The organism is Micromonospora sp. AMSO12t (assembly GCF_008806585.1).
Classification (GTDB): Bacteria; Actinomycetota; Actinomycetes; order Mycobacteriales; family Micromonosporaceae; genus Micromonospora; species Micromonospora reichwaldensis.
This window is the reverse complement of sequence record NZ_WAAS01000031.1, coordinates 1-42,645: the sequence shown is the minus strand read 5'-3', so window position 1 is coordinate 42,645 and position 42,645 is coordinate 1. Positions and strand designations below refer to the sequence as shown.

At 71.4% G+C, this 42,645-nt stretch carries 41 protein-coding genes and 1 tRNA gene; 18 read left to right on the top strand and 24 right to left on the bottom strand.

The genetic code is table 11. The features are described from left to right. The 3 genes from F6X68_RS07665 to F6X68_RS07655 form a co-directional block, all read left to right on the top strand. The coding region (locus tag F6X68_RS07665) for a hypothetical protein (RefSeq protein ID WP_225852049.1) at positions 1–541 on the top strand (541 nt) is incomplete at its 5' end. 26 nt (positions 542–567) lie between these two features. Beyond that, on the top strand, positions 568–1,545 hold the full coding sequence (locus tag F6X68_RS07660) for an ArsA-related P-loop ATPase (RefSeq protein WP_151453589.1): 978 nt from the start codon (positions 568–570) through the stop codon (positions 1,543–1,545). Positions 1,546–1,599: 54 nt separating this feature from the next. After that, positions 1,600–2,751, top strand: a complete 1,152-nt coding sequence (locus F6X68_RS07655) for an ArsA-related P-loop ATPase (protein WP_192581315.1) — start codon at positions 1,600–1,602, stop codon at positions 2,749–2,751. Positions 2,752–2,757: 6 nt separating this feature from the next. Here F6X68_RS07655 and F6X68_RS07650 read toward each other — a convergent pair whose 3' ends face one another. Then, positions 2,758–3,078 (bottom strand): WhiB family transcriptional regulator, encoded by a 321-nt coding sequence (locus F6X68_RS07650; protein WP_132238543.1) that lies wholly within the window; start codon positions 3,076–3,078, stop codon positions 2,758–2,760. Between the two features lie 404 nt (positions 3,079–3,482). Between F6X68_RS07650 and F6X68_RS07645 the strand changes: the two genes are divergently transcribed. Then, a complete protein-coding gene (locus F6X68_RS07645; protein WP_151453587.1) occupies positions 3,483–5,921 on the top strand; it encodes a penicillin-binding protein in 2,439 nt (812 codons plus the stop codon). A gap of 81 nt (positions 5,922–6,002) precedes the next feature. On the opposite strand, the gene F6X68_RS07640 is transcribed toward F6X68_RS07645, so the two are convergent. Next, on the bottom strand, positions 6,003–6,458 hold the full coding sequence (locus F6X68_RS07640) for a GatB/YqeY domain-containing protein (protein ID WP_151453586.1): 456 nt from the start codon (positions 6,456–6,458) through the stop codon (positions 6,003–6,005). A 25-nt stretch (positions 6,459–6,483) separates the two neighbouring features. Between F6X68_RS07640 and F6X68_RS07635 the strand changes: the two genes are divergently transcribed. Both F6X68_RS07635 and F6X68_RS07630 read left to right on the top strand, forming a co-directional pair. After that, complete coding sequence (locus tag F6X68_RS07635; protein WP_151453585.1) at positions 6,484–7,377, top strand: metallophosphoesterase; 894 nt, start codon at positions 6,484–6,486, stop codon at positions 7,375–7,377. A 292-nt stretch (positions 7,378–7,669) separates the two neighbouring features. Continuing rightward, positions 7,670–7,746, top strand: a tRNA-Pro gene (locus F6X68_RS07630). 279 nt (positions 7,747–8,025) lie between these two features. Here the strand turns inward: F6X68_RS07630 and uppS are convergent. Further along, positions 8,026–8,808, bottom strand: coding sequence for a polyprenyl diphosphate synthase (gene uppS, locus F6X68_RS07625; RefSeq protein WP_151453584.1), 783 nt, complete (start codon positions 8,806–8,808; stop codon positions 8,026–8,028). 205 nt (positions 8,809–9,013) lie between these two features. Then, positions 9,014–9,238, bottom strand: coding sequence for a winged helix-turn-helix domain-containing protein (locus F6X68_RS07620; RefSeq protein ID WP_151453583.1), 225 nt, complete (start codon positions 9,236–9,238; stop codon positions 9,014–9,016). 483 nt (positions 9,239–9,721) lie between these two features. Between F6X68_RS07620 and F6X68_RS07610 the strand changes: the two genes are divergently transcribed. Both F6X68_RS07610 and F6X68_RS33405 read left to right on the top strand, forming a co-directional pair. Then, positions 9,722–9,940, top strand: coding sequence for a flavin reductase (locus F6X68_RS07610; protein ID WP_151453582.1), 219 nt, complete (start codon positions 9,722–9,724; stop codon positions 9,938–9,940). Next, entirely contained in the window at positions 9,937–10,110 is a 174-nt protein-coding gene (locus F6X68_RS33405; protein WP_165947716.1) for a hypothetical protein, read from the top strand. The genes F6X68_RS07610 and F6X68_RS33405 overlap by 4 nt, the downstream gene beginning before the upstream one ends. A gap of 584 nt (positions 10,111–10,694) precedes the next feature. On the opposite strand, the gene F6X68_RS07600 is transcribed toward F6X68_RS33405, so the two are convergent. The 3 genes from F6X68_RS07600 to F6X68_RS07590 all read right to left on the bottom strand — a co-directional run bounded on the left by F6X68_RS07600 (position 10,695) and on the right by F6X68_RS07590 (position 12,548). Then, a complete protein-coding gene (locus F6X68_RS07600) occupies positions 10,695–11,243 on the bottom strand; it encodes a hypothetical protein (RefSeq protein WP_225852048.1) in 549 nt (182 codons plus the stop codon). Positions 11,244–11,268: 25 nt separating this feature from the next. Then, positions 11,269–11,814 carry an RNA polymerase sigma factor gene (locus F6X68_RS07595; RefSeq protein ID WP_151453580.1) on the bottom strand — a complete coding sequence of 182 codons (546 nt, stop codon included), beginning with the start codon at positions 11,812–11,814 and terminating at the stop codon, positions 11,269–11,271. 197 nt (positions 11,815–12,011) lie between these two features. Next, entirely contained in the window at positions 12,012–12,548 is a 537-nt protein-coding gene (locus F6X68_RS07590) for a hypothetical protein (protein ID WP_225852047.1), read from the bottom strand. A gap of 399 nt (positions 12,549–12,947) precedes the next feature. Between F6X68_RS07590 and F6X68_RS07585 the strand changes: the two genes are divergently transcribed. Further along, a complete protein-coding gene (locus tag F6X68_RS07585) occupies positions 12,948–14,867 on the top strand; it encodes a hypothetical protein (RefSeq protein WP_151453579.1) in 1,920 nt (639 codons plus the stop codon). 66 nt (positions 14,868–14,933) lie between these two features. Here the strand turns inward: F6X68_RS07585 and F6X68_RS07580 are convergent, their stop codons facing one another. Then, entirely contained in the window at positions 14,934–15,407 is a 474-nt protein-coding gene (locus F6X68_RS07580; RefSeq protein ID WP_151453578.1) for a hypothetical protein, read from the bottom strand. 132 nt (positions 15,408–15,539) lie between these two features. Here F6X68_RS07580 and F6X68_RS07575 point away from each other — a divergent pair, with 132 nt between their 5' ends. Then, entirely contained in the window at positions 15,540–16,823 is a 1,284-nt protein-coding gene (locus tag F6X68_RS07575; protein WP_151453577.1) for an MFS transporter, read from the top strand. 135 nt (positions 16,824–16,958) lie between these two features. Here the strand turns inward: F6X68_RS07575 and F6X68_RS07570 are convergent, their stop codons facing one another. The 4 genes from F6X68_RS07570 to F6X68_RS07555 form a co-directional block, all read right to left on the bottom strand. Beyond that, on the bottom strand, positions 16,959–18,665 hold the full coding sequence (locus tag F6X68_RS07570) for a bifunctional UDP-sugar hydrolase/5'-nucleotidase (protein ID WP_151453576.1): 1,707 nt from the start codon (positions 18,663–18,665) through the stop codon (positions 16,959–16,961). Between the two features lie 288 nt (positions 18,666–18,953). Next, positions 18,954–19,409, bottom strand: coding sequence for a lamin tail domain-containing protein (locus F6X68_RS07565; RefSeq protein WP_151453575.1), 456 nt, complete (start codon positions 19,407–19,409; stop codon positions 18,954–18,956). 270 nt (positions 19,410–19,679) lie between these two features. Then, the gene (locus F6X68_RS07560) at positions 19,680–20,384 is read right to left on the bottom strand and encodes a histone deacetylase (RefSeq protein WP_225852046.1); all 705 of its coding nucleotides are present in this window, start codon (positions 20,382–20,384) and stop codon (positions 19,680–19,682) included. Positions 20,385–20,403: 19 nt separating this feature from the next. Beyond that, positions 20,404–21,186 carry a phosphodiesterase gene (locus F6X68_RS07555; protein ID WP_151453574.1) on the bottom strand — a complete coding sequence of 261 codons (783 nt, stop codon included), beginning with the start codon at positions 21,184–21,186 and terminating at the stop codon, positions 20,404–20,406. 216 nt (positions 21,187–21,402) lie between these two features. On the opposite strand from F6X68_RS07555, the gene F6X68_RS07550 reads away from it, so the two are divergent. Continuing rightward, entirely contained in the window at positions 21,403–22,824 is a 1,422-nt protein-coding gene (locus F6X68_RS07550) for a diguanylate cyclase (protein ID WP_151453573.1), read from the top strand. Positions 22,825–22,838: 14 nt separating this feature from the next. Here the strand turns inward: F6X68_RS07550 and F6X68_RS07545 are convergent, their stop codons facing one another. Beyond that, entirely contained in the window at positions 22,839–23,342 is a 504-nt protein-coding gene (locus tag F6X68_RS07545; protein WP_151453572.1) for a helix-turn-helix transcriptional regulator, read from the bottom strand. A 62-nt stretch (positions 23,343–23,404) separates the two neighbouring features. Then, complete coding sequence (locus F6X68_RS07540; protein ID WP_151453571.1) at positions 23,405–23,710, bottom strand: hypothetical protein; 306 nt, start codon at positions 23,708–23,710, stop codon at positions 23,405–23,407. Positions 23,711–24,863: 1,153 nt separating this feature from the next. Between F6X68_RS07540 and F6X68_RS07535 the strand changes: the two genes are divergently transcribed. Then, positions 24,864–25,301: a hypothetical protein gene (locus F6X68_RS07535; RefSeq protein ID WP_151453570.1), complete on the top strand. Its 438-nt coding sequence runs from the start codon at positions 24,864–24,866 to the stop codon at positions 25,299–25,301. A 16-nt stretch (positions 25,302–25,317) separates the two neighbouring features. Here the strand turns inward: F6X68_RS07535 and F6X68_RS07530 are convergent, their stop codons facing one another. Together F6X68_RS07530 and F6X68_RS07525 are read right to left on the bottom strand one after the other, a co-directional pair. Next, the gene (locus F6X68_RS07530; protein WP_151453569.1) at positions 25,318–26,379 is read right to left on the bottom strand and encodes an aspartate-semialdehyde dehydrogenase; all 1,062 of its coding nucleotides are present in this window, start codon (positions 26,377–26,379) and stop codon (positions 25,318–25,320) included. Positions 26,380–26,384: 5 nt separating this feature from the next. Beyond that, complete coding sequence (locus tag F6X68_RS07525) at positions 26,385–27,650, bottom strand: aspartate kinase (protein WP_121401692.1); 1,266 nt, start codon at positions 27,648–27,650, stop codon at positions 26,385–26,387. Positions 27,651–27,874: 224 nt separating this feature from the next. On the opposite strand from F6X68_RS07525, the gene F6X68_RS07520 reads away from it, so the two are divergent. The 3 genes from F6X68_RS07520 to leuA all read left to right on the top strand — a co-directional run bounded on the left by F6X68_RS07520 (position 27,875) and on the right by leuA (position 31,338). Beyond that, positions 27,875–28,711: a hypothetical protein gene (locus F6X68_RS07520; protein ID WP_225852045.1), complete on the top strand. Its 837-nt coding sequence runs from the start codon at positions 27,875–27,877 to the stop codon at positions 28,709–28,711. Positions 28,712–28,796: 85 nt separating this feature from the next. Further along, positions 28,797–29,348 (top strand): nitroreductase family protein, encoded by a 552-nt coding sequence (locus F6X68_RS07515; RefSeq protein WP_151453568.1) that lies wholly within the window; start codon positions 28,797–28,799, stop codon positions 29,346–29,348. A 238-nt stretch (positions 29,349–29,586) separates the two neighbouring features. Beyond that, positions 29,587–31,338 carry a 2-isopropylmalate synthase gene (leuA, locus tag F6X68_RS07510; protein ID WP_151453567.1) on the top strand — a complete coding sequence of 584 codons (1,752 nt, stop codon included), beginning with the start codon at positions 29,587–29,589 and terminating at the stop codon, positions 31,336–31,338. Positions 31,339–31,379: 41 nt separating this feature from the next. Here leuA and F6X68_RS07505 read toward each other — a convergent pair whose 3' ends face one another. Continuing rightward, on the bottom strand, positions 31,380–32,816 hold the full coding sequence (locus F6X68_RS07505; RefSeq protein WP_151453566.1) for an MFS transporter: 1,437 nt from the start codon (positions 32,814–32,816) through the stop codon (positions 31,380–31,382). A gap of 108 nt (positions 32,817–32,924) precedes the next feature. Here F6X68_RS07505 and F6X68_RS07500 point away from each other — a divergent pair, with 108 nt between their 5' ends. Next, positions 32,925–33,590, top strand: a complete 666-nt coding sequence (locus F6X68_RS07500) for an HNH endonuclease family protein (protein WP_151453565.1) — start codon at positions 32,925–32,927, stop codon at positions 33,588–33,590. After that, positions 33,572–34,027, top strand: coding sequence for a hypothetical protein (locus F6X68_RS07495; protein WP_151453564.1), 456 nt, complete (start codon positions 33,572–33,574; stop codon positions 34,025–34,027). Before F6X68_RS07500 ends, F6X68_RS07495 begins: the two co-directional genes overlap by 19 nt. Positions 34,028–34,082: 55 nt before the next feature. Here the strand turns inward: F6X68_RS07495 and F6X68_RS07490 are convergent, their stop codons facing one another. The 7 genes from F6X68_RS07490 to F6X68_RS07460 all read right to left on the bottom strand — a co-directional run bounded on the left by F6X68_RS07490 (position 34,083) and on the right by F6X68_RS07460 (position 41,423). Beyond that, positions 34,083–35,186 (bottom strand): ABC transporter ATP-binding protein, encoded by a 1,104-nt coding sequence (locus tag F6X68_RS07490; RefSeq protein WP_151453563.1) that lies wholly within the window; start codon positions 35,184–35,186, stop codon positions 34,083–34,085. Next, a complete protein-coding gene (locus F6X68_RS07485; protein ID WP_151453562.1) occupies positions 35,183–36,316 on the bottom strand; it encodes an ABC transporter ATP-binding protein in 1,134 nt (377 codons plus the stop codon). Before F6X68_RS07485 ends, F6X68_RS07490 begins: the two co-directional genes overlap by 4 nt. Before the next feature lie 176 nt (positions 36,317–36,492). Beyond that, positions 36,493–37,449, bottom strand: a complete 957-nt coding sequence (locus F6X68_RS07480) for an ABC transporter permease (protein WP_151453561.1) — start codon at positions 37,447–37,449, stop codon at positions 36,493–36,495. Further along, entirely contained in the window at positions 37,446–38,450 is a 1,005-nt protein-coding gene (locus F6X68_RS07475; RefSeq protein WP_132238455.1) for an ABC transporter permease, read from the bottom strand. Before F6X68_RS07475 ends, F6X68_RS07480 begins: the two co-directional genes overlap by 4 nt. Positions 38,451–38,528: 78 nt before the next feature. Further along, on the bottom strand, positions 38,529–40,193 hold the full coding sequence (locus tag F6X68_RS07470) for an ABC transporter substrate-binding protein (RefSeq protein WP_151453560.1): 1,665 nt from the start codon (positions 40,191–40,193) through the stop codon (positions 38,529–38,531). A 320-nt stretch (positions 40,194–40,513) separates the two neighbouring features. Then, on the bottom strand, positions 40,514–41,107 hold the full coding sequence (recR, locus tag F6X68_RS07465; protein ID WP_151453559.1) for a recombination mediator RecR: 594 nt from the start codon (positions 41,105–41,107) through the stop codon (positions 40,514–40,516). A gap of 7 nt (positions 41,108–41,114) precedes the next feature. Beyond that, positions 41,115–41,423 (bottom strand): YbaB/EbfC family nucleoid-associated protein, encoded by a 309-nt coding sequence (locus F6X68_RS07460; RefSeq protein WP_225852050.1) that lies wholly within the window; start codon positions 41,421–41,423, stop codon positions 41,115–41,117. A gap of 159 nt (positions 41,424–41,582) precedes the next feature. On the opposite strand from F6X68_RS07460, the gene F6X68_RS07455 reads away from it, so the two are divergent. Then, on the top strand, positions 41,583–42,645 hold a 1,063-nt coding region (locus tag F6X68_RS07455), incomplete at its 3' end, for a DUF2332 domain-containing protein (protein ID WP_151453558.1).

The window sequence follows — 42,645 nt, the reverse complement described above, 5'->3', positions numbered from 1 at the left end:
GGCCGTCGCTCCTCCGCCCGGCCCCGCCGTCGCCCCGGACCCGTCGATCCCGCCGGCCCCGGTCGGGTACCCGCCCTACCAGCCGCCCGCCGCGCCGAAGAAGAAGCGCGGCGTGCTCATCGCCTCCATCGCCCTGGCCGTGATCCTGCTGCTCTGCGCCGGCGGCGGCGTCGTCGCGTTCCTGACGCTGCGCGACGCCGACAGCGGCACGGGGGCCAAGGAGCCGACGGTCGCGGTCGACGAGTTCCTCAAGGCCGTCTACCAGGAGCGCGACGCGGACCGGGCGGCCGGCCTGGTCTGCTCGTCGTCGCGGGACGAGAAGAAGATCGCCGCCAAGGTGGCCGAGGTCGAGAAGCACGTCTCGGCCCACCAGAACCCGCGGTTCCGGTGGAGCACCCCGAAGGTGGACAACCAGACCGGCGACCGCGCCACGGTCACCACCAAGGTCACCATGACCACCGCGGACGAGAAGGTGGCCGACCAGGACCTGCGGTTCACCGTGGTGAAGAAGACGGGTTGGTGGGTCTGCGAGGTCGCCTGAGCCCACGGCCTGGATAGGCTCGACGGGTGCGCGCAGCAGAGTCGCCGGCCGACCCGGCCGGCACCCAGTGGCCGGCCCGCCTCCACGTCGTGACCGGCAAGGGGGGCACCGGCAAGACCAGCGTCGCGGCGGCGCTGGCCCTCGCGCTGGCCGCCGGCGGCCGGCGCACGCTGCTGGTCGAGGTCGAGGGACGGCAGGGCATCGCCCAGCTCTTCGGCACCGATCCGCTGCCGTACGAGGAGCGGCACCTGACCGACGCGCCGGGCGGCGGGGAGGTGCGGGCCCTGGCGGTGGACGCCGAGGAGGCCCTGCTGGAGTACCTCGACATGTTCTACAAGCTCGGTGCGGCCGGCCGGGCGCTGCGCAAGCTCGGGGCGATCGACTTCGCCACCACCATCGCCCCGGGCCTGCGGGACGTCCTGCTCACCGGCAAGGTGAAGGAGGCGACCACCCGCACGTCCGGCCAGCGGCGCGCGTACGACGCGGTGGTGCTGGACGCGCCGCCCACCGGGCGGATCGGCCGGTTCCTCAACGTCACCGCCGAGACGGCCCGGCTGGCCAAGGTGGGCCCGATCAAGACCCAGAGCGAGGGGGTCGCGGCGCTGCTGCGCTCCCCGATCACCGCCGTGCACGTCGTCACCCTGCTGGAGGAGATGCCGGTCCAGGAGACGGTCGACGCGATCGCCGAGCTGACCCAGCTCGGCTTCCCGGTGGGACGGGTGATCGTCAACGGCGCCCGCCCCCCGCTGCCCGCGGGGCGGGTGGTGGCCGCCACCGAGCTGGAGCGGGGGCTGCGCGCCGCCGGGCTGCCGACCGACCGGGACACCGTCGCCGGGCTCGTCGCCGAGGCGCGCGACCAGGCCATCCGCCGCGAGCTGGAGGATTCGCTCCGCGCCGACCTGGTGGAGCTGGGGCTGCCGATGACCGAGCTGCCGCTGCTGCCCGACGGGGTGGACCGGGCCGGCCTGGACCAGCTCGCCGCGACCCTCGTCCGGGCGGATTGACTCACACCTGCGACCGGCCCGGGCGCACGGACCGACCCGGCCCGATACGCTCGATTGGTGCCTTCCGAAGACGCGGCGCCGCAGCTGGACGTCGACCAGATCCTCGCCGATCCGGGCGTCCGGATCGTGGTGTGCTGCGGGGCGGGCGGGGTGGGGAAGACGACCACGGCCGCCGCGCTCGCGCTGCGCGCCGCGGAGCGACACGGCCGGCGCACGGTGGTGCTCACCATCGACCCGGCCCGCCGGCTGGCCCAGTCGCTCGGGCTGACCGAGCTGGACAACACCCCCCGCCAGGTCAAGGGGATCGACGTCGAGGCCAGCGGCGGCGAGCTGCACGCCATGATGCTCGACATGAAGCGCACCTTCGACGACGTGGTGCTCCAGCACACCGACCCGGCGAAGGCGGCGGAGATCTTCGCCAACCCCTTCTACCAGGCCATGAGCTCGACCTTCGCCGGCACGCAGGAATACATGGCGATGGAGAAGCTGGGCCAGTTGCACGCCCGGGGCGAGTGGGACCTGATCGTGGTGGACACCCCGCCGTCCCGCTCGGCGCTCGACTTCCTGGACGCACCGGCCCGCCTGTCCCGCTTCCTCGACGGGCGGATGCTGCGCCTGCTGCTGGCCCCGGCGCGGACCGGCGGGCGGAGCATGTTCAGCCTGGTCACGGCCTCGTTCGGGATGTTCTCCAAGGTCGTGCAGAAGGTGCTCGGGGCCCAGTTGCTGACCGACCTCTCCGGTTTCGTCGCCGCGTTGGATTCGATGTTCGGCGGCTTCCGGCAGCGCGCCGAGCAGACGTACCGCATCCTCCAGGCGCGGGAGACGGCGTTCCTGCTGGTCGCGGCGCCGGAGCCGGACGCGGTCCGGGAGGCCGCGTACTTCGCGGGCCGGCTGCGCGAGGAGAAGATGCCGCTGGCGGGCCTGGTGCTCAACCGGGTGCACCGCTCGGCGGTGCCCGGGCTCGACGCGGCGGAGAGCCTGGCCGCCGCGGAGCGGCTGGCCGGCCTCGGCGGGCACGAGGGCACCGTCGACGTGCTGCGGGCCCACGCGACGCTGGCCCAGCAGGCGGTACGCGAGCGGCAGGTGGCGGCCCGCTTCACCGAGGCGTTCCCGGCGGTGCCGGCGGTGTCGGTGACGGCGCAGCCCGCCGACGTGCACGACGTCGACGGGCTGCGGACGATCGGCGCGGCGATCAGCCGGCCGTGACGGTGCTCAGCCGGCGGTGGTGACGAGGATCTTGTCCTTGCCGGTCTTGTCCTTGGCGTTCTTCTTCATCGCGGCCTCGAACATCTTGCGCCAGCTCGCCACCTGTGGGTGACGGCGCAACAGCGCGCGACGTTCGCGTTCGGTCATGCCGCCCCACACTCCGAACTCGATCCGGTTGTCCAGCGCGTCGGCCAGGCACTCGTACCGAACTGGGCAGCTCCGGCAGATCCGCTTCGCCACGTTCTGTTCGGCGCCCTGTACGAACAACGCGTCCGGGTCCCCGTTCTGACACGCCGCCAGCGACGGCCAGTCAGTGATCATGCCCATCTGTACACGTCCCCCCTTGCAGTACCTACCGACCCCGTCGCGGACCAGCCGGCAATCCCCCCGATCGCCCTGCCCGCCTTCCCCAAGGCGGCACGGACGACATGTGGCGCTGTCGCCGCCACCATCATGCTCTGTAGTCGCCTGATTACGCAACGTTGTCGGCGAAATCCATCATTCCGGACACTCCCGGCTTCCCGGGCTTCGCGACCGCCGGTTACCCCGTCGGGGTCCGTGAAAACGCTGCGGGCCCCCTCCGTCAGGAGGGAAACTCGGCGGCGGATTCACGCAACCACGCACCGGGGGTCATGCGTTTAGCACAACGAGGTCGGCGCGCGCAGGAAATGGGGAAAGAACGCCCCGGCGCCCCTCGTTCCCTACTCGCGTACCCTGTCGAGGTGACCTGGATGCGGAAACGTGACCACAATGTGCTGACCAACGCCGCATCGCTACTCATCTGTGGCCTGTTGGCCGGCGTGGTGGTCGCGGCGGCGGCCTTCCCCGCAGTGGCGATGTCCGGACTGGCCGCGAAGGCCGGCGCCGAGACCTTCGGCGCACTGCCCAAGGAGCTGACCGTGGCCCGCGCGCCACAGATCAGCTACCTTCTCGCCTCCGACGGCAAGACACCGCTGGCGACCATGTACGACGAGAACCGTCGCGACGTGAAGCTGGCCGACATCGCGCCCGTCATGCAGAAGGCGATCATCGCCGCCGAGGACCACGACTTCTACAAGCACAACGGCGTCGACCTCAACGGCATCGCCCGGGCCTTCGTCAACAACCAGTCCAACGCGTCCAGCCAGCAGGGCGCCTCGACGCTGACCATGCAGTACGTCCGGCTCGCCATCGCCTACTCGGCGAGCCACCCGGCGGACGTGGTCGCGGCCACCGAGGACACCAGCGCCCGGAAGCTGCGCGAGATGCGCTACGCGATCCAGATCGACAAGGAACTCTCCAAGGACGAGATCCTGGAGCGCTACCTCAACATCGCCGCGTTCGGCAACGGCGCGTACGGCATCTACGCCGCCAGCCAGGTCTACTTCAACAAGCCGCCGAGCAAGCTGAAGCTCGAGGAAGCGGCCATGCTCGCCGGCATGGTGAAGGCGCCGAGCACCAACGACCCGACCACCAAGAGCGGCCACGCGGCGGCCCTCGCCCGGCGCAACTACGTCATCCAGAACATGGTCGAGACCGGCGCCGTCACCCAGCAGGAGGCGGACGCGGCGAAGGCCACCAAGCTCGTGGTCACCGGCAAGCGGGCCCCCAACGGCTGCGTCTCGACCAACGAGAAGGGCTGGGGCTTCTTCTGCGACTACTTCTACCGCTGGTGGATGGGGCAGGAGACGTTCGGCTCGACCTCGTACGACCGGGAGCGGCGGCTGAAGAGCGGCGGCTACACCGTCATCACCACCCTGGACCCGCAGGCCCAGCGGGGCGCCGACAAGGCCGTCCGCAAGGCCAAGTCGGAGAAGAGCAAGGAAGCCGCCATGGTGGCGGTGGTGGAGCCGGGCACCGGCCGGGTGCGGGCGCTGGCGGTGAACCGGAACTTCAAGCTCGACGACCCGAAGAAGCCGGCCAACAAGGAGCACAGCGACCCCAAGCAGCGCAAGAAGGGCAAGCGCGGCAACTACCCGAACACCGTCAACCCGCTGCTCACCGGCGGCGACGGCATCACGGGCTACCAGGCCGGCTCGACCTTCAAGATCTTCACCATCGTGGCGGCGCTGGAGAAGGGCATCCCGCTCGGCTACACGATCAACGCCCCGCAGGCGTTCAAGTCGGAATACATCGTCGAGGCGGGCAGCCAGGCCGCCTGCCCGGGCACCAACAAGTACTGCCCGACCAACTCCGGCAAGAAGGCCGGCGGCGTGCAGAACATGTGGAGCGCCTTCTCCTCCTCCATCAACACCTACTTCGTGCCGCTCCAGCAGCAGGTCGGCGCGGAGAACGTGGTCGACGTGGCCAAGCGGCTCGGCATCCAGTTCCGGGTCAGCAGGGAGAACGACTGGGCCAACAACAAGGCGGCCGCGCACGACTGGGGCGCGTTCACCCTGGGCGTCTCGAGCACCACCCCGCTTGAGCTGGCCAACGCCTACGCCACCCTCGCGGCGGACGGCAAGTACTGCGAGCCCATCCCGGTGCAGATGATCAAGGACCCGGAGGGCAAGAAGCTCGACATCGCCAACCCGCGTTGCGAGAAGCGGGTCAGCACCGAGGTGGCCCGCGCCGCCGTCGACGCCGCCCGCTGCCCGGTCGGTGACAACTCCTCCACCAGCAAGTGCGGCGGCAGCCGTACGGCGGCCGAGGTCAAGCAGGTCGTCGACGCGCCGGTGGCCGGCAAGTCCGGCACCACCGACTCGGAGAAGAGCGCGGCCCTGGTCGCGATGACCAAGCAGTACGCGGTGGCCGGCATCATGGCCGACCCGGACTGGCCGCAGACCAACGTCAAGATGAAGCACAAGCAGAAGGACGGCATCAACCCGCCGGTCTACGAGACGCTGCGCGACGCCATGAAGGGCAAGGACCGGAAGAACTTCGAGCCCCCGGGCAAGAAGATCTCCGAGGGCGACCAGCGCCGGATCCCCGACGTGAAGTGCCTCGACCCGGAGCAGGCGAAGTCCCGGATCAAGGCGGAGGGCTTCGACGCGATCATCTCCGACATCAAGGTCCCGTCGAGCTGCCCGGCCGGCAAGGCCGCCGGCACCAGCCCCGACGGCCGGACCATCAAGGGCGGCGTGGTCACCATCCAGATCAGCTCCGGCGGCGGCACCGCCCCGGGCACGACGCCCGACAACAACCGGCCGCCGAACACCCCCGGCCGACCGCCGGGTCGATCCGGCGGCTGAGCCGGCCGGACGAACGCCACGGGCGGGCACCCTTCGCGGGGTGCCCGCCCGTTTCGCGTACGCGGGTCGGTGCGGCCGGAGTCAGAGGCCGAGCTGTCGGCGTACCTCGGCGGCGACGCGACCGCCCTCGGCCCGGCCGGCCACCGCCGCCTGGGCCGCCTTCATGGCCGGGCCCATCTGCGACTTGCCGGTGAAGCCGCCCGCGGCGAGCGCCCCCGAGACCAGCTCGGTCAGCTCGGCGTCGGGGAGCTGCTTCGGCAGGTAGCGCTCCAGCACCTCGCCCTCGGCGATCTCCTTCGTGGCCTGCTCGGTGCGGCCGGCGTCGCCGAAGGCGGTGGCGGCCTCCCGGCGCTTCTTCGCCTCCTTGGTCAGCACCGCGAGCACCTCGTCGTCGGTGAGCTCGCGCTTGGCCTTGCCGGCGACCTCGGCGGTGCCGACGGCGGCAAGCGCCATCCGCAGCGTGGAGGTGGTCAGTTCGTCGCGCGCCTTCAGGGCGGCGCGCATGTCGGCGGTCAGACGGTCCTTCAGCGTGCTCATGGTCGGTGAAACTACCCTGAACGGCATGCGAAAGCGCACACTATTCCGGCTCGCGACCGGGACCGCCGCGCTCGGCGCGGCGACCCTGGCCTACGCGTCACTCGTCGAGCGCAACATGTTCACCCTGCGGCGGTACGACGTGCCGGTCCTGCCGGCCGACGCGGAGCCCCTGCGGGTCCTGCACCTGTCGGACCTGCACATGATGCCCGACCAGGGGCGTAAGCAGCGCTGGGTGGCGTCGCTGGCCGCCCTCGACCCCGACCTGGTCGTGGTCACCGGGGACAACATGGCGCACCCCGGCGCCGTGCCCGGCGTGCTGCACGCCCTCCAGCCGCTGCTCGACCTCCCGGGGGCCTTCGTCTTCGGCTCCAACGACTACACCGGGCCGGTCTGGAAGAACCCGTTCACCTACTTCCTGCCCGACCGGGAGTACACCGAGGGCGTCGAACTGCCGCACGAGGAGCTGCGGGACGTCTTCGTCGGCGCCGGCTGGGCGGACCTGAACAACGCCCGCACCACCGTCAAGGCCGGCGGCCGGGTCGTCGAGCTGCTCGGGGTGGACGACCCGCACGTCGAACGGGACGACTACGACTCGGTCGCCGGGCCGGTGTCGCCCACCGCCGACCTGTCGATCGCGCTCACCCACTCCCCCGAGCCGGCCGTCCTCGACCGGATGGCCGCCGACGGCTTCGGGCTGATGCTCGCCGGGCACACCCACGGCGGCCAGGTCTGCGTACCGGGGGTCGGCGCCCTGGTGACCAACTGCGGCCTGCCCCGCTCCATGGCACGCGGCCTGCACCGTTGGCCCGGCTCCGACTCGTGGCTGCACGTCTCCGCCGGCCTCGGCACCCACCCGACCGCGCCGGTCCGGTTCGCCTGTCCGCCGGAGGCGAGCGTGCTCACCCTGATCCCTCGCTGACCCACGCGCCGGTGATCCGCCGGGCTGCCGCCTACGGCCCGGCGGCTCGGCGGCTCGGCCGGTTGACGAGCGAGGCGGAATTGGCTGCCGGCAGGCAGCCGTGCAGGGTGAGCGTCGGATCCGTCCGGGGACCTGGCTGTGTTCGCCCTGTCGAGCTGAGTCGTTCACGACATCAGGCGCCAGACGGGGTCGGCGCCCGGCGGGTACCGCACGGTCCGGGAGGACCCGCAGGGCGGTGGGGGTACCGAGTTGGACCACCGACGGGGGTGGGCTACTATTTGTCGGCACGCCTCGGGGTGTGGCGCAGCTTGGTAGCGCGCTTCGTTCGGGACGAAGAGGTCGTCGGTTCGAATCCGGCCACCCCGACCAGAGGTAAGAGCAGGTCAAGGCCCCTCCAACGAGGGGCCTTGATTCGTTTCTGACGATCATTGCTTTCTCGAAGGCAGCGAACGACGCGAGCACCCTGCGATCCCGGTCTCGAGTCGAGTGCGTGTAGCGGTCCAAGGTGAGCCCAAAACGGGACGTGACCAGCGCGGCGACCAGGCTGCCGCAGGCCACGGCAGGGCGCACCTGAGTTCCGCTTCAACGTCTGATGGTCGCCGGTCTTTGCGGTTGTGCCACGGAACCGGGAGCAGGGGGATGTGGTTGTCACGCTCCGAATCGTCGACTGCGGGCCGAGTAGGAGCGCAGGGCGCGCAGGAAGTCGATCTTCCGGAAGCCGGGCCAGTACACGTCGCAGAAGTACAGTTCGGAGTAGGCGGCCTGCCAGAGCAGAAACCCGGACATGCGGCGTTCTCCGCTCGTGCGGATGACCAGATCAGGGTCGGGTTGGCCGCCGGTGTACAGGTGCGCCGCGAGAGCCTCGGCGGTTAGTCGTTGTGCGACGTCGTCGAGTGTGGCGCCCGCTCGTGCCTCCTGTTCCAGCAGGGAACGAACTGCACTGACGATTTCCTCGCGGCCGTCGTAGCCGATGGCGACTGTGAGATGGAACTCGGCACCGCGTTCGCGGGTGGCGTCTTCCGCGAGTTTCAGGGCGTGGCGTGTCGAGTCGGGTAGGACGTCGGCGCGGCCGGCCAGGTGAAGCTGCCAGGGATTGGCCGGGCGGAGGAGCGGCTCCGCGACGACCTCCTCGATCATCCGCATCAGGTTCTCCACCTCTTCGGATGCCCGTTTACGCATGTTGTCGACGGAGGCGATGAACAGAGTGACGTGATGGATGCCCATGTCGGCACACCAGCCCAGTACCTCGTGGACGTGTTCCGCGCCGTACCGGTGGCCTATCCCGGGGTCATCGAAGCCCGCCTGCCTGGCCCACCGGCGGTTCCCGTCCATCACCATTGCTACGTGCCGTGGCAGCGACTTCCCGGCCAGCTGGGCGCGGAGGCGGCGGGTGTAGAGCCGGTAGGCGCCACGGCGTATGGGCTGCACCATGATCGAATGAAATCACCTCATCGGCGCTGGCGTTGGCCCGCGCGGACTGTCGACAGCAACGGTGACAGCTACGAGCCGGAACAAAGACGCCCACGCCCGGCGTCGCGTGGACGGTCGGTCGAGGCGGGCGACGGATGCGGACGCAGGCAGACGAACCGCACGGTTCTTGTAAGCGAGGCGTCGTGCCTCGGAAAGCGACCCCGGCTTACCGGGGAAGCGGGTTGGCGACGTAGACGCCCTTGCCTTGTCGGCCGTCGATCAGGCCTTCGGCCTTGAGTAGGAGCATGGCGGCGCGAATAACGGTGTTGCTGACCTTGTAGTGCTCGCAGAGGGCGGCGAACGAGGGCAACTTGTCGCCCGGCTTCAACTGGCCGGAGCTGACCTGCTCGCGGATCTCCCGGGCGACCTGTAGGTAGGCAGCTTCAGACATAGGTGGTGCTCCCAGCTTGGCGGCTGGTGCAAGCAGACCACACCTCCGGCTCGACTTACAACGCTATGTGTCGTAGCTGTTGACCCTGCGCACATTGCGTCTTAAGTTGCTGGTGGGGCTACCCAGCTTGGCGGCCGGGTCGTCCTGCCGTGGGTGCCCTGTCTCCGGACACGGCTGACCGGGCACCCACGGGACCCCAGCGTCGGCGGGAGGCGTGATGACCAGACCGAACGATGCAACTGGTTCGACCGCAGGTCCCGTGCGGGACACCGGCTACCACCAGAGGCAGAACAACAGCCGGCGACGCGTGTCCTACGACGAGTACGTCTTGGCGGCGGCGTTGACGCTCGCCCGCCGGCACCGGCCTGTCTGGTCATGGCGGCACTGGCGGCGTATCTGCCGCTGTGGAAGCGACCTGCCGTGCCGAAGCCGTCATCCCATCCCGATCAACCGGGGCCACTGGCCGAGCCAGGATGCGCCGCGATGACGACACACCTCCCGGTCACACCGGCTTGGACGTGCTGCGGCTGCGGTGCCGACTGGCCCTGCCAGCCCAGACGGCGCGAACTACGAGCGGAGTACGACCGCGCCCCGGTGTCGCTGGCCCTCTACCTCGCCGCCCAGCTCGTCGACGCCGCCCAGGACCTGGCCCACATCCCCGCCGGAAACCTGCACCACCGATTCCTCGGCTGGACCCGATGAGCATCCTGCGGCCCGGCGACGAGAAGTTCCACTACAGCGACGGCTCCCACAAGTGGATCCCACCCGACCCCGACTACGACCAGGAGGTCTGGAACGAGCAGGTCCGCCAGCACAAGGAAGGCCACCTGAGAAACGAGCAGCCCAAGGTCCGCATCCAGCGCCTCATCTGACGCCAGCAGTACAGCAGCGAAGTACAGCAACCGTGTCAGCCGAACCAGGCCAAGCCGAGCCTCAGCAGAGCCCGTGACCTCGGGAGCAGCCTGACCCGACCACGATGCAGCCAGTTCGGGACGAAGAGGTCGTCGGTTCGAATCCGGCCACCCCGACCGAGATGGGCAAGGCCAGGTGAGATGTCATCTCACCTGGCCTTTTGCCACATCCGGCTTGATCTAGCTCGTTGAGCTACGCCACTGTCGTCCCGCCGCCTTGGTCGTCGTTCTCGTCGGGAGTCAGCGAACGACTCCCGCACCCGGTCCGCGCCGGCCTCGAACGCGTGCGTGTAGCCGGGCCGCGCGGGACTTCGGGTAGGGCTTGAAGGTTCTCCGCGATGATGCGATCCCGCACGGCCAGCGCCAGCACAGCCCGCAGCGGCGGCAGCACTTCCGGACGGTCGCCGGGGCCAAGCGCTGGTCCAGCTCGGTTGCCCACGCCACCGCGCCGTGGCCGCCCGGTACGACAAGTTAGCCGTACGTTACGAAGCCACCATTCACGTCACCGCCATCAACAAATGGCTACACGCACTTCGAGACACGCCCTAGCCGCGGGCGGGCGAGTCCAGGTGCTCCCCGAGCAGGCGCTGGGCGATGACCCCTTCCGTGACCGCTCGCTGACCGGCGTAGCAGACCCAGTGCAGCCCAGTGGCGTCCACACCCTTGCATCCGCCCGCGATATTGCCCTGATCGTCAACGAACGCGTGCTTGACGTCGGTGTAATCGGTCGCTGCGGGCCGAGGTGCCGTCTTTACCTTCTCCCGCTTAGCGGGATTGGGCAGCACGTCTGACTTCGGCGCGCGGCTGAGAGTGCAGTCGAAAACGACGTGGTCGGTCGTGGTGCACGACGGGTCGGTGCCCTCGAAGATCACGGCAGCGCCGGGCATGCCGCTGGCCACGGTTTCCTCGGTGAGGTATGCGACAGCGGCCGCCGTACCGACACCGGCCGCAACCACTCCGGCGGTAATCGCTGTGATCAACCCGGCCCGCGACAGTCGGCGACGACTCCTGCTGACCGGGGCAATCTGCCGGCTGACGGCGTGCTCGAGTTCGTCGCCGAGCCGGATCAGGTCCGGGTGCAACTGACTGGTCATGACGAGCCTCCGTAGAGCTGGTTGGTCAAAGCGATCTGGTCGGTCGGAGCAGGGTGCGCAGGGAGGCGAGGCCACGTGATACGCGGATGCGTGCTGCCGTGGGGGAGCAGTCGAGGGCGTCACCGATCCGCTCGTATGTCTGATCGTGAAGCACACGTAGTTCAACGGCGGTGCGCTGCGCGGCCGGCAGTGCCGCGAGCGCGATCTCTAGATCTGCGTCCATTCCGTCGAGCCAACTCTGTTCTGGTTCAACGACAGCTCGGTCCGCCCTGACATGCAGTCGGGCGCTGGCGTCGGCGGCCATCCGCCGATCCCGGACTGCCTTCAGGAGCAAATTACGAGCTATCCCGAACAGCCATGGGCCCACAGATCCCTCGCGCTGGTCAGCGAACCGGCCTCGCGACTCCCACGCTTGGGCGAACGTCTCGGCCGTCAGATCAAGTGCTGCGTCGTGGTCACCTGTGCGCCGGTTGAAGAACCCGTGGATCGCCTGCGCGTAGCGCTCGTACAGCTCGCGGAAGGCCAGTGCATCCTGCCCTGAGACGGCGAGCAGTTCGACATCAGACCTCACCCGCACTCCGATCCATGTTCGCCCTCGGCACGTTGACCTCCAGGTAGTGGTGCTTGCACCTTGTCTATGCCAGGAACCCAGCCCCATGTTTCACCGACTCAGGACCTTCTCGTATACGCCGCTGGCTGGAGCAGCACGAGCGGAGGGCCGATCCCATCAGAGACCGGCCCTCCGCCGATGATGGTCGGATTGAGGGGCTAGCCGCGGGCGGGCGAGTCCAGGTGCTCCCCGAGTAGGCGCTGGGCGATGACCCCTTCCGTGACCGCTCGCTGACCGGCGTAGCAGACCCAGTGCAGCCCAGCGGCGTCCACACCCTTGCATCCGCCCGCGATATTGCCCTGATCGTCAACGAACGCGTGCTTGACGTCGGTGTAATCGGTCGCTGCGGGCCGAGGTGCCGTCTTTACCTTCTCCCGCTTAGCGGGATTGGGCAGCACGTCTGACTTCGGCGCGCGGCTGAGAGTGCAGTCGAAAACGACGTGGTCGGTCGTGGTGCACGACGGGTCGGTGCCCTCGAAGATCACGGCAGCGCCGGGCATGCCGCTGGCCACGGTTTCCTCGGTGAGGTATGCGACAGCGGCCGCCGTACCGGCACCGGCCGCAACCACTCCGGCGGTAATCGCTGTGATCAACCCGGCCCGCGACAGTCGGCGACGACTCCTGCTGACCGGGGCAATCTGCGGAGTTCGTTGTTCATTCATTGGCACGTGAACCTCCAGGTCGTGGGCTTGCACCTGGTGTATGCCAGAAACCCGGTCCGATGTTTCACCGGATGAAGACCACAGCCCACAAGGGTGTGGTTTGAGCGTCAAGGCGGGCAATCGACCGGCTTTCCAGCGGAGCAGAAGCGGCATCGACGGCTGGGCTGGTCTCAGTTGTGGCCTCATCCGCCGATTGGGGATCTCACCCCCTGTAACACCGGCACCCGATGATGCTGCGGACGGCCCCCTGCCTGCTGCTGCGATCAGCGGCAACCGGACCGGCCATGACCTCACCGGATCGACCATGACCAAGACGTCTGGGGCGTGCAGCAGCGCCCGAAAGGCTGTTGCCGCCCATCGAGCCTGCACGATTTGATGTCCACAACTTTCCGGCCGGACGATCCCGGCTGGATACGGGGAGGGCCATCCACTGTGATAGTTACCTGGCCACGTCGTGGCCTCATCGGCGCGCTCGCGCTGACGCTGGGCGTCAGCGGGCTCGCCCTCGTCGCGACCGGCAGTCCCGCCGTCGCGGCACCGCACTACGAAAGCGCTCCGTCGATCCAGATCGGCTGGACCGACTCCGCCACGCCGCGCAAGGCGTACGGGTGGAACGACGAGACACACATGCCGCTCGGCACGTCCGTGGACGACGCGGGGGTCAGCCACACCTCCCGGGTCTACGCCACCTTCGATCTGTCCGCCTACGAGGGCCGGAAGATCTACGGTGGGACGGTCTTCATCGAGGAGTACAGCGCCGCCGACTGCGGAAAGCGGGCGATCGAGATCTGGCGCACCAAGCCGGTGAGCACCACGCCCACCTGGAACAGCGCTCCTGAGCCGCTGACCAAGCTGGACGAGGTCCTCACCCCGGAATGGTGCCCGAAGGCGACCCTGTCGTTCGACGTCGGTGCCGCCGTGCAGGACGCTGTGGCGCGCAAGCAGCGCCGGATCACGTTCGAGATCCGCGTCCCGGAAGCCAACGAGAGCGACCCGGCCTACGGTCGTCGGCTCAACTGGTACCGCAGCGTCGGCCTGACCACGCAGTACAACTCGGTGCCGAAGGGCGACAACGCCCACCTCTACAACGGCGGGTTCCCGTGCACCCAGTTCCGTCCGTACCCACGGCTGGCCGGCTTCGCCAACGTGCTCCAGGCCCTCGGCACCGACGCGGACCCGGATGACGAGTACCGCCTGACCAGTGAGTTCGCAATCTGGCCGACGGGCGATGCGGCGGCCCGACAGGTCTTCACCAGCCAGCACGCCATCTCGGGTCGGGTGCACACGGCCAACCTGCCAGCGGGCACGCTCGTCGACGGCAAGTCGTACGCCTGGCAGGCCCGGGTGGGTGACGGGGCGGACTTCTCGGCCTGGTCGAAGAAGTGCTTCTTCACCTACGACGACACCAGCCCCACGGCACCGACGGTTGCCTCCGCGAACTACCCGGCCACCGACACCGGCCAGCAGGCCCCGGCGGGTGTGCCGGGCGTCTTCACCTTCTCCGGCGGCGGCAACAAGGACGTGGCGGGCTTCCAGTACTCGTGGAACGGCCTCGGGGTGAACACGTGCGCGGCCACGGGCGACCTGGGCCAGTTGGTCTGCCGCGATCCGTTCAGCCTGCCGAACACGGTCAGGGCGGACGTCCCTGGCGGCTCGGCGACCGTGACGCTGAACCCGACCGGGGCCGGGCCGCAGCAGTTGACCGTGCGTTCCCTCGACCTCGCCGGCAACATCTCGGCTCAGACCGTCTACAAGACGATGATTCCCTGGTCCGCGCCGGATGTCCGGGTCGAGAACGGAGATCCGCAGTGGGGACAGGAGGTGGTGCTGAAGTTCGCCCCGGCGGCCGGCGTCACCGGCGTCCGCGAATACGAGATCGTCCTGGACAACGGGGATCGCGAGACGAGGCAGGCCGCCGAGGACGGCACCGCGCACTTCAGCTTCATCGCCGGCAATCCGCATGGGCACTCGGTGCGGGTACGCAGCAACAGCGACAACGGCTTCGTCTCCACAGAGGCCAGTTGGTCGACCTACTTCTACCCCGGCCCGGGCGTCAAGTCGGACGTCTACGTCCAGCCGCCGGACGGTTCGCCGGTCGGCGGAGTGGGAGTCGCAGGCACCTTCACCTTCTCCCCGCCGCCGGGCTGGACGGACACCGTGGCCTACCGGTACTCCTTCGTCGACGGCGAGGAGCTGACCGAGATCGCGGCTGATGCCAATGGTCGCGCAACGGTCACCTGGACGCCGACGACGAGCGGTTGGGTGCTGTTGACCGTGTACGCCGTCAAGCCCGACGGCACCTTGAGCGAGTACGGCAACTGGTACTCGTTCGAGGTGGCGGCCAGTTCCTGAGCCCTGCTCGTAGGTGACGGAGGGCCTGGCACCTGCCGGGCCCTCCGTCACGTACGACGACGCCGGTCAGTCCTGCTGTTCGGTGCGGGCGATCTCGGCGAACGCGGCGGTCAGGTAGCCCTCGACGGGCCGGCCGGTGACGGCGAGCAGGTCGGCGACGAGCAGCGGCGCGTGCCGCGCCACGGCGGGCGGGTCCGGCGGCGACTCGTCACCGTCCGGGTCGTAGACGCCGAGGGCGCCCGCCAACAGGACGAGGACCACGTGCGGGTCGACGTCGGGCCGCCACTGCGCGGCGTCGCGGACGCAGCCTTCGAGCACCTGGCGGACGTCGTCGCCGTCGAGGCCGTCGGGGTGGGTCTCCTCCAGCAGCAGCCGGACCACCGCGCCGAGCACCAGACCCGACCGTTCGGCCGCCGCGAGCCGGGCCACCGCGACGTCGTACGCCTCGGAGGCGCGCTCGCGGGCGGCGGCGACCGCGTCGGTGGTGGCGGCGGCGATCTCGCGGGCCGGTGCGGGCAGGTGTCGCCAGGCTGTGGTCATCCCGACCAGGATCGCAGAGAGGTACGACGCCGCGCCGACGCGCCTGCGGTGTGACCCCGCGCACACGGCGAACGGGAAACTCGGCGCGAAAAGGCCTCGCGCCGTGTCACACCCAGCACACAGAATCGGGGGATGCTCAGTCGCGCCCTGCCCCGCCGTTCCGAAGCCCGGCGGATGCTCATCGGCACGCTGTTGTCGGCGATCGGGCGCGGCCTCACCCTGCCGTTCCTGTTCATCTACCTGACCGACGTCCGGGGTCTCACCGACACCCGCGCCGGCCTGGTGATCGGCTGGTACGGCGTGATCACCCTGGCGCTCTCGCCGATCGGCGGCGCGCTCATCGACCGGTTCGGCGCCCGCCGGATCCTGCTGTCGGGCCTGCTGATCGAGGCGGTCGGCACCGGGTCGCTGGCCCTGGTCGACTCGAGCGCCTCGGCGTTCGGGGTGATGACGCTGGTGGCGATGGGCAGCTCGGTCATCTGGCCCGGGCAGAACACGATCCTCGCCTCGCTCACCGACGCCGACGAGCGGCAGCGGGTCTTCGGGCTGAACTTCGCCCTGCTCAACCTCGGCATCGGCGTCGGCGGCCTGACCTCCGGCGCGATCGTCGACACCGCCCGCGAGGTCACCTTCCAGGCGATCTACGTGCTCGACGCGATCAGCTACCTGATGCCCGCGCTGATCCTGCTGACCCTGCCGCACGTGGGCCACCGGCTCGCCGCCGGACCGGCCGGGGAACGGACGTCGGCCGGCGGCTACCTCACCGTGCTGCGCGACCGTCCGTTCCGCCGACTCGTCATCTTCGGCCTCGTCCTGACCACCTGCGGCTACGCGCAGATCGAGGTCGGCTTCACCGCCTACGCCATACGGGTGGCCGAGGTGACGCCGCGCGTGGTCGCCTGGGCGCTGGCCGGCAACACGGTGATGATCGTGCTCTCCCAACTGCTGGTCCTGCGGCGGATGGAGGGGCGCAGCCGCACGGGCGGGCTGGCGGTCGTGGGCGGGGTCTTCGCGATCGCCTGGCTGGTCCTGGGGGCCGGGGGCGTGGTCGGACCGGGCAACGCGCTGCTTGCCGCCCTCTGCGTCGTGGCCTGCTCGGCGATCTTCGGCTTCGGCGAGACGCTGCTGTCGCCGGTGATGCCGGCGCTGACGAACGCGCTCGCCACGGACGCGCTGCGCGGCCGGTACAACGCCATGAGCTCGATGATCTTCGGCATCAGCGGCGTGATCGGCCCCGTCACGGCGGGCCCGCTGCTCGGTGCGGCCGACGGCCGGATCTGGGTCGTGGTGGTCGTCAGCGGCTGCCTGGTGGCCTCGCTCATCGCGCTCTCCCTGCGCCGGCTGCTCACGCCGGCCCAGGACGGCCGCGCGCCGGCCGCCCCGCCGGCCACCGAACCGGCCCCCGTGCAGGCCTGACCGCACCGCCCCGCCGCGCACGCGGACCGTGGACGGCGGGCACCGAGCGTCCGGTCCCCGGCGCTGCTGACGGCGACGGGCCCCGGAGAATCCGCCAGGGATGCTCCAGGGCCCGTCAGGTGCGTACCGCTGCCGTCAGGCGGTGGGGACCTCCGCGGTGGTCCGGATGCGGTCCAGAGCCGGCGCCGAGACCGGGGACTCGGCGGTCAGGTAGGCCACGAACGCGTCCAGGTCGATCATGCCGGTGACCGCGTTGGTGCCGCCGGTGAGGACGGTGAAGCCGTCGCCGCCGCCGGAGAGGAAGTTGTTCACCGTGACCCGGTACGTGGCGTCGGCGGTTACCGCCACCCCGCCGAGGGTGAGGCTGCCCCGGACGACCCGGGTGCCCGTGCAGGCGTCGGCGACGGTGCCGGTGGTGCCGGCCGGGTCGACGACGTAGCGGACGGTCGACGACGGGTAGAGCGTCCGGCCGGTGACGAACTGCTGCTCCAGCATGCAGTAGAGCTGGGCGCCGGTGAGGTCGAGCGTCACGAGGTTGTTGCCGAACGGCTGCACCGTGAACGCCTCCTCGTAGGTGACCGGGCCGGCGTCGAGGTCGGCGCGTACGCCACCGGGGTTCATGAAGGCGGCGACGGCGCCCTGCTCGTCGTCGGTGGCGGCGAGCTGCGCGTCGGCGATCACGTTCCCCAGCGGGGACTCGCCCAGGGTCGTACCGAAGAGGGTCTCCTGGGTCTTCTTGATCTCCGTGGTGGTCTGGCCGACCTCGCGGCCGGCCACCGGGCCGAGCACGGTCTTGTAGCGGTTGATCAGCGCGGTCTGCGCCGGGTCCTTGGGGAGGTCCCGGGTGACCACCACGTTCTCGGCCTTGGCGCTGATCACGTCGCCGGTGCGCCGGTCGATGGAGAGGTCGATGTCGGTGACCAGGCGACCGAAGGAGCTGGCGCTGGTGACCAGCTTGCCGGCGATGTCGCAGTTGTACGCCTGGTGGGTGTGGCCGCTGACGACCACGTCGATGGACGGGTCCATCCGGTTGGCGATGTCCACGATGGGGCCGGAGATGCCCTTGCAGTCGTTGATGCCGCCGGTCGCGTCCTGGGTGCCGCCCTCGTGCAGCAGCACGACGATGGTCTCGACGCCCTGGCGGCGCAGCTCGCGGGCGTACCGGTTGGCGGTCTGCGCCTCGTCGGCGAAGGTCAGGCCGGCGACGCCCTGCTGGCTGACGATCCGCGGGGTGCCCTCCAGCGTCATGCCGATGAAGCCGACCTTGACGCCCTGCACCTTGTGGATGGCGTACGGGGCCAGCAGCGGCTGGCCGGTCGCGGTCTTGAACGCGTTCGCGGAGAGGTACTGGAAGCCGGCGCCCTCGTACGGGGTGCCGTCGACGCAGCCGTCGACCGGGTGGCAGCCGCCGTTCTGGATGCGCAGCAGCTCGTCGGCGCCCTCGTCGAACTCGTGGTTGCCGACGCTGGCGTAGTCGAGCCCGGCCAGCGAGAGCGCCTCGATGGTCGGCTCGTCGTGGAACGCGGCGGAGAGCAGCGGGGAGGCGCCGATCAGGTCGCCGGCCGCCACGGTGATGGTGTTCTGCTTCTTGGCGTGCCTGCGCAGCTCGGCGAGCTGGGTGGCGAGGTGTTCGGCCCCGCCGGCGGGCTGCCCGGCGATGCTGCCGCTGGAGCCGGACGGCGGTTCGAGGTTGCCGTGGAAGTCGTTGAGGGCGAGCAGCTTGACGGCGACCGGCTTCGGGCCGGCGTCCGCCTGGTCGGGGGTGGTCGTGACCGCGCCGAAGGCGGTCACGGCGAGCGCGGTCAGGCCGATGGCGGCCCGGCGCATCCCGGGGATGGACATGGAACTCCTCGTGGGAAGCCGGCGCGGGCACCCGGGTGACGGTCCACCCCGGGGGCGGGCCGCGCCGTCGACAGGTTCGGTCGCGGTGGCGAGGGTGGCCGAGCGCCGCCGCGTCGCGGACAGCCTCTCATCGTCGCCCGCCCCGGTCGACCGGGGCGGGGGTGCAGACCTGCGCAAACTCGCGGCCGGCGACCGTCCGGACGGGCGTTTCCGACATGCCCGGCAGCCTGGGCGCCGGCCGGCGGAGGGGTGCCGCCGGCCCCGGCTGCCCGGGGCCGGCCGCCCGCCTCAGCAGTACGTGTAGCTGCCCTTGCTCCCCCACGAGCAGGAGTCGATCAGGGTGCCGGACGAGTTGCGCAGGGACGCCTTGTCTCCGGTGTTGTTCCAGATGTAGGCGCCCGAGCCCCAGTAGCGGTGGGTCGAGCTGTTGGTGCCCTTCCCGGTGTGCACGAAGACGCTGGCGCCCGGGGCCAGCCGGAAGTCGCCGGAGAACTTGTAGACGTGGTTGGACTGGTCGCGCAGCGTCCAGTACTTCAGGTTGACGGTGGTGGAGCGCCGGTTGGTCAGCCGGACGTACTCGGCGTTCAGGCTGGAGTTCGAGCGGTTGTCGGCGCCCGGCGAGTTGTAGTAGGCCTTGGTGATCTGGACGGCCGGGGTGGCGGCCTGGGCCGGGCCGGCGGTGGTCAGCGACACGCCCACCGTGACGGCGAGCGCCACCGCGAGACCGATCAGCCTTCTCCTCATGCGATTCCCCCACACAGACGGCCGGTCGTGGTGCCGGCGGATGAGCCGTACCCGCGCACGGCCGGCCGAGGTTATCGATCTCCTGCGGTGATTGTGGACGGTGAAACGGCCGCCCCGGGCGATTGCGTCCGCCCGGTTGATCCGCTGTCGGCCGGCGGGACGTGCGCCGCTCGTCCGACCGACCGCCGGGGTCACCGTGCGGCGCGACGGCGGCCACCGAGCGTCCCGCCCCCGCCCGCGTTCGGCGTCGGAGGCCGTACGGTGCGTCGGTCAGCCCGGCACCTCGGGCAGGTCCGTGGTCAGCCCGGCACCCTCGCGCCCGTCCGTGGTCAGCCCGGCCCCCTCGCGCCGGTGCGTCCCGGCGAGCAGCGCCGCGACGGCTGCGGCGTCCCAGGCGCCGGCGACCCCCGGCCGAGCCAGCAGGTACTGGGCGATCCGGTCGGCGTCCCAGCCGTGCGACTCGCGCAGGCCACGGGCGATCATGTTGAGGTAGGCCGGGGCCGGGGCCTGCCACGGCACCTCGGACGCCGCCCACGGGGCGGTGAAGGTCAGCAGCGGGAGCCCGTCGAGCCGGCCGGGGCAGAGCAGGGTCTCGTACCGGCCGGGGCCGAGGGTGGCCCTCCCGGTGGCGACGGCCTCGGCGATCAGGCCGGCGTCGGCACCGGGTTCCCGGTACATCTCCTGGGCGGCCACGTCGGCGAACTGCCCGACGTCGAGCAGGTAGGCCCGGGCCGCCGCCTCGCCGGGGAGCGCCGGGTCGTAGAACGCCATCCCGCCGGTCCAGGCCCGCGACTCGCCGGCGAAGTAGACGCCGCCGGGCAGCGACACCGGCACCGTACGCCTGGGGGGTCGCGGGTCCCGGCAGCCCGGATACGTCCGCCGCCCGCCGGGCGGGCAGCCTCCCGCCAGGTAGAAGCCGAGCCGGGCGGCGTGCATGTTCGACCCGTACGCGACGTACCAGACCTCGCCCACCACGGCCGACCGGTCCCGGCGGTCAGAAGCCGCAGGTCATGCCGGCGGCGTGGCTGGCCTGCACCAGGTGCGTGGCGCAACCGCTCCCGGTGACCTTGTGCAGCAGGAAGCCGGTCGGCTCGACGACCCAGCCGAACTGGTCGTCGGCGCTGGTGGTGAGTGAGCTCTGTCGCCAGGTGCTCGGCGCGGTGGTGAGCACCGTGCCGGCGAAGGTCACGGTGACCGGGCGGTGGACGTGCCCGGCGACCACTCGGACCACGTGCGGGTGGCGGGCGATCACCTCGGCCAGCTCGTCGCCGTCGGTCAGCCGGATGTCGTCGAGGAACGGGATGCCGACCGGTGCCGGCGGGTGGTGCAGGCAGACCACGGCCGGCACCTCGGGTCGACCGGCCAGCACCCCGTCCAGCCAGCCGAGCTGGTCCTCGCCGAGGCAGCCGGCGTCGCCCCCGCCCGGCATCAGGGAGTCCAGCACCACGACAGTCGCCTCCGGGTGGTCCACGTGGTAGTGCGCCGAGAAGCCGCCGCCGAGCCACGGCGTGCCCCCGAAGGCGTCCAGCAGCGACTCCCGGTCGTCGTGGTTGCCGGCGACCAGGTGCACCGGCAGCGGGAACCGGCCGATGACCTCGCGCAGGGTCGCGTACTCGTCGGGGCGGCCACGGTCGACCAGGTCGCCGGTGATCACCACGCAGTCGGGCCGTGGGTTCAGCGCCAGCACCCGGCCCAGGGCGCGGTGCAGGCCGGCGGCCGGCTCGGCGGCGAGCACGCCGGTGGTCAGGTGCGGATCACTGAGCTGGGCGATGAGCATCGGTGCCTCCACTCGACCGGAACCCTCACGCTATCGCCGCGAGCCCCGGCGCGCGGCCCGCCCGTACCCACAGGCCCTGTCCACAGCCTGTGGATGGCACATGTGTACGAAGGCGTCGACGATCTTGATTCCGGCTGGTCCCGCGCCTGCCTGAGTACCCTTGATCGCGGGCCCGCCCGCCGGTCGCGGCCCTCCCTACCTGGAACGACGTGCCGAGTGGATCACGAGCGAGTCATCCGTGACGTCACGGTCCGCCTCCCCATGGCGTCGACCGTCGTCGAGGCGTGCCGGTGGACCGTCACCGCGCTCGCCCGCCACGCGCCGGCCACCATCTCCGTCCTGCTGCACGTCCACGACCGGCTCCGCTGCGTCGCGGCCACCGGCTCCTGGCAGGTCTTCTCCACCGTGCCGCCGAAGACCGGGATCGTGGGCCGGGTGTACGCCTCCGGCGAGACCGCCGTCGTGCCCGACGTCGCCGCCGACCCCGACTACATCCCGGTACGCCCCGACGTCACCGCCGAGGTGTGCGTACCGGTGCTGGACCCGGCGGGCCGGCCCATCGGGGTGCTGGACCTCCAGTGGTGCGGCCCGGCCGACCTCGGCCCGTGGCGCGACACCGCCGAACGGCTGGCGGCCCGCCTCGGGGCCCGGATCGTGGCGCTCGGCGGGCCACCGCCGGAGAGCCGCAGCGAGAAGCTCCTGCGGCACGCCGCCGCGCTGACCTCCGCGTCGACGGAGTGGGACCTGTTCGCCGCCGCGATCGCCGCCGCCCGGGACGTGTCCACGCTCTCCGCGGCGGTACTGGTGCTCGCCGGCCCGGACGGGCCCCGCCTGGGTACGCCGCCGGCCACCCCCGGCGAGCTGGAGGCCCGGATCCGGGCGGAACTGACCGAGGCGGACCCCGCCGCGCTGGACGGACTCGTGGCTCGCGCCCACCGCCACGGCGTGGGCTACACGCTCGGCGAGGCGGGACACCCGCCCGTGCCCGACCACCGGCCGCTGACCCGGGCCGGGGTGCGCACGCTGGTCGCCGTGCCCGTCGGCCGGCCCGACGACGGCGGGGTGCTGCTGGTGGCCGACGAACGGCTGCTGCGCCCCGACCCGACCACCGTCAACCTGCTGGAGTTGCTCGCCGGCCAGGCGTGGAGCTGCCTCGACCGGCTGCGTACCCTGGCCCGCCTGCGCGAGCAGGCCAACTCGGACCCGTTGACCGGGCTGCGGCACACGGGGCCGTTCGGCCAGCGGATCGCCGTGGCCACCCCGGGGCGTACGGCCCTGCTGGCGATCGACGTCGACGGCTTCAAGGCCGTCAACGACACGTACGGCCACCAGGCCGGCGACCGCGTGCTCGTCCGGCTGGCCCGGGCCCTGGAGGGGGCGCTGCGGCACGGCGACGAGCTCTACCGGATCGGCGGTGACGAGTTCGTGGCGGTGATCGAGGTGGGGCGCCCCGAGGAGGCGGTTCGGATCGCCGAGCGCCTGGCCGAGGCGGCGCGGCAGATCGGCCGCACGATCAGCGTCGGGGTGGCCCTTCCCCGCCCGGGAGAGTCACCCGAGGCCACGCTGCGCCGCGCCGACCAGGCGCTCTACGCGGTGAAACACCACGGCCGCGACGGCGTACGCCTGGCCCCCGCCTGACCGCCTCCGTCCGGTCACCGTCGGCGGCGGGCGACGTTCACCGGCTTCTGCTCGTTCGGGGGCATCTCGACCCGGGCGACGCCGGCGTGCCACCGGGTGTGCAGCGCGGTGTCCGCGATCCACGCCCCGCACCGGTGGCAGACCTCGACGTCCTTCGGTCGCCGCCCCGCGGGCAGCAGTTCCCCGCCGGCGTTGTCGGTCCCCGTGAGCGGGTTGGCCTCGTTGTCGGCGAGCATCCAGAGCCGGTGCCACGTGGTCTTGATGTCCTCCCGGGAGACCCCGAGCGCGAGCAGCAGCTCGGTCAGGTTCTCCCACTTCGGCGGCTTCCTGGCGGTGAAGATGCGGCTGATCGTGGAGGTCGACAGGCCGATCGAGGTGGTCCGGATGATCGTGCGGTAGGACGGGTTCCCCGCCTGCCGGTAGGTCAGCTTCAGCTGACGGACGAGTTCGGTGAGGTGAGGGCTGCCGGTCTCGGAGCCTGGGCCCTCACGCCCGGCGTTGTTCGTGTTCGTGGACATCGGCGGCGCGCCGTGGTCGCCGGTGCCGGACGCGGGTCCGGCACCGGCGCGCTTCGTCGGCGCTACACCCCCCACCGAGGGCCAGGCGCCCCGAGCAGCCAGGTGGAGACCCGGCCGGCGACGGCGCCGGTCAGACAGACCGCCAGCGCGACCTCGGTCGGTGGCCGACCGGTCAGCAGCACCGCACCCGCGAGGACGGCGACCGCCGCGGTCACGAGTGCCGTGGGCAGCGGCCCGTGGACGCCAACGGTCCGGCGGGCCACCTCGCCGGCCAGCAGGACGACCGCACCCGCCGTCAGCAGGGTCTCGTCCAGGGCGCGCCCCGACAGCAGCAGGGCCACCGACGTGGCGATCACGATCACGATCACGATGACGCCGGGCCACCAGGCCCCCGGCTGCGGGGCCGGTTGCCGGGTTGCCGGGAGGCCGCATGGAACGGCCGCCCGGCGGGGGTCGAGGGATGGTTGTTCGGTCATCCGGCTCGGAACTCCTTCGGTCGTGGCGGCCGCGCGGCCGCCGCCGAGTTGACCGGGGCGGGCGTCCGCCCCGGCGGGTGGGGCGGAGGCAGCGCCTCCGCCCCGGTGGTGCTGGTCCGGGCCTCCTGGGGGAGTCGGTTGTTGCGCACAGCGCGGGCCCGCGACGCGGGCCCGCGTACCGCCCCTGGTTGCAGCCAGTGGCTGGCGGTACCCGACCATCATCGGGCACGGAACCGGCCCAACTGAAGCGCGTGAACCAAGCTGAAACGCCGGGACGGCCGCCGCCGGACACCGTTGTCGTCAATGCGCGGAACCGGCGCAGAAAACCGTACGTCCGTCCTGCGCGAACCCGCGACGCGAACGGAATTGTCGATACGCACCGAAAAACAGAAACCCCCCGCTGCAACGGGGGGTTTCCATTTGCGCTTCTTCCGAAATCCGGCCCGGACCAGCAGGCAGCAACTCGGAGGTTTTCCCGATGGAGAAAACCGGTAGCGCTGATCGGCCGACACTGGCAGCCGAGTCGGCTACAGGTTTCCCGATCGGGCGGGATACCTCAACCCACGGAGCCGGACCTGCAACGGGATGAAACACATCGAAGCACGAACATGAGGCAATGCCCCACCCCTTCGGCCCTTCGTCCCATTTAAGCCTTTTGAAGGTTGATCCACCAGCTCCATCCGGAGAAAGTTTCATCCCAGCGTGATCACACGGCGACCGAGAGTCCGATCGACACTCGGTCACGTTGACACCGATGGCCCGAACAGCCCGAACCGGATCCCCCGAACGTGAGGTTTCACGAGGAGACGGTCCAGGATTATTCGACAGTCAGTTGACAGCCCGCCAGGAGTGCCGACGGCCGGGAGCCAAAAGGACATTACCGGCAGGTAGCTCCACCTCGGGGGCAACGACCGATGCCGAACTGGCGACACCTGGAGCATCTGCAATCGATACCGGCGAATGCCGCTTTCTGAGCGCAAACGGTGAGCCGGCCGGCGCTCCCAAGGCGGGCGACGGGGCGGGGGGCGACCGGTGGGACCCATCGATGCCCAACGATCGATCCCGGCCGCCCGCGCTGGCCGGAGCCGGCGAAAAATCCTCCCGCTCCGGCGTGTCGCCGCTGCAACATCGGCTGCCGCACTGCGCGACATGGCGCGCCCGCGCGGCGATTCGGGCAGCAACGCGCGCGACTGTCGGCATCACGACGCGGGCGCCGAGCGGCGGGCAGACCGACCATGGAAATTCCACGATTGAAAATTGCACACTTCGAGATCGCAGTTGCCGGCGGACCATTTTCGGCGCCGCCCGGCGCTCTTTCCAGTCGGGCACGTCGGCTCCGGACGGGGCGTGGGCGCACCCCGCGGCAGAGCATCGTCGCACCGCGCGGCAGCGCCTCGGCGCCGAGGTTCGTCGCCTCGTGTTCCGCGCGACGGAGCGCCACGAGAGCAAACCCTCGCGGCAGCGCCTCGGCACGCCGCCGTGAGACGTGCCGGGGTGGCTCAGCGGGGGGTGAGTTCCTTGGCGAGGAGTTCGGCTATCTGGGCCGTGTTCAGGGCGGCGCCCTTGCGGAGGTTGTCGCCGGTGACGAAGAAGTCCAGGGCGCGGGGGTCGTCGACGGCGCGGCGGATCCGGCCCACCCAGGACGGGTCGGTGCCGACCGCGTCGATCGGCATCGGGAACTCGCCCGCGGCCGGGTCGTCGACCAGGATCACCCCGGGCGCGTTCCGCAGCACCTCGCGGGCGCCCTCGGCGTCCACCTCGGTGGCGAAGACCGCGTGCACCGCGACGGAGTGGCCGGTCACCACCGGCACCCGTACGCAGGTGGCGGAGACCTTCAGGTCGGGCAGCCCGAGGATCTTGCGCGACTCGTTGCGCAGCTTCATCTCCTCGGACGACCATCCCGCGTCGGCCAGGGAACCCGCCCAGGGCACCACGTTGAGCGCCAGCGGCGCGGGGAACGGGCCCACGTCGTCGCCGACCGCCTGGCGTACGTCGCCGGGGCGGGAGCCGAGCACCCGGTCCCCCGCGATCTTGGTGAGCTGGGCGTGCAGGGTGTCCACGCCGTTCTGGCCGGCGCCGGAGGCCGCCTGGTAGGAGGCGAGCACGAGTTCGCGCAGCCCGTACTCGCGGTGCAGCGGGGCGATCGCGATGATCATCGCCAGCGTGGTGCAGTTGGCGTTGGCGATGATCCCCTTCGGCCGGTTGCGTACCTGCTCAGGGTTGATCTCCGGCACCACCAGCGGGACGTCGCGGTCCATCCGGAAGGCGCCGGAGTTGTCCACCGCGACGGCCCCGTGGCCGACCGCGATCGGGGCCCACCGCGCCGAGACCTCGTCCGGGACGTCGAACATCGCCACGTCGACGCCGTCGAACGCCTCCGGGGTCAGCGCCTGGACGGTCAGCTCCTCGCCCCGGCACCGCACCCGCCGCCCGACCGAGCGCTCGGAGGCGAGCAGCCGGATCTCGCCCCAGACGTTCTTGCGGCCGCTGAGCAGCTCGCACATCACCGTGCCGACGGCACCGGTCGCCCCGACCACGGCCAGGGTGGGCAGCGGCGACACGGTGGCTACCGTCCCGTCCCCGCGTAGACGACGGCCTCGGTGTCGCCGCCGAGGTCGAAGGCCTCGTGGATGGCGCGTACGGCGGCGTCCAGGTCGGTGTCGCGGCAGACCACGGAGACCCGGATCTCCGAGGTGGAGATCATCTCGATGTTCACCCCGGCCGCGCCGAGGGCGGCGAAGAAGCCGGCCGCGACGCCGGGGTGCGAGCGCATGCCGGCCCCGATCAGCGAGACCTTGCCGACGTGGTCGTCGTAGAGCAGGCCCTTGAACTTGACCGACTCCTGGATCTTGCTCAGGGCGGCCATGGCCGTCGGGCCGTCGGCCTTGGGCAGCGTGAAGGAGATGTCCGTGCGGCCCGTGCCCTCGGTGGAGACGTTCTGCACGATCATGTCGAGGTTGATCTCGGCGCCGGCCACGGTGTCGAAGATCCGCGCGGCGGCGCCCGGCTCGTCGGGCACCCCCACGATCGTGATCTTGGCTTCGCTGCGGTCGTGCGCTACCCCGGTGATCAGTGCCTGCTCCACGGGAAGGTCCTCCATCGATCCGGTGACCATCGTGCCGGTGTTGGTCGAGTATGACGAACGGACGTGGATCGGCAACCCCGCCCGGCGGGCGTACTCCACGCTGCGCAGGTGCAGGATCTTGGCGCCGCAGGCGGCCAGCTCCAGCATCTCCTCGTAGGTGATCTGGGTGATGTGCCGCGCGTTCGGCACGATCCGCGGGTCGGCGGTGAAGACGCCGTCCACGTCGGTGTAGATCTCGCAGACGTCCGCGTGCAGCGCGGCGGCGAGCGCCACGGCGGTGGTGTCGGAACCGCCCCGGCCCAGCGTCGTGACGTCCTTGGTGTCCTGCGAGACGCCCTGGAAGCCGGCGACGATGACCACCGCGCCCTCGTCGAGCGCGCCCTTGAGCCGCCCCGGCGTGACGTCGATGATCCGCGCCCGGCCGTGCACCGACGTGGTGATCACGCCCGCCTGCGAGCCGGTGAACGAGCGGGCCTCGTACCCCAGGTTGTGGATGGCCATGGCGAGCAGCGCCATGGAGATCCGCTCCCCGGCGGTGAGCAGCATGTCCAGCTCGCGGCCCGGCGGCAACGGGCTGACCTGGTTGGCCAGGTCGAGCAGCTCGTCGGTCGTGTCCCCCATGGCGGAGACCACCACGACGACGTCGTCACCGGCCTTGCGGGCGGCCACGATGCGCTCGGCCACCCGCTTGATCCGCTCCGCGTTGGCGACGGAGGACCCGCCGTACTTCTGCACCACGAGTGCCACGACGGTGCACTCCCTCCCAGCGACGACCCTGAGCGTGCCGACGCCGCCGGATCAGGGCCGGCGGCGCGTGTCAGACGCACCCAGGGTATCGGTCGGGCAACTCGGCCGGGTCAGGTGATCCCACGATCCGGCCCGGCAGCCCGGGGCGGGGTGGTGCGCGACACGCCGGGGCGCCGCGCGTGGCAGGGGCCCCACGCGTCGTTTCCGGGCCGCAGAATGGCCCCGTGCACGCCCATCTCCGCCCGGCCGGCCCTCCCGCGAAGCCCGCGCGCCCGCCGGTGCGCCCGGCTCGACGCCTGGCCGGTCCGCTCGCGCTCGCCCTGCCCGCGCTCCTCGTCGCCTGCACCGCCGACGAACCGGCCACCCGGCCCACGCCCACCTCGACACCGGTGCCGGCGGGGGTGGACGCGGCGCGCGACGAGCTGGCGGCGCTGGCGGCCGCCGCGCAGGATCGGCACCTCGTCGCCAGCTACACGCTGCGCGCCCCGGAGTCCCCGGACCGGACGATCCTGGTGACCAGCGCGAACGACGGGAGCTGGCGGGTCGACGTGCCGGGCGGCGCGCTCGGCGGGACCGCCGACGTCTCGTTCGCCGCCACCGCCGACGGGCTGTTCCAGTGCGCCCTGCCGTCCGCCGCCCGGCCCGAGCCGGCGACCTGCGTACGCCTCGGCGACCGGGACGAGGCCGTGCCCCGCCGGCTCGACCCCCGGGTGCAGCACCCGTTCACCGACTGGCTGGACGTGCTGACCGACCGCCGGGCCCCGCTCGCCGTCTCCCCCGCCGAGCCGCCGCCCGGCGCGTCCGGCGCCTGCTACTCGGTGGAGACCACCTCGGCGTCGATCAACGCGCCGCTGGACGTGGGGATCTACTGCTACGACGCCGACGGCACGCCCACGGCGGTGCGCACCACGTCCGGCACGCTGATCCTCGCCGGGACACCCGCGCCCGCCCCGGCCACCGTGCAGCTGGCCGGGCCGGTGGTCGACGCCGAGCCGCTCGGCACGGCGGCTCCTGATCCGACTGCGGAGGCGACCACGAGCCCGAGCACGGGAACGCCGTGACCGTCCGTGACGTTACGGGTGCCGTTCGCCACATTCGGACATCCCACCTTTAACCGCTGAATCGCCCTTACGGGACACTTGGCCCATGGCCGACCTCACCCCGCTGCTCGCGTTCCGCTGGAGCCCCCGGTCCTTCGACCCGGTGGCGGAGCTGTCCCGCGAGGACGCGTCCGCGCTGCTGGAGGCGGCCCGCTGGGCGCCCTCGGCCGGCAACGCCCAGCCGTGGCGGTTCGCGCTCGGGCACCGCGACGACGAGACGTTCAAGCGGATCCTGGTCAACCTGCCGGAGGCTGATCAGCGGTGGGCGCAGCGCGCCGCCGCCCTGCTGCTCGGCGCGCACCGGACCGGATCGGCCGGGCACGCGTACGACCTGGGCCAGGCCGTCGCCCACCTCACCGTGCAGGCCACCGCGCTCGGCCTGCACGTACGCCAACTGCACGACCTCGACCACGCCGGTCTGGCCGCCGACCTCGACCTGCCGGCGGGCGTACGACCGCACGTGGTGGCGGCCGTCGGGCAGCTCGGCGACCCGCTCAGCCTCCCGGCGGACCTGCTGCGCTCCGAGACCGGCCTGCGCCGCCGGCTCCCCCTGGCCGAACTCCTGCTGACCAGCCAGGCTGCGAAGTGCGTCTCATAGTCCGGACCCGCCTTCCCGCACCCCGGCCCGCCACGTAGGGTTACCTGGTCATGTGGCGGGCGTACCTTCTCCTTGGTCGCCGCGACGAGGCCTGAAGGCCGGCACCTCGTCGCGGAGTCGAACCGCGCCGTCCAGCACATCCGAAACTTCCCATCGGCAACCGCCCGGGCACCGTCGCCCGGCACCTGGCCGACACCTTCCGATTGCTGACGCCACATGTTCCAGGGAGCACTCCGTCATGGCTCAACCCATCGCCGACGCTGAGACCGACCCGATCGCCCGGCAGCGCCCCAGCCGGATGCCGTACCACCGCTACCAGCCGTACCACCAGCAGTTCCGGCTCGACCTGCCCGACCGCACCTGGCCGACCCGGCACGTCGAGGCCGCGCCGCGCTGGTGCGCGGTGGACCTGCGTGACGGCAACCAGGCGCTGATCGACCCGATGTCGCCGGAGCGCAAGCGCCGGATGTTCCAGCTGCTCGTGCAGATGGGCTACAAGGAGATCGAGGTCGGCTTCCCCTCGGCCAGCCAGACGGACTACGACTTCGTACGCCAGCTCATCGAGCAGGACCTGATCCCGGAGGACGTCACGATCCAGGTGCTCACCCAGTGCCGGGAGCACCTGATCGACCGCACCTTCGAGTCGCTGCGCGGCGCGCGGCGGGCGATCGTGCACTTCTACAACTCGACCTCCACGCTCCAGCGGCGGGTGGTCTTCGGGCTGGACCGCGACGGCATCGCCGACATCGCCACCCAGGGCGCGCGGCTCTGCCGCAAGTACGCGGAGATCCACACCCCGGACACGGACATCCACTACGAGTACTCGCCCGAGTCCTACACGGGCACGGAGCTGGAGTACGCGCTGGAGGTCTGCACCAAGGTCATCGAGGTCATCGACCCGACCCCGGACCGCAAGCTGATCGTCAACCTGCCGGCCACCGTCGAGATGGCCATGCCGAACGTCTACGCCGACTCGATCGAGTGGATGCACCGGCACCTGCCCCGCCGGGACAGCCTGGTGTTGAGCCTGCACCCGCACAACGACCGGGGCACGGGCGTCGCCGCCGCCGAGCTGGGGCTGCTGGCCGGCGCGGACCGGGTCGAGGGCTGCCTGTTCGGCAACGGCGAGCGCACCGGCAACGTCGACCTGGTGACGCTGGGGCTGAACCTCTTCTCCCAGGGCGTCGACCCGATGATCGACTTCTCGAACATCGACGAGGTGCGGCGCGCCGTCGAGTACTGCAACCAGCTGCCGGTGCACGAGCGCCACCCGTACGCGGGCGACCTCGTCTACACCGCCTTCTCCGGCTCCCACCAGGACGCGATCAAGAAGGGCTTCGACGCGCTCGCCAAGGACGCGGCGGCGGCCGGGGTGCCGATCGACCAGCACACCTGGGCGGTGCCCTACCTGCCGGTCGACCCGAAGGACCTGGGCCGCACCTACGAGGCGGTCATCCGGGTCAACTCGCAGTCCGGCAAGGGCGGCGTCGCGTACATCATGAAGAGCGAGCACCAGCTCGACCTGCCGCGCCGGCTCCAGATCGAGTTCTCCGGCGTGGTGCAGCAGGTCACCGACCACGACGGCGGCGAGGTCGACCCGGGCACCATGTGGGAGATCTTCGCCACCCACTACCTGATCGACCACCAGGTCGACCCGGCGCTCGCCCTGGACGGCTACGCCATCGGCACCGCCGAGGGCAAGGTCGAGATCGAGGCCCGCGTCGGCCTGGGCGCGGAGCCCCGCTCGCTGACCGCCGTCGGCAACGGCCCGATCGACGCGTACGTCAACGCGCTCCAGTCGGTGGGCGTGGCGGTACGGGTGCTCGACTACCACGAGCACGCGCTCTCCTCCGGCGGGGACGCGCAGGCCGCCGCCTATGTGGAGTGCGAGGTCGACGGCCGTACGGTCTGGGGCGTCGGCACCGACGCGAACATCGTCACCGCCTCCGTGAAGGCCGTGACGAGCGCCGTCAACCGCGCCCGCGCCTGACGCGGCGAGGAAGGGCATCCGGTTGCGGCAGGGTGCCCTTCCTACCGCTTCGGTGGGCGGTGGATGAGCAGGGCCGCCATCGCCGCCCCGGCCAGCAGCAGGCCGGCGCACCAGAGCATCGCGCCCCGGTACGCGCTGGTCAACGCGGCCGGCTGCGCGTAGCCGGAGCCGGAGAGCCCGACCAGCAGCGGGAGCGCGGCCACCGCCAGCAGGCCGCCCGCCCGGGACGCCGCGTTGTTGAAGCCGCTCGCCACGCCCGCGAACCGGTCGTCGACCGCGGCCAGCACGGAGGCGGTCAGCGGCGCCACCACCAGCGTCAGCCCGATCCCGAAGAGCACCACCCCGGGCAGCACGTCCCGCCAGTACGACGCGCCGGGGCCGACGCCGCGCAGCAGCACCAGCCCCGCGGCGGCGACCACCGGCCCGACGGTCAGCGGCAGCCGCGGCCCGATCCGCGCCGACAGCGCGCCCGCCCGCGCCGAGCCGACCAGCAGCAGCACCGTCATCGGCAGCAGCGCGACCCCGGTGAGCAGCGCCGACCAGCCGACCACGTTCTGCAGGTAGACGGCGAGGAAGAACGTGAAGCCGCCGAGCGCCGCGTAGACGAGCACGGTGAAGACGTTCAGCACCGAGAAGAGCCGGCTGCCGAACAGGCCGGTGGGCAGCATCGCGCCGTCCCCCCGGCGCCGCTCGACCAGCACGAAGGCAACCGCGCCGAACACGCCCGCCAGCACGGCGACGAGCACCGGCACCGAGTCGAGGCCCCGGACGGGGGCGTCGATCAGCGCGTACGTGACGCCGGCCAGGGCAAGCGCGCCGAGCAGCGCGCCGGCCACGTCGAACCGGCGGCGGTGACGTCCCGGCCCCCCGGTGCGGGACGCGGCCTCGTCCCGGCTCTCCGGCACCCAGCGCAGCGCCGCCAGCACCACGAGCACGGCCAGCGGCAGGTTGAGGAAGAAGATCCACCGCCAGGAGAGCGCGTCGACCAGCCAGCCGCCGAGGAAGGGGCCGAGCGCGGTGGAGACGCCGGAGAGCCCCGACCAGGCGCCGATGGCGCGACCCCGGTCGTCCGGGTGGAAGCTGGCCTGGAGCACCGACAGCGAGCCGGGGGTGAGCAGCGCGCCCCCGGCGCCCTGGAGGAACCGGGCCGCGATCAGCCACTCGGTGCCCTGGGCCAGGCCGCAGAGCAGCGACGCTAGCGTGAACCAGACCACCCCGAGCAGGAAGACCCGCCGCCGCCCGAAGCGGTCGCCGAGCGCGCCGCCGAGCAGGACGAAGGCGGCCAGCATCAGCAGGTACCCGTTGACCGTCCACTGGAGACCGGCGACGGTGGCGTCCAGGTCCGCACCGAGGCGGGGCAGCGCCACGTTGACCACGGTGGTGTCGAGGAAGACCATGCCGGAGGCGAGGACGGCGGCGAGCAGGGTGCCCCGCCCGTGCGCGGTGCCCAGCCGGAGCGCGGGCGTGGTTTCGGTCATGGCGTCCAATCTGCCCCGCACGATATGAGAGACGCCACGAATCGCCGAAACCCGGCCCGGGTACTGTGCGGGATCGCCGGGAGCCCGCAAGCTGGAGAGGTGTCGTCTGTGCGTACCAGATCAGGACCGCGCGCCGCAGTGACGGCCGCGCTCGCCGCGGCGCTGGCGCTCGGCGCGGCCGGTTGTGTCGCCGTCGACGAGCCGGACGTCGCGCCGAGCAGCGGTGGTAGCGGCGGCAACGCCGCGCAGAAGCTGACCCAACTCACCGTGGCCACCGCCGGGTCGATGAAGGGCTACAGCCGCAGCCGCTTCCCGCACTGGCGGGACACCGGCAAGAACTGCGATGTACGCGACAGCGTGCTGAAACGCGACGGGGAGGACATCAAGCTCTCCGGCTGCAACGTGGTCGGCGGCCGCTGGGAGAGCGTCTACGACGACCGCGCGTTCACCGACCCGTCCGACGTGGACATCGACCACACCGTGCCGCTGGCGAACGCGTGGCGCTCGGGCGCCGACGAGTGGGACGACGCGAAGCGTGGCGAGTTCGCCAACGACCTGGACCGGCCGCAGCTCATCGCGGTTTCCGCGTCCTCCAACCGGGCAAAGGGTGACCAGGACCCGTCCCAGTGGAAGCCGGCGAACCGGTCGTTCTGGTGCCAGTACGCCGACAACTGGGTGACGGTCAAGCACCACTGGCGGCTGACGGTGACCAGTGCCGAGAAGGCCGCCCTGACCGACATGCTGGAGGGCTGCACATGGGCGAGCAAGCCGTGACCGGAGCCGGGGCGACCCCCGCCCCGGAGCAGACGCCGGACGCCACCGGGGAGGACGCGGCGGCGGCCACCGGCAGCGCGCCGCCCGGGCCGACCACGGCCGGCATGACGGCGGACGGCGCGGCCGGCACGACCACCGGCGTGCCGGGGGCTGGGATGGCCGCCGACGCCGAGGGCACGTCGACCGCGGCGCGGGAGCGTACGGCCGACGTGGTGCCCGGCCCGGGCGGGGTGATGACCGACGAGGTCGGGGTGGTCACCGGCGAGCTGACCCTGCGCACCGCGTACGCCGACGGCCAGGTGACGCTGACGGTGCAGTACCGGGACGCCGACGAGTGGTACAGGGTCACCGGCGGCACGGTCGCGCTGGCCGACCCGGCCGGGCTGGACGCGGTGCACGGGATCGCGGTCGCGCTCCTGCACCGCCCGGAGGGCTGACCCGCCGACCGCCCGGACGCGGCCCCCTCGACGAGGACCGCGTCCGCGACGCGGATCAGACGTACGAGCCGGGCTCGTTGGGGGCGGAGACGGTGTGCGGCTCCTCGCCCTCGCCGAGCGGGCGGGTGAGCTGCACGCTGACCTTGTGCGGGCGCAGCTCCCCGCTGGCGATCCGCTCGGCGAAGTGGCAGGCGACCCGGCTGCCGCCGACATCCCGCAGCGCGGGCCGCTCGTCCGCGCAGCGGGTCGGCTGCGCCCACGGGCAGCGGGTGTGGAACCGGCAGCCCGCCGGCGGGTTGGCCGGCGAGGGCAGGTCGCCGGCGAGCAGGATGCGCTCTCGGCGGTCCTCCACGTCCGGGTCCGGCACCGGCACCGCCGACATCAGCGCCCGCGTGTACGGGTGCATCGGCTCCGTGTAGAGCCGGTCGCTCGGCGCCTCCTCGACCAGCGCGCCCAGGTACATCACGCCGACGGTGTCGGAGATGTGCCGGACCACCGCGAGGTCGTGCGCGATCACCAGGTAGGTCAGGCCGAGGGTGTCCTGGAGGTCGTCGAGGAGGTTCACCACCTGGGCCTGGATCGACACGTCGAGCGCGGAGACCGGCTCGTCGGCGACGATCAGGTCGGGACCGAGCACCAGCGCGCGGGCGATGCCGATGCGCTGCCGCTGGCCGCCGGAGAACTCGTGCGGATAGCGGGAGAGCGCCCAGCGGGGCAGGCCGACCTTGTCCAGGGTCTCGCCGATGACCCGGCGCCGCTCGTCCCGGTTGCCGCCGATGCCGTGGGCCTGAAGGCCCTCGGTGAGGATCGACTCGACGTTCTGCCGGGGGTCCAGGCTCGACATCGGGTCCTGGAAGATCATCTGCATCCGGCGGCGCATCGACCGCAGCTTGCCCGCCGGCAGCTTCGTCAGCTCGACACCGTCGAACCGGACCTCGCCGCTGGTGGGCGGGGTGAGCTGGAGCAGCGCCCGCCCCAGCGTCGACTTGCCGCAGCCGGACTCGCCGACCAGGCCGTACGTCTTGCCGCGCGGGATGCTGAGGTCGACGCCGTCGACGGCCTTCACGTGGCCGATCGTCCGGTCGAAGATCACCCCCGTGCGGATCGGGAAGTGCACCTTCAGGTCGCGGACCTCGACGAGGAATTCGCTCTCGGTCACGGCTTCTCCTCCTCGCGCGGGGCGGGCACCTGGCCCGCGGTCGCCTCCGCCGCCGGGGCGGTGGCGGCCGGTGCCTCCGCCGGCGCGGTGCTGGTGGCGGCCGGCGCCGCCGCAGGCGCAGTGCTGCTGCTGGCGGCCGGCCGGGGCACGGTGCCGGGCACCGGCGCCGGGTTGACGCAACGGTAGCTGCGCCCGTCGTGGGCGTGCACCAGCGCGGGCGGCTCCCCCACGCACTCGTCGACCCGCCGCGTGCAGCGCGGCGCGAAGGCGCAGCCGTCCGTCCAGGGCAGCAGGTCGCGGACCGAGCCCGGGATCGGGTTCAGCCGCTCGCCGCGCCCGGCGTCCAGGCGCGGCACCGAGCCGAGCAGCCCCACGGTGTACGGGTGGCGGGGCTCGCGGAACAGCGGGCGACGGCGGGCCGTCTCCACCACCCGGCCGCCGTAGAGCACGTTGATGGAGTCGCACAGGCCGGCGACCACACCCAGGTCGTGCGTGATCATCACCAGGGCGGTACCGGAGTCCCGGACCAGCTCCTTGAGCAGTTCCAGGATCTGCGCCTGGATGGTCACGTCCAGCGCCGTGGTCGGCTCGTCGGCGATCAGCAGCCGGGGCTGGCAGGCCACCGCCATCGCGATCAGGGCGCGCTGGCGCATGCCGCCGGAGAGCTGGTGCGGGTACTCCTTCAGCCGCCGCTTCGGGTCGGGGATGCCGACCCGGTCGAGCAGCGCCGCCGCCTCCTTCTCCGCCGCCGCGCCCTTCATCCCCCGGTGCCGGGTGAGCACCTCGGTGACCTGCAACCCGATCGGGATCACCGGGTTCAGCGACGAGAGCGGGTCCTGGAAGATCATCGCGACGTCGCGGCCCCGGATGTCCCGGCGGGACCGGTCGTCGAGCTGGAGCAGGTCCGTGCCGTCGAAGACGGCCTTGCCGCCGACGCGCAGGCCCGGCTGCTTGGGCAGCAGACCCATGATCGCCAGCGAGGTGACGCTCTTGCCGCAGCCGGACTCGCCGACCAGGCCGACCACCTCGCCCGCGTCGACGGAGAAGGAGACCCCGTCGACGGCGTGCACGGCGCGCTGACCGCGCCGGGCGAAGGTGACGGAGAGATCTTCGACATCAAGCAGAGCCATGTCGGGCCCGCCTTTCGTTCGCGACTGCGGGGCTCGTCAGCGCACTCCTCGCGCTCACCGTGCTGGCCTTTTCGTTCGCGACTGCGGGGCTCGCAAGCTCACTCCTCGCGCTCACCGTGCTGGCCTTTCGTTCGCGACTGCGGGGCTCGCAAGCTCACTCCTCGCGCTCACCGGCCCTACTTCCGCAGCTTCGGGTCGAGTGCCTCGCGCATCGCCTCGCCGAGCAGGGTGAAGCCCAGCGCGGTGACGATGATGGCGAGGGCGGGCAGGATCGCCAGCCGGGGCGCGGAGTCGAGGTACTGCTGCGCGTCGGCGAGCATCACACCCCACTCGGGGATGGAGGCGTCGTTGTTGCCGAGCCCGAGGAAGGAGAGCGCTGCGGCCTCGATGATCGCGGTGGCCAGGGTGAGGGTGGCCTGCACGATGACCGGGGCGAGCGAGTTCGGCACCACGTGGGTCAGCGCGATCTTCGGCTTCTTCACGCCCAGCGAGACGGCGGCCAGGACGTAGTCGCTGTTGGCCTGGGAGATCATCGAGCCGCGCAGCAGCCGGGCGAAGACCGGCACCGACACCACGCCGACCGCGATCATGACCGTGGTCAGACCGGCGCCGAGCAGGGCGGCGATGCTGATCGCCAGCAGCAGGCTCGGCATGGCCAGCAGCATGTCGACGAAACGCATCAGCACGTTGTCGACCGCCCGGCCCCACCGGCCGCCGAGGCCGGCGGCGGCGCCGGCGACCCCGCCGATCAGCGAGCCGACCGCGAGGCCGATCAGGGTGGAGACCACGCCGACCAGCAGGGTCTGCCGGGCACCGACGATCATGCGGCTGAACTCGTCGCGACCGATGTGGTCGACGCCGAACCAGTTCTCGCCCCGGAAGCCGGGGAAGTCGCCGAGGCGGATCTCGCTCTTCCAGAGCTGGGCGTCGGGCGCGTACGGGACGAAGAACGGCCCGAGGATGGCGACCAGCAGGAACAGGCTCAGGATCACCGCCCCGACGATCGCCGCCGGGTTGCGCCGCAGCCGGCGGAACGCCTCCTTCCAGAGGCTGACGCCGCGCTCGTCCTCCCGGGCCGCCAACTCGGCGAGCCGGTCGATCTTTTCCTTCTTGGTGCCGCCGGTGATCGTCATCGGACCCTCACCCTCGGGTCGATCAGGCTGTAGGAGAGGTCGACCAGGAGGTTCACCAGCACGTACACCACCGCGATGATCAGGATGAAGCCCATCAGCACGGGATAGTCACGTTGGCTGATCGCCTCGTAGATGAAGGCTCCGATGCCGCTGAAGGCGAAGACGGTCTCGGTCAGCACCGCACCGGAGAGCAGGCCGCCGGTGAGCAGGCCGATCGAGGTGACCACCGGCAGCATGGAGTTGCGCAGCACGTGCCGGCGCCGGACCGTGCTCTCGGTCAGGCCCTTCGCCTCGGCGGTGCGTACGAAGTCCTCGTTGAGCACCTCCAGCACGCTGGCGCGGGTGATCCGGACGATGATCGCCAGCGGGATGCTGGCCAGCGCGACGGCCGGCAGCACCAGGTGCCAGAGCGCGTCGGCGGCGGCGTCCCACTCCCGGGTCATGATCCCGTCGAGGACGAAGAAGTTGGTGACCCGCGTCGCCCCGAGCGTCGGGTCCTGCCGGCCGCTCGCCGGGAACCAGCCGAGGTTCTCCGCGAAGATCGCCTTGAGCACGTACGCGAGGAAGAAGACGGGGATGCAGATGCCGATCAGGGAGCCGCCGACCGAGAGGTGGTCCAGCATCCGGCCGCGGCGTCGGGCCGCCAGGTAGCCCAGCGGGATGCCGACGCCGACCGCGATCAGCATCGCCGTGACGGAGAGCTCCACCGTGCCGGGGAAGCGCTCGACGAACTCGGTGACCACCGTCCGCTTGGTGGAGGTCGACGTGCCCAGGTCGAGGCGGATCAGCCGCCGCACGAACCGGCCGTACTGCACCAGGATCGGCTCGTCGAGGCCCATGTTGCGCCGGATCGCGGCGCGCATCTCGGGCGTCCCGCGCTCACCGAGGATGGCGGTCTCGGGACCGCCGGGCAGTCGGCGGAGCCAGATGAACAGCAGGAGGGAGAGCCCGAACAGCGTGGGTATCAGCTGAAGCAGGCGTCTGACGATGAACCGGAACACGGCGGCCTCGAAAGGGGTACGGAGGGTCGTGGGCGGGCGCTGCCGAAACAGCGCCCGCCCACGACTCGGAGCGTCAGATCAGGACTTGAACTCGGCGGTGGAGAACCGCTCGTCGGTGAGCGGGCTCGCCTTGACCCCGGTCACGTCCTTGCCGAACACGATCGCCGGCGGCGAGTGCGACACCGGGACACCGGGCAGGAAGTCCATGATGGCCTTGTTCAGGGCCTTGTACTTCTCGGTCCGGGCCGCCACGTCGGCGGTGCTGTCCGCGTCCTTGAACTGGTCGAACAGGGCCTTGTTGGTGAAGCCCCACTCGGCCTTCGTCCGGTCGAACATGGTGCCGATGAAGTTGTAGCCGTCGCCGTAGTCACCGGTCCAGCCGAGGAAGTGCAGGTCGTGCTTGTTGCCCGAGGTGGTGGCGTTCAGGTAGTCCGGGCTCCACTTGAGCGGGATGGCCTGGACGTTGATGCCGACCGCCTTGAGGTCCGCCGAGAGCAGCTCGAAGATGTCCTTCGGGTTCGGCATGTACGGCCGGGTGACCTCGGTCGGGTAGTGGAACCGCAGGGTCAGGTTCGTCGCGCCGGCCTCGGCCAGCAGCGCCTTCGCCTTCGCCGGGTCGTAGTTGTACTTGGTGACGTCGCCGTTCCAACCCTCGACGGTGTCCGGCATGAAGTTGTCGGCGACCTTGGCGCCCGGGGGCAGCTTCGAGTCGACGAGAGCCTGCCGGTTCAGCGCGTGCGCGATGGCCTGGCGGACCTTCACGTCGGCGAGCTTCGGGTTCCCCTTCTGGTTCATGGCCAGGTAGAGGATGTTGAACGCCGGGCGGGTCAGGACGTTGAAGCCCTCACCCTTCAGCGGCTCGACGTCGGCCGGGCCGACCAGGTCGTAGCCCTGGATGTCGCCGGAGCGCAGCGCCTGCTTGCGCGCGTTCTCGTCCGAGATCGTCTTGTAGATGAGGGTCTTCAGCTTCGCCTTGGTGCCGGCGTAGTCCTCGTTGCGCTCGATGGTGAGCGTCTTGTTGGCGACGTCCCAGGACTTGAACTTGAACGGGCCGGTGCCGGTCGGGTGCGCCGTGGCGTAGGCCGGGTACTTGATGTCCTCGGCGGTGCCGCCCACGTTGCTGGCGTCGTACTTCTCCAGCGCGGTCGGGCTGTGCATCGAGAACGAGGGCAGCATCAGCGCGGCCGGGATCTTGCTGGAGACCCGGGTGAAGGCCAGGTCGACGGTCGTGGCGTCCTTGGCGGTGCAGGACTTGAAGAGGCTCGGCGGCAGGTCCGCGCTCTCGTTCTTGGCGAAGCCGCCCATGACGTCCTGCCAGTACGGGGTCACGTCCGGGCTCTGCATGAGGCCCTTGGCGTTGTACCAGCGGTCGAAGTTCTTGCAGACCGCCTCGGCGTTGAATTCGGTGCCGTCGTGGAACTTCACGCCGGAGCGCAGCTTGAAGGTCCACGTGGTGCCGGCGGCGTCCGGGGTCCAGGTCTCGGCCAGACCGGGGGTGACCTTGGTGCCACCCTCCTCCGGACGGACCAGCGTCTCGAAGACCTGACGCGCCACGCGCAGCGACTCACCGTCGCTGGCGAAGCTCGGGTCGAGCACCTTCGGATCTCCGGCTACGCCGAAGACGAGGGTGTCCTTCTTGCTACCGCCGGAACTGTCATCGCGGTTGCTCTCGGCGCAGCCTGCTACCGCGAGGGCCGCGACCGCGACGGCCGCGAGGGCGACCTTCGGCCTGGATGCACGCATGGGTGCTTCACCTCGTCCTTGGGGTTACGGACAATCGTGGTGACAGGGGTCACCGATCGCCGTGACCTTAGCCGTCGTTCGGACCGGCGGGAAACCATCGCGGAACCGGTTGGTACCGGATCGTGTCTTAACCGATGCGCACCGCCTCAGCGGCCGTTCCGGACCGTCGACAAAGGGGCGCTATGTCCGGGTTGGCCGATGCCGATTTGTTACATCGATCGTCGCCTGCTTCACTCCGATGTCAGACCCCACAGTGGATCCGACAGTGCCCGTACGGCGATGGCCGGCACCCGAATCGGGTGCCGACCATCGCGGAAACGTCAGACGGCGCGACGGCCCTCGAAGGCGCGGCCGAGCGTGATCTCGTCGGCGTACTCCAGGTCGCCGCCGACCGGCAGGCCGCTCGCCAACCGGGTCACCGAGATGCCCATCGGCTTGACCATCAACGCCAGGTACGTCGCGGTCGCCTCGCCCTCGGTGTTCGGGTCCGTGGCCAGGATCAGCTCCCGCACGGTGCCGTCGCTGAGCCGGGTCATCAGCTCGCGGATGCGCAGATTGTCCGGCCCGATCCCCTCCAGCGGATTGATCGCCCCGCCGAGCACGTGGTAGCGGCCCCGGAACTCGCCGGTCCGCTCGATCGCGACCACGTCCTTCGGCTCCTCGACCACGCAGAGCACCTCGTCCGTGCGGCGCGGATCGCGGCAGATCCGGCACCGGTCGGACTCGGCCACGTTGTAGCAACTGGTGCAGAACCGCACCAGCTCCTTGACCTTGCGCAACGCCCCGGCCAGCCGGTTGACGTCGGCCGGGTCGGCGGACAGGACGTGGAAGGCGATCCGCTGGGCGCTCTTCGGGCCCACGCCCGGCAGCCGCCCCAACTCGTCGATCAGGTCCTGGATGGCGCCCTCGTACATCTGCCGCTCAGAAACCGGGCAGGCCGAGGCCGCCCATGCCGCCGGTGACCGGGCCCATCTTCTGCTCGGTCAGCTCCCGCGCCGCCTCGGCGGCGTTGTGCATGGCCGCGACGACGAGGTCCTCCAGGGTCTCCACGTCCTCCGGGTCCACCGCCTTCGGGTCGATCCTGATCGACTTCAGCTCGCCGCTGCCGGCGACGGTCGCGGTGACCAGGCCCCCGCCGGCGGTGCCGGTCAGCTCCGCCTCGGCGAGCTCGGCCTGCGCCTTGGCGATCTGCTGCTGCATCTTCTGCGCCTGCTTCAGCATCTGCTGCATGTTCGGCTGTCCACCTGGGCGCACGGATGGCTCCTTCTCGCACTCGTCTGCTCGGCCGCCGCTCAGCCTATCGGCTGTGAGCAGCCTCGCCCCGCCCGGTGCTTCCCTCGCGCCGGGTCCGGGCGCAGGATCACGGGACCGACCGGACGGAGGTGGCGGATGTCCCGGGAACAGGCCGCGGCGGCCATGGAACGACAGGCCCGGGCCTGCGCCGACATGGATGCCGCCCTCTACGCCCACCTGCTGGCGCGCGCCGCCGGTGACGTGCGGGCCGGCGGCCCGTGCGCCACCGTCATCAAGGGGTACGAGGACAGCGACGCCGACGCCCTCGTGTCGATACGCCTGCTCGGCGGGGTGCACGCCCTGGTGCTCTCCGGCCGGGCGCCCGAGCTGGCCCGGTTCTACCCCAGCACGGGTGGGGCGTACCGGGCGGCGGACGCCCCCGCCTGCTGGGCCGCGTTCCGGGCGGTCGTCGAGGCCGAGCACGACATGCTGCGCGGCTGGCTGCGCCGGTCGCCCCAGACCAACGAGACCGGCCGGGCCAACCTGCTGCTGGCCGGCCTGCTGCACGCCGTCCACGAGGTGGGCGGGCTGCCGGTGCGCCTCGTCGAGCTGGGCGCGAGCGCCGGGCTGAACCTGCGCGCCGACCGGTTCCGCATCGAGGCCGCCGGCTTCGCCTGGGGACCGGCCGACTCCCCGGTACGCCTGCCGGAAGCCTGGCGGGGCGGGGCGCCCGACTGGCTGCGGGCGGCGGCCGAGGCGTACCCCGAGCTGACCGTGGTGGAGCGGCTCGGCTGCGACGTCAGCCCGCTCGACCCGGGCGACTCCGACGGCGCGCTCGCGCTGCGGGCGTACCTCTGGCCGGAGCACACCGCCCGCGCGGCCCGGCTGGCCGGCGCGCTGGAGCTGGCCGGGCGACTTCCGGCCCGGGTCGTCGCGGCGGGGGCGGCGGACTTCCTCGCCGGGATCACCCCGCGCCCCGGCACGCTGACCGTGGTGTGGCACTCGGTGATGCGCCAGTACGTCCCGGGCGAGGAGTGGGCGCGGGTCACCGCCGAGCTGGACCGGCTGGCCGCCGCCGGCGGCACCGACGCGCCGGTCGCCCACCTGTCCTTCGAGCCGCACCCGCGGGAGGCCCGCAACGACTTCCAGCTCCGCGCCCGGCTCGGCACCGGCCCGGAACGCCTGCTGGCCGAGGCACACCCCCACGGCCTCCCCGCCT

Coding starts and splice junctions, on each gene's coding strand:
- F6X68_RS07505 (WP_151453566.1), bottom strand. CDS start 32,816: ATGACCGAAACCACGCCCGCGCTCCGGCTGGGCACCGCGCACGGGCGG.
- F6X68_RS07610 (WP_151453582.1), top strand. CDS start 9,722: ATGACGACACACCTCCCGGTCACACCGGCTTGGACGTGCTGCGGCTGC.
- F6X68_RS07535 (WP_151453570.1), top strand. CDS start 24,864: ATGCCCAACGATCGATCCCGGCCGCCCGCGCTGGCCGGAGCCGGCGAA.
- F6X68_RS07635 (WP_151453585.1), top strand. CDS start 6,484: ATGCGAAAGCGCACACTATTCCGGCTCGCGACCGGGACCGCCGCGCTC.
- F6X68_RS07645 (WP_151453587.1), top strand. CDS start 3,483: ATGCGGAAACGTGACCACAATGTGCTGACCAACGCCGCATCGCTACTC.
- F6X68_RS33405 (WP_165947716.1), top strand. CDS start 9,937: ATGAGCATCCTGCGGCCCGGCGACGAGAAGTTCCACTACAGCGACGGC.
- F6X68_RS07515 (WP_151453568.1), top strand. CDS start 28,797: ATGGCCGACCTCACCCCGCTGCTCGCGTTCCGCTGGAGCCCCCGGTCC.
- F6X68_RS07545 (WP_151453572.1), bottom strand. CDS start 23,342: ATGTCCACGAACACGAACAACGCCGGGCGTGAGGGCCCAGGCTCCGAG.
- F6X68_RS07640 (WP_151453586.1), bottom strand. CDS start 6,458: ATGAGCACGCTGAAGGACCGTCTGACCGCCGACATGCGCGCCGCCCTG.
- F6X68_RS07620 (WP_151453583.1), bottom strand. CDS start 9,238: ATGTCTGAAGCTGCCTACCTACAGGTCGCCCGGGAGATCCGCGAGCAG.
- F6X68_RS07495 (WP_151453564.1), top strand. CDS start 33,572: ATGGGCGAGCAAGCCGTGACCGGAGCCGGGGCGACCCCCGCCCCGGAG.
- F6X68_RS07650 (WP_132238543.1), bottom strand. CDS start 3,078: ATGGGCATGATCACTGACTGGCCGTCGCTGGCGGCGTGTCAGAACGGG.
- leuA (WP_151453567.1), top strand. CDS start 29,587: ATGGCTCAACCCATCGCCGACGCTGAGACCGACCCGATCGCCCGGCAG.
- F6X68_RS07580 (WP_151453578.1), bottom strand. CDS start 15,407: ATGACCACAGCCTGGCGACACCTGCCCGCACCGGCCCGCGAGATCGCC.
- F6X68_RS07555 (WP_151453574.1), bottom strand. CDS start 21,186: ATGCTCATCGCCCAGCTCAGTGATCCGCACCTGACCACCGGCGTGCTC.
- F6X68_RS07600 (WP_225852048.1), bottom strand. CDS start 11,243: ATGACCAGTCAGTTGCACCCGGACCTGATCCGGCTCGGCGACGAACTC.
- F6X68_RS07470 (WP_151453560.1), bottom strand. CDS start 40,193: ATGCGTGCATCCAGGCCGAAGGTCGCCCTCGCGGCCGTCGCGGTCGCG.
- F6X68_RS07575 (WP_151453577.1), top strand. CDS start 15,540: ATGCTCAGTCGCGCCCTGCCCCGCCGTTCCGAAGCCCGGCGGATGCTC.
- F6X68_RS07460 (WP_225852050.1), bottom strand. CDS start 41,423: ATGCAGCAGATGCTGAAGCAGGCGCAGAAGATGCAGCAGCAGATCGCC.
- F6X68_RS07485 (WP_151453562.1), bottom strand. CDS start 36,316: ATGGCTCTGCTTGATGTCGAAGATCTCTCCGTCACCTTCGCCCGGCGC.
- F6X68_RS07480 (WP_151453561.1), bottom strand. CDS start 37,449: ATGACGATCACCGGCGGCACCAAGAAGGAAAAGATCGACCGGCTCGCC.
- uppS (WP_151453584.1), bottom strand. CDS start 8,808: ATGGTGCAGCCCATACGCCGTGGCGCCTACCGGCTCTACACCCGCCGC.
- F6X68_RS07565 (WP_151453575.1), bottom strand. CDS start 19,409: ATGAGGAGAAGGCTGATCGGTCTCGCGGTGGCGCTCGCCGTCACGGTG.
- recR (WP_151453559.1), bottom strand. CDS start 41,107: ATGTACGAGGGCGCCATCCAGGACCTGATCGACGAGTTGGGGCGGCTG.
- F6X68_RS07570 (WP_151453576.1), bottom strand. CDS start 18,665: ATGTCCATCCCCGGGATGCGCCGGGCCGCCATCGGCCTGACCGCGCTC.